Below are 56,352 nucleotides of genomic sequence, written 5' to 3'. Positions count from 1 at the left end.
CCTGGCCTTGCTTGGATTCGCCGTGCTGCTGACCGGCGCGGGCATTTTTTGCAACTTGAGCGGCGCGCCGGCGGCGTTTCCGTTGACCACCTGGGGCTTGATTCTGGTGGTCGCGGTGCTGGCGGAGCGCTGGCGCTATAAGCGCAAGCACCTGCCTGACGACGGTTCATGGCAGGAAACCGGGGAACGCTTCGTCGATCCGGAATCAGGCCGCCTGATGGCCGTTCAATACAGCCCGAACAGCGGCGAGCGGCGCTATGTCGCCGTCGGCGAAGATTCCGGGATCGCGCCATAATAGGGCCGAACCGTGGCCGGAACCGTGACAGAAACCATGGCCGAGAGGCGGCAAGCAGCGCCGCCGCAACGTTAACCTGCATTCAGACATGACACAAATACTAGGCCCCACATTCAAGCTGGTGGAACAAATCGATGTATCGGAGCTGGCGCAAGCCGGCGGCTTTGGCAGCCGGACCCGGCCGTTATTGGTCAAAGGCGCTTTGCGCGACTGGCCGGCGCAGCAGAACTGGTCGTTTGAAAAGATGGCGCAGTTGCGCCATAAAGACGGCTCGGAGCCGGTCCGCAAGTTCCAGAACGGCTTGGTCGAACAGGGCGAAACCCAGGAACGGCCGTTGCTGCCGATTGCGCCTTATCTGCGCGAGCTGGCAGAGCTTGCCAAGGAGCCGGTAAGCGAACAGGCGGGATTGCTGCCGAAGCAGCGGTTGCGCCTGTTGCAGCCGGGCGAGGAATTCCATCTCAACTGGGCGCACATGCAATCGTTTACGCCGCACCGCAATTACCTGGCGCAGTGGAGCATCCTGGAAGATTTCCCGCAGCTGCGCAGCGATTTCGATATCCGCAGCTTGTGGCCGGGCTGGCGCTGGACCTGGGAGTCGGTATTCATGGGGCCGGCCAACACCCACACCGGACTGCACCGCGACGTTCCCAACAACTGGTTCTGCCAGGCGCGCGGGGTCAAGGAATTCGTCATGTTCCCGCCTTCGGAAGAAGCGTTCATGAGTCCGTCCAACAAATACGATTGGGGCGCCACGCTCAGCACCATCAATATCGCCCGTTTCAACGAGCATCCGGAACAGCTGCGCGCGCTGGAGCAAGCCAAGGGACTGTACGCGCGGGTGGAGCAGGGCGATGCCTTGTTCATTCCGAAACGGACCTGGCATGCCGTGGTTTCGCTGGCGCCGTCGATCAGCCTGGCGGTATTCGGCCTGACCGCGAAAGAGATCCTGCTGAGCGGCGTGCCGACGGCGACCAAGGACTTGCTGCACAATATGCATCTGTACCGCTGGGGGCATTGCATCTGCCACAAGCATATTGCCTGACCGCGTTCTCGGCATCACGAGGACGCCTACTCACAAATGATTGAATCACAAGCGCTGTCGAGGAGACCGGCATGAAGCTGTTTTATTGCGAGTTTTTGAACCCGAGAAAAGCCTGCGCAGTCGCGCGTTATCTGGAGCTGCCGGTGGAATTCGTTCGGGTCGATATCGGCAAGGGGGAAAACAAAACGCCGGAATTCCTGGCCATGAACCCGAACGGCAAGGTCCCTGTGCTGCTGGACGGCGACAGGACTCTATGGGAATCGAACGCCATCATGTGCTATCTGTCGGACCTGGCGCAAGCCGACCTGTGGCCGCACGATGCGCGGCAGATCGATGTCATGCGCTGGCTCAGCTGGGATGCGGTGCATTTTACGCGCCACGCCTCGGTCTTGTATTTTGAGTACGTCGTCAAGCCAATGTTTGGCTTGCCGCCCGCCGAAGCTGCCGAACTGGCAGAGGCAACGAAATACTTCAGGACCTATGCCCGCGTCCTCGATACTCATTTGAGCGACAGGAAATTCCTGGTGGGAGACGGCTTGACTGTCGCCGATTTCGCGGTGGCCATCAGCTTGCCTTATGCCGACAAGGCGCATTTGCCGTTGGCCGATTTTCCTGCAATCCAGCGCTGGCATGAGCGGCTCAACGAACTGCCGGCATGGCGTAAACCATTTCCCTCTTGATGCGGGACATCTCTTGAAATGACGGTCGCGTATCAGCCGGCCAGTTTTGCCCGCAGTTGCTCAAGGCGGGCATACAGCGCCTGCGCCGGCTGAAGATCTACGGACGCGCACGATTCATTCTTTTCTTCTGCAAATCCCTGTTCCGGATATTTTGCGTGAAAACGCGAACGGACTGCCATCTCCGCTGTTTCTGCTTGATCCAGGGCTACGCCCGAAAATCCGGCCAGCCGGCGCACGATGTCAATGCCGCCCTGCCTGTAGTCCAGTAGGAGTGAACGATCGTCTGTTTCGGCGATGCGCAAGAATTGCGAGTAATAATATTCCAGCACCTTGGCGATATAGCGGTCGCCGTCATAGCTTGCCGATTCCGCTTGCGACATGCCGAACAGTCCCGGTTCAAGCAGCCCTGGCACTGCCTGCATTCCGCGCCGCTTCTGATGTGAGAAAACCACTTCATCCGGGCTGCGGTACAGCAGTATGAATGGAACGTCCGGGTAGAGTCTTCTCAGCGTGCCCGCAAAGAAAACGTGCCAGCTGTCGAGCTTGATGAATAAATGCTTTTCCTGCCCAAGCCTGCGCCGTCCCAGCAAAGCAATGCTGGCTTTCAGCGCTGCTTCCGCTGCAGCAGAATCGGCCTGGTTGAGGGACATGCGCAGCAATTCATCGATCAAGGGCACTTCAGAGAGGGCGATATTTTTTTCGCTCAAGCCAAGCAGTTGCGAGACCAGGGTCGAGCCGCAGCGCGAAACATGGAAAATAAAAGCGCTGGGGGCAAGCACATCGGCCGCGGCTGTTGCGCGTGCCGTCAGGTATTCCAGCGAGCTGATGCTGGGAAAGCGCCGGTTGGCAGGGGCGCTGGCTTTGCAACGTAGAATCGTGTCGGAGAAAAACGGTTCGGCAATGCGCTTGCCTTCCAGGTCGAGCCAGAGGCAACGCCATTGCTGTTCTTGCCGCACCAACTTGTAAGGTATCCATTGTCCGGTCGAGGCCGCTACATCATCTTGCGGTATCTCTTGCTGCCTCGCCTGCCGCCTCGCTTGTTCCATTGCGCTATTCATCGCTAGCCGCCTCGGCTTCCAGCTGCCTGATCAATCGCTCTGCCGTATCGGTTTTCATTTCCGATAGCCGGGCAATCACCATGGCGCGCGTTGCGCTGTCAAGCCTGCGACTGCGCGCTTCTTCATCGAAATCGTAGCCGGCCTGGCGGAACAATGCATCTGACCAGCTATTCCTTTTGCAGTCCAGGATCAAATTGGTGCGCGCTGTGGCCTCGCAATTTTCAACACTGTGCGGCTGGCTGAAATCGGCATACCAGCATTCGCCTTCCCGCATGTCCAAAGCATGTCCGCCAACCAGGAATCGCACTTGCGTGCTGGTTTCGATCGGAATGTGTACGCGAAAGACATCAAACTGATAGCCGGTATGCACATCCCGATGTTCCTTGATGAACGCGCCGGGGGCCAGGCGCAGCAGCCTGGCCGACTCTATCTCGCATTCGAAGAGGCCAAGGACGCTGGCGATGTAGGGGCAAAGGCCGAGCACAGGCGTATCGATATGGCCGGCGCCGCCAGGATGGGAATAGATATCGTCCGCCTTGCCGGAGGCAGAGCGCAGCGCCAGGCCGGACCACAGGCCGGAATAGTCGTCGGTATGGAAATGCCGCGGCCAATCCATGGTCTCGCACGCCTGCAAATCCTTCAGCAATTCGTCGGGATCAAAGAGAAGCGGCAATTTGAGGAATTTATTCATTCGACTACCTTCAATCCAATTGATGCGTCGGTTGCCGCGTTTCTCAACTGGCCTGCGGTCCAGGCAAAAATCTTGCGCCGAGGCACTTTATTTGAGGCGCCTTCATCCGTCAAGCCAGCTTCTGTTATAAGCTGCTCCAGCAGTGTGATGTCCGCCGTAGTGACGGCCACCTTATCTATTTCAATTTCTGAGAAAACTCAGCATGCTCACTTCTTCCTCTGCCATGCCCGCCGGCATTTCCCTGCGGCCCGCCACCGCCGGCGACCAGCCCTTCCTGGCAACCCTGTATCGTTCCGCCAGGCCAGACCTGCAGTTCATCGACGGTGAACCCGAATTCATCGAAACGGTGATCGCCCAGCAATACGCCGCGCATACCCAAGGCGCCGGTGAAGAATATCCGAACGCCATGCATTTCGTCATCGAGAAAACCCAGGCCGCGGTCGGTGCGCTGGTGGTCGATTTCGGTCACAACGAAGTGCGCGTGATTTACATCGCTTTCATTGCCGCCGCCCGCGGCTTCGGCTACGGCAAGGCAGTCCTGCGCGGCGTGCAGCAAGCCGCAAGCAATGTGCAATGCCCGGTCGCGGTGGTGGTTTGGCACAACAATCCCGGCGCCAAGCGGATCTACCTGGAATTGGGATTCCAGGTGGAAGAATCGGAACTGATGGCCGATCGCATGGTGTGGTATCCAGGCAAGCAGCGCCAGTCTTGAATCGCGTCAGCTGAACACCACCTGGAAATATGCGCCGGCCGGATCGCGTCCGAGCGGCGCCAGGCGCGACACGTACACGCCTTCCAGGCGCTCGCGCTGCGGCATATCGATCGCGCATGGGCCTTCGAGAAAAGCCGTCGCTTGTTGCGCAGTCAAGGTGACGATGAACGGCAGGCGCTGCTGTTCCGGCGCATACGGATTGCGGTATTGCGCTTTCACATTCACGCTGTCGACCAGCACCGGCAAGGTGCTGCCGTCGGGCAGATGCAGCATGCAGACCTGTCCGGTCGAAGGGGCGAAATAAGCGGCGTCAACAAGTTCTAGCATCGGATTTGATCTGTCGGCAATGAAAAGACGGAAGCGAAGCTGGCCGGCTGCCGGCCAGCTCGCTGTTGCGGCCCGTTAGTCGTTAGTTACGGGACGGGAAAATACCCACCAGCGCGATGCTGAAATTCAGCGCCAGGTAGGGGTTCATGGTGCCCACGGGTGCGTTGCTGCCGGTGAGGGCGTTGGTGACGGTGCCGCCGGAACTGCCGCTGCTGCCGCCCAGGGGAATGGTGCCTGCGGCCGAACCCCAGATCGCTGCGCCTTGCGGGCCGGCAGGCGAGCCGGACAGGATGTTGTTGGTCGCCGTCGGCGCCAGCAGGTTTCCGCTGGTGTTGGTCGACACCATGTAGCTGCTGCCGCCCGACGGCGTAAACGTGGCGACGTGGGTATGGGACGGCAGATTGCTGATGGAGATCTCAATGTTTTCCGTGCCGGACGCTTCGCCGATCACACGCGGCGTCAAGCCGAGTCCGGTGCCTTGGCCAATCGGCACCCGTCCTTGCAGATTCGGCAGCTGGAAATTTTGCGTACCGTTGCCGCCATAGTTGGTGCCCAGCAGCGAGAATAGGGCTGCATATTGCTGAATGGCGAGCGTCTGGCCGTTGCATAGCTGCCAGCCGCTGGGATTAAATTGAAAACCGAAAGTCATTATGCTGCCGAGAAATGCTTCCATGGAAATCTCCCTTGTAAATGCTGCGGTTTAAGGACTAAGGACCGGTGTTATTGCGGTTTGACGCGTGGTGATTTCTGCTGCGGCGATTGTTAGTTGCGTGAAGGGAAAATACCCGTCAACGCAATGCTGAAGTTCAGCGCCAGGTACGGATTCATGATCGCTGCGGGCAGGCTGTTGCCGGTGAGGGCGTTGCTTACCGTGCCGCCGGAACCGCCGCCGCTGCCGCCCAGGGGAATCGTCGCTGGCGCCGCGCTCCAGATCGCCGCGGCTGTGATGCCGGCCGGCGATCCTGACAGGATGTTGTTGGTCGCGGAGGGCACCAGCTGATTTCCAGCCGTGTTGCCCGATACCGTGTAGCCGCTGCTGCCCGAAGGAGTAAAGGTGGCGGTGTGGGTGTGGGCCGGCAGGTTGCTGATTCCGATCGAGATGTTTTCGTTGCCGGACAACTCACCGATCACACGCGGGCTCAAACCGGCTCCGTTGCCTTGGCAAAGCGGCATTCTTCCTTGCAAATTCGGCAATAGAAAGGTTTGTACGCCGTCACCGCCAAAGGTGGTGCCCAGCAAGGCGAATAAGGCTGAATTTTGACTGATGCCGAGCGTTTGACCGTTGCATTGCTGCCAGCCGCTGGGATTGAACTGAAAACCGAAAGTCATGATGCTACCGAGAAATATGTTCATCGCATTTCCTTCAGTGAGTAGCCTGCTTTTGTACGTATCGGGTTGCTGAATGTTAACCTGCAGCAAGCCGAAGTTGAACAGGAAAACCGGAATTGGGCAATAGTATTCGGCAATACTTGCTTCAAAAAAGTCGCCGCAGGCTCACCGCATGCAGCCATCCGACGCCAAAATCCCACAGAAACAATAAAATACAATTAAGAGTAACAATTAGCTTGCGTGTAACACATTCACTTGGTTAATATTTTGCTTAAAAGAAAGTTGGATAGGGAAACCAGCTAAGTCCCCCCAGCTTGACATTGTCTGAATGTCAGCTCTCATTTTGGCGCGCCTTGCGCCAGTCGCACCCCTTTGAATCCGTTGTCGTTGTAATACGATTTACTTGAAGATCTGCCCAGCCGTACTGCTGTTTTCCGGCGTCGGGCAGCGCAAGCATAGTTTCTGCATGACGAATGCGCGGCGTCGATGCCGCACGGTTTGTTGAAGCGAGGAGCAGGTGGGCGGCCGATCATGTCTTGGCAAGCCGCGCGCATTGTTTGGTCGAGAAGTGCAGGTTCAATGAGGAAATCATCCCATGAAACGCCACGGATCTATGAACCACATCTATCGCCTGGTCTGGAGCACAGTGACCAACGGCTGGATCGCAGTAGCGGAAACAACGCGCGGACGCGGCAAAGGCGGACGCCGCAAACTGGTGGCGGCGGCATTGTCGCTGACGGCGGTTGCCGCGCAGGCGGCGCCGACCGGCGGGCAGGTTGTTGCGGGTAGCGGCAGCATCCGCCAATCCGGCGCCACCACCACGATCAGCCAGACCAGCCAGAATGCCACCTTGAACTGGAGCGGCTTCAACATCGCTCCCCAGGAAACGGTCAATTTCGTGCAGCCTTCGGTCAGCGCGATTGCCGTCAACCGCATATTCGACACCAACGGCACGCAGATCCTGGGCCATCTGAATGCCAACGGCCAGGTATTCCTGATCAACCCGAACGGCATCCTGTTCGGCTCTGGCGCGCAGGTCAATGTCGGCGGGCTGGTGGCTTCCACCCTGGATCTGCGCGACGCCAGCCTGAACGGCAATGCCCGCACTTTCAGCGGCAACGGCCCGGGCAGCGTGGTCAACCAGGGATCGATCACGGCGGCCAATGGCGGCTACGTCGCCTTGCTCGGCAACCATGTCAGCAACCAGGGCACGATCAGCGCGCAACAGGGCGCGGTGGCGCTCGGCGCCGGCAACGCCGTCACCCTCACATTCAGCGGCAACAGCCTGCTGCAGCTGCAAGTCGACCAGAGCGTGCTGAACAGCGCGGCGGAAAACGGCGGGCTGATCCGGGCCGACGGCGGCCGGGTGATCATGAGCGCGGGCGCAAAAGATGCGTTGCTGGCCAGCGTCGTCAACAACACCGGCGTGATTGAAGCGCGCACCGTGGAAAACCACGGCGGCACGATTACTTTGCTGGGCGGCATGGCAGCAGGCACCGTCAATGTCGGCGGCACGCTCGACGCCAGCGCGCCGGCCGGCGGCAACGGTGGCTTTATCGAAACCAGTGCAGCCAACGTCAAGGTAGCCAGCAGCACCCGGATCACCACTGCGGCGGCGCAGGGCCTGGCCGGCACCTGGCTGATCGATCCTACCGATTTCACGATTGCGCCCAGCGGCGGCGACCAGACCGGCGCCGCCCTCAATACGGCATTGGGCTTGGGCAATGTAACGATTTCTTCGGCCAGCGGCGGCGCCGGCACCAGCGGCAATATCAACGTCGACGACACGGTCAGCTGGAGCGGCCACAAGCTGACGCTGAACGCCAGCAACGATGTGAACATCAACGCCACGATGACGGCAAGCGGATCCGCCAGCCTGGACCTGGAGCCTGGCAGCGGCCATGTCAATGTCGCCTTGGGCAGCGCCGGATTTAACGGCCGCGTCAATTTCAGCGGCAGCGGCGTGCTGACCATGAACAATCATGTCTATACGGTCATCAACTCCCTGGGTACGGCCACCAGCAGCGGCGACGGCACCTTGCAGGGGACGCTAGGGAATCTCGCCGGCTACTATGCGCTGGGCAGCGATATCAACGCTGCCGCCACTTCGGCTTGGAACAGCGGCGCAGGCTTCACGCCGATCGGCGGCAAAGGAGTGACGGTATTGACTCCGGCGCAGGAATTTTCCGGCGTCTTCGACGGCCTGGGCCATACTGTCAGCGGCCTGACGATCAATGACGGTTCGCTTGTCGGCATCGGCATGATCGGCGCGGTGGGTGCGGCTGGCGTGGTCCGCAACGTGGGGCTGCTGGGCGGGAGCGTGGCAGTCACCTCCTCGAACTACACCGGCGCATTGGTGGGACAGAATTTCGGGAAAATCAGCAACAGCTTTTCAACCGCCACGGTGAGCGCCAGCAGCAATGCGACTTTTATCGGCGGCTTGGTGGGTGAAAACTCCGGCGGCACGATCACCAGAAGTTATGCTGGCGGAACGCTCAATGCCGGGGCTGCGGCAAGCAACGTCGGCGGTTTGCTCGGCGGCCTGCAGGGGGGCACCGTCAGCTATAGCTATGCCACCGGGAATGTCACCGGAACCAGCAATTATGTCGGTGGATTGATCGGATACAGCTACGGCGGCGGCAGCGCCGTCAGCGTGATCAGCAACAGCTATGCCACCGGCACCGTGAGCGGCTCGTCCTATGTGGGCGGCTTGCTAGGATCCAATTATGGCTTTTCCGGTCCGTCGACGATAAGCAACAGCTATGCGACGGGCGCCGTTTCCGGCACCAGCGCCATCGGCGGCCTGGTTGGCCACAATTATGGCGGTGCGGGCGGCAGCCCGGCGATCAGCAACAGCTATGCAACGGGCAGCGTAACAGGCGCCGCCGGCGCTTCCTTTGTCGGCGGACTGGTAGGCAATAATGCCGGCGCCGGGGCCCTGGGCGGCACGATCACCGACAGCTATTCGACAGGCAGCGTCAGCGCCGGCGGCGGCTCGACCTCGGTTGGCGGGCTGGTTGGCAACAACGCCGGCACCGTCACCGGCAGTTTCTGGGATAAGACAAGCTCCGGCCAGGCCACGTCCGCCGCCGGCACCGGCATGACCACTGCCAACATGCAGAATCAGGCCAACTTCACCTCCAGCACCGCGGCCAACGGCAATCTGAACCCCGCATGGGATTTCAGCAACACCTGGTTGATATCCGGCGGCTACCCGCTGCTGCTTTCCGGCATGACGGCGCTGACCGTCACTGCCAACAATGCCACCAGCATTTTCAACGGCGCGGCCTATGCCAGCAACAACGGCGTCACATACACCGGCCTCAACGGCTACAGGTATGGCGGGACGCCGGTTGGCCTGCTGGGCAGCATCAGTTATGGCGGAACGTCGCAGGCCGCGGTCAATGCCGGCACTTACACGATTACGGCGTCGGGCCTGTCTTCCACCGGCCAGCAGGGTTACATCGTGACGTTTGTCAACGGGACTTTGACGATCAATCCGCTGGCGCTCATCGGCACGCTTAGCGCCGGCAGCTCTGTCTATGGTTCAGCCCTGCTGCCGGGTACGGTGACTTTCACCAACATGGTTGCCGGCCATGTCGTCACGGCCGGGCCGGTCAGCGTGAATACAACGGGCCTGACCAGCAGCAGCGGCCACCTGACGGCCGGTACGCATAACGGCATCGAATCGGTGGGGACTGTCTTGAACGGGGCGGACGCGAGCAACTACACCTTTGCAGGCGCCACCGGCAACTACACCGTGACGCCTCTGGCCCTGACCGGTTCGATAGCGACCGGCAGCTCGACCTACGGCTCGGCCCTGGTTCCGGGTGCGGCGAACTTCACCAATGCGGTGTCGGGCGATGCGCTGGGTACGGCCACGGTTGGCGTCAACACTACGGGCCAGACCAGCAGCAGCGGACACTTGGTCGCAGGCACCCACAGCGGCATCGAATCGGTCAGCGCGCTGAGCGGGGCCGATGCCGCCAACTACACATTTACCGGGGTCACAGGCGACTACAGCGTCAATCAGCTGGCCTTGAGCGCTACGGTTGGCGCCGGCAGCTCGACCTACGGTTCAACCCTGGCGCCGGGCGCGGTGAATTTCACCAACGCCTTGAGCGGCGACGTGGTCACGCCGGGCGCTGTCACCGTGAATACGGCTGGACTGACCAGCAGCAGCGGGAATTTGACTGCCGGCACGCATAACGGCATCGAATCGGTGGGCACTGCCTTGGGTGGAGCGGACGCGGGCAACTATACCTTTGCCGGCGCCACCGGCAACTACACCGTGAGCCCGTTGGCGTTAACCGGCAGCATCGGGGCTGGCAGTTCGACCTATGGTTCGGTGCTGGCGCCGGGCGCGGCGAACTTCACCAATGCAGTGACAGGCGATGTGCTGGGCACGGCCACGGTTGGCGTCAACACCACCGGCCTGACCAGCAGCAGCGGTCATCTGATTGCCGGCACGCATAACGGCATTGAAACGGTCAGCGCCTTGAGCGGAGCCGATGCCGGCAACTACACATTTACCGGGGTCACGGGCAACTACAACGTCAACCAGCTGGCCTTGAACGGCACGCTTGCGGCGGGCAGTTCGACCTACGGCTCGACCCTGGCGCCAGGCGCGGTGAATTTCACCAACGCCGTGAGCGGTGATCTGGTCACGCCTGGGGCCGTCACGGTGAATACGACCGGGCTGACCAGCAGCAGCGGCCACCTGGTTGCCGGAACCCATACCGGCATCGAATCGGTGGGCACTGTTCTGGGTGGCGCGGACGCCGGCAACTACACCTTTGCCGGCGCCACTGGCGACTATACCGTCAGCCAACTGGCCTTGACCGGCGCGGTTGCGGCGGGCAGCTCGGTCTACGGTGCGGCGCTGGCGCCAGGGGCGGCCAGTTTCACGAATGCCGTGAGCGGCGACCTGATCACACCTGGCGCCGTCACGGTGAATACGACCGGCCTGACCAGCAGCAGCGGGAATTTGACTGCCGGCACGCATAACGGCATCGAATCGGTGGGCACTGCCTTGGGTGGAGCGGACGCAGGCAACTACACCTTTGCTGGCGCCACCGGCAACTACACCGTGAGTCCGTTGGCCTTGACGGGGTCAATAGGGGTGGGCAGCTCGATCTACGGTTCGGCGTTGACACCGGGCGCGGTGAGCTTCACCAATGCCGTGACAGGCGACGTGCTGGGCACGGCCACGGTTGGCGTCAACACCACCGGCCTGACCAGCAGCAGCGGGCATTTGATTGCGGGAACGCATAACGGCATTGAAACAGTCAGCGCCTTGAGCGGGGCCGATGCCGGCAACTACACATTTACCGGGATTACAGGCAACTACGTCGTCAACCAGTTGGCGCTGACCGGTTCGATCGGCGCCGGCAGTTCGACCTACGGTGCGGCGCTGGCGCCGGGTGTGGCGAACTTCACCAATGTGGTGACAGGCGATGTGCTGGGCACGGCCACGGTTGGCGTTAATACCACGGGCCTGACCAGCAGCAGCGGCCATCTGATTGCCGGCACCCACACCGGCATCGAATCGGTCAGTGCGCTGAGCGGCGCCGATGCCGGCAATTACACGTTTACCGGACCAAGCGGCGACTATACCGTCAGCCAGCTGGCGCTGACCGGCGCGATTGCCACCGGCAGTTCGACCTATGGCGCCGCTCTGGTCCCAGGGGCGGCGAGTTTCACCAATGCAGTGGCGGGCGATGCGCTAGGTACGGCGACGGTTGCGATCGACACGACTGGACTTACCAGCAGCAGCGGGCACCTGATTGCCGGCACGCATAACGGTATTGAATCGGTCAGCGCGCTGAGCGGTGCAGACGCCGGCAACTATACATTTGCCGGGCCGACCGGCAACTACACCGTGACGCCTCTGGCCCTGACCGGTTCGATAGCGACCGGCAGCTCGACCTACGGCTCGGCCTTGGTTCCGGGTGCGGCTAACTTCACCAATGCGGTGTCGGGCGATGCGCTGGGTACGGCCACGGTTGGCGTCAACACTACGGGCCAGACCAGCAGCAGCGGACACTTGGTCGCAGGCACCCACAGCGGCATCGAATCGGTCAGCGCGCTGAGCGGGGCCGATGCCGGCAACTACACATTTACCGGGGTCACAGGCGACTACAGCGTCAACCAGCTGGCGTTGAACGGCACGCTTGCGGCGGGCAGCTCGACCTACGGCTCGACCCTGGCGCCGGGTGCGGTGAATTTCACCAACGCCGTGAGCGGCGATCTGGTCACTCCCGGTGCAGTCACGGTGAATACGACCGGGCTGACCAGCAGCAGCGGCCACCTGGTTGCCGGCAGCCACACCGGCATCGAATCGGTGGGCACTGTTCTGGGCGGCGCGGACGCGGGCAACTATACCTTTGCCGGCGCTACAGGCGACTATACCGTCGCCCAGTTGGCCTTGACCGGCACGGTTGCGGCGGGCAGCTCGACCTACGGGGCGGCCCTGGTCCCGGGCGCTGCGAATTTCACCAACGCCGTGTCGGGCGATGCGCTGGGTACGGCGACGATTGCCATCAACACGGCGGGCCTGACCAGCAGCAGCGGGCACCTGACGGCTGGCACGCATAACGGCATTGAATCGGTTAGCGCCTTGAGCGGAGCCGACGCCGGCAACTACACATTTACCGGGGTCACGGGCAACTACACCGTCAGTCCGCTGGCGTTGAGCGCTACGGTTGGCGCGGGCAGCTCGACCTACGGCTCTGCACTGGTTCCCGGCGCGGCGAATTTCACCAACGCCGTGAGCGGTGATCTGGTCACGCCTGGGGCCGTCACGGTGAATACGGTTGGCCTGACCAGCAGCAGCGGCCACCTGATTGCCGGAACCCATACCGGCATCGAATCGGTCGGCGCTGCCTTGGGCGGCGCGGACGCCGGCAACTACACCTTTGCCGGCGCCAGCGGCGACTATACCGTCGCCCAGTTGGCCTTGACCGGCGCGGTTGCGGCGGGCAGCTCGGTCTACGGCTCGGTCCTGGCGCCGGGCGCAGCAAGTTTCACCAATGTCGTGAGCGGCGACCTTGTCACGCCTGGCGCCGTCGCGGTAAACACCACCGGCCTGACCAGCAGCAGCGGCCACTTGACGGCCGGTACGCATAACGGTATCGAATCGGTAGGCACTACCCTGGGCGGAGCGGACGCGGGCAATTACACCTTTGCCGGCGCCACCGGCAACTACACCGTGAGTCCGTTGGCCTTGACGGGGTCAATAGGGGCGGGCAGCTCAACCTACGGTTCGGCATTGACGCCGGGTGCGGTGAGCTTCACCAATGCCGTGACAGGCGACGTGCTGGGCACGGCCACGGTTGCAGTCAACACCAGCGGCCTGACCAGCAGCAGCGGACACCTGATCGCCGGCACCCACACCGGCATTGAATCGGTCAGCGCGCTGAGCGGGGCGGATGCCGGCAATTACACCTTTGCCGCGCCAACCGGCGACTATGCCGTCAGCCAGCTGGCGTTGACCGGTTCGATCGGCGCCGGCAGTTCGATCTATGGCGCTGTCTTGGCGCCGGGTGCGGCGAGCTTCACCAATGCCGTGACAGGCGACGTGCTGGGCACGGCGACGGTCGCGGTCAACACGACCGGCCTGACCAGCAGCAGCGGACACCTGATTGTCGGAACGCATAACGGCATCGAATCGGTCAGCGCCCTGAGCGGAGCCGATGCCGGCAACTACACGTTCACCGGCCCAACGGGCAACTACACTGTCAGTCCGCTGGCGCTGGCCGGTTCGATTGCCGCCGGCAGCTCGACTTACGGTGCGGCGCTGGCGCCAGGCGCACTCAGCATATCGAATGTCATCTCGGGAGACCTTGTCAGCGCACCCGGCGTTTCGGTGAATACGGCTGGGCTTACCAGCAGCAGCGGCCACCTGACTGCCGGCACCCATATCGGCATTGAATCGGCGAATGGCGCCTTGGGCGGCGCCGATGCCAGCAACTACATACTGGGCAGCATTACCGGCGACTATACGGTCAACCGGCAGTCGGTCACCGTCACTGCGAGCGGCGTCAGCAAGGTCTATGATGCAACGATTTCCGGTTCGGCGATATTGACCGGCGGCGGCCTGATAGGCGGCGATAAGGTGACCTTCACCGATACTTCGGCAAATTTTGGCGACAAAAATGCAGGCACCGGCAAGACGATCGCCATTTCAGGCATCAGCGCAAGCGGGGCCGATGCCGGCAACTATGTGGTCAGCAATACCACCGCATCCGCCACTGCCGATATCACGCCGCTGGCCATCACCGTTGCCGCCATCGGCGCCAACAAAACCTATGACGGCAATACGACGGCTACGGTGACGCTCAGCGGCGGACTGGCCGGCGATGCGGTGACGTTCAGCGACACCTCCGCCAACTTCGCCGACAAGAATGCCGGCGCCGGCAAGACCGTGACGGTGGCGGGCATCAGCGCAAGCGGCGCCGACGCCGGGAACTATACGGTGAGCGGGACGACGACGACCAGCGCCAATATTACGCCGGCGACGCTTACCTATAATGCCGCCCCGGCAAGCGGCATTGCCGGTCAAACGCCATCCGGCCTGAGCGGAACCCTGAGCGGCCTGGTGGGCGGCGACACGCTGGACAATGCTACGACTGGCAACCTGGCCTGGACAACCAATGCCCAGCCGACCAGCCAGCCCGGGCTGTATGCGATTGACGGCGGCGGCCTGAGCGCGATGAACTATGTGTTCGTGCAAGCGGCAGGGAACGCCACCGCGCTGACTCTGAAGCCGGGTGCGGCGCCCGTCCCGGTGCAGAACGTGATCACCGCCCTGGATTCGGTTTTTGCTCCGTCGCACGCGGGCATCAACCTGGCTGCGCTCGACCTGGTGCAGTTCAACATCCAGCCGCCGAACAATAAAATCGGAGACGGCATGAACGGTGTGGAATTGAAGATCACGGGCGGCGGAGTCAAGCTGCCTGACAATATTGTGAGAACGGATGAATAAGCGAGCCTCAATGAATAATAACGGTAGATTCCTAACGCCAACGAAGCCGGTCATCGCAGCCATGCTGCTCTGCTACCCATATTTTTGCGCGTTGGCGGCCGATCCGGTGACCCCGCCCAGCGCCGGCTCGATACTGCAGCAGATCCAGCCGGTCAAGCCGGCGCTTCCCTCGTCAACGGGGACCGGGCTGACCATCGAACAGGAGGGCGGCGCCCAGCAGCCGGCGGGAGCGGCCTTCAAGGTCACCAGCATACAGCTGTCCGGCAATACTGCTTTCGATACGGCCACCCTGCATGCGCTGGTGGCCGACGCCGAGGGCAAGAGCCTCACCCTGGCCCAGCTCGGCGAAGTGGTCTCGCGCATCACCGACTATTACCACAGCCACGGCTACCCGCTGGCGCGCGCCATCATCCCGGCCCAGACCGTGCAAGGCGGCGTGGTGAAGGTAACGGTGATCGAAGCCCGTTACGGCCAGGTCAAGCTGGACAACCGCAGCCGGGTGGGCGACGCCCTGCTGCAGCAAACCTTGTCTCCTTTGCAGGCCGGGCAAGTGGTTGCGCAGGCGGGGCTTGACCGCACGCTGCTGCTGGCCTCGGATATCCCGGGCGTCGCCGTCAGCGCGCTCCTGAAGCCAGGCGAAGCAGTCGGCACTTCCGACCTGCAGGTGCAAGCCGACCCGACGGCGCAGGTGGCCGGCAATGTGGCGGTGGATAATTTCGGCAACCGCTATACCGGCCGCGCCCGCCTCAGCGCCGCCGTAAATATCTTCAATCCGCTGCACCATGGCGATGTCCTCAGCCTTGGCGCCCTGACCAGCGGCAGGGACATGAATTACGGCAGCATTGCCTATGAAACCCTGCTCAATGGCCTGGGCACGCGTATGGGCGGCTCCTATTCGGCGCTGCATTACATCCTCGGCGATGCCCTGGGCGCGCTGGACGCGCGCGGCACCGCGCAAGTGGCGAGCATCTGGGTCAAGCATCCGTTCATGCGCACGCGCGAGGCCAACCTGTACGGCCAGATCCAGTACGACCGCAAGCAATTGAACGACCGCATCGGCGTCAGCAATATCAAGACCGACCGCCACCTGGACAACTGGAGCGCGAGCCTGAACGGCGACTGGCGCAACGGCGCGCTGGCCGGCGGCATCGGCACCTGGAACATAGGCATCACCGCGGGACGTGTCGGCTTCGACGACCGGGCGGCCGAACTGTCCGATTCGGTCACCGCCAAGACCAAAGGCAGCTACACGAAATGGAACGGCAATCTGGCGCAGCTGCAAAATCTGACACAGAACGATTCCCTGTATTTCACGCTGGCCGGCCAATGGGCCAACGGCAACCTGGACCCTGCCGAAAAGATGGTCGCGGGCGGTCCTTATACGGTGCGCGCCTATGACATCGGCGTGCTGTCCGGCGATACCGGGGTCTTCGGTTCGGTTGAACTGCGGCACGATCTCGGCCAGTTCGCGAGCGGGCGCTGGCAGGTGCTGGCCTTCGTCGACAGCGAACACGTAACGGTCAACAAGAATCCCTGGCTGCCGGGCGACAACGGCGCCACGCTGAGCGGCGCCGGCGTTGGCATGAATTGGGCAGGCCCGGACCAGTGGCATGCCAAGCTCTATGTTGCGGCGCCGTTCGGCTCGACACCAAAACTGATCGGCGACAATAAATCAGTGCGCGCCTGGGCCGAGATCGGCAAGGCGTTTTAGGGACAGCTGACCCGAGGGAGCGGGCCTTACTTCTTCTGCGGATAGTAAAGCTGGTAGAACCAGGAGCAGGCAGTTTCGATCTGTGCCTGTATGCGCGGCGGGATATCGTGCCGCTTCGGCTTGCTGATCTGGCGGGCCTGCTTGTGGCTGTATTTCATGTGGTAGTGGCTGTCGCTTTCCTGGACCCCGATCGCCAGATGGTCGGGATCGATTTCGAACGGCGACAGTCCCAGCCAGGAATATAGGTGCGCCATGCAGGCCGAGGGCCGTTCCATCAAGTCTTCGAAACGGATGAAATACAGGCGTTCCTGCACATGCTTAGGCAGGTCGGCCACCGCATGCAGGGAGATCAGCGGAGCGCCGATGGCCTTGTCTTTGGCGAACAGCATGTCGGCCCGCCCGAAGCGGTCGAAATCGGCCAGGTGGTCGATGAAATCGACCAGGATCGTACGCTGGTGCTGCGCTTCGATCGAACCGTAGATTTGTCCGAGCTCGCGCAGGCACACGATCAGCTTGGCGTTCGGCTCGATATGCAGCAGCAGTTCTATCGCGTGCAGCCATGCGCGGTTCTTGTCCACCACCGCCTGCTTGCCGCAATCATGATGCCAGCCGCGCAAGAAGCCTTGCATTGCCGAGGTCAGGTGGGCATAGCTTTGTTCGAACTGAGTATCGAGCTGCGACAGGAAAAAAGTATCTTCGCTGATCATGCGGCGGATCCCCAGCAAGGTGTTGCACAGGGGAGAGCTATGTCCTTCGCAATGAATTTCTGGATGCTGGGCCAGCAGCTGGCACAGCAAGGTGGAACCCGCCCTCGGTAAACCCGTTACGCCGACGAATGCTGGAATCATCAGAATGGCCTTTGCTCTCAAATATGAATGGCTGCCCGCGACGTTTTCGGCACCCGCGGCGCCGGCAAACTGTCCAGCAAATATTACCGCATCCTGCGCCTGCGTAGCGTGGCTGACGCTTGAATCGCGGATATTGGCCGTTGCGGCCGCTGCGTTTTGAGGCATCATGTATTCCGCCGCCTGGCCGTCGCAGGGCGCCATATTCTGTGGAGCGTTGAATGCAAAAAAATCTGACCGCAGTACCCCATGCCTTGAATGCATCGCAGCGCGCGGCGCATTACGGCCACCGCGGCGCAGTCCTGTGGCTGACCGGGTTGCCCGCGTCCGGCAAATCCTCGCTCGCCATGGCCCTGGAGCATGCGCTGACGACGCAGGGATATTCCTGCTACGTGCTGGATGGAGACAATATACGCAATGGCCTGAATGCAAATCTTGGCTTCAGCCCGGCGGATAGAAGCGAGAATATCCGGCGCGTAGGCGAGGTCGCCGCATTGTTTGCCGACGCCGGCCTGATCTGCATCACGGCTTTCATTTCCCCGTACCGGGCCGACCGTGCGCGCGCCCGCCAATCCTGCGGAGAGGCGTTTCACGAAATCCATGTCGCCGCCGACCTGGCGACCTGCGAATCGCGCGACCCCAAGGGCCTGTACAAGAAAGCGCGTTCGGGCGAATTGAGCGAATTTACCGGCATCAGCGCGCCGTATGAAACACCTGAGCATCCCCAGCTTGCAATCGATAGCGGCCATGAAAGCCTCGCCGCGTGCGTGCAGCAGCTGGTGGCGTATGTGGCGCGCAATTTGCCGCTTGAGACAAAATGCGCTCCGCATGCCTGATGCCTGAATCAGAAGTTCACTTGTTTTGGCCGAATGGCCGAAACGCTGGCGGCAACCTGAACAAGGCCGTTTAGATGATGCCGCCGTTGGCGCGCAGGACCTGGCCATTGATCCAGCCGCCATCGGCGCCGGCCAGGAAGGACGCTGCGCCGGCGATATCCTGCGGCTGGGCGAGGCGCTCCAGCGGCGCCATCTTGGCAAGGCGCTCGACCAGCTCCTGCGGTTTGCCGTTGAGGAAAAGATCGGTGGCGGTCGGCCCTGGTGCGATGGCGTTGACGGTAATATTCTTGCCGCGCAGCTCCTTGGCCAGCACGCTGGTCATCGCTTCCACGCCAGCCTTGGTGGCGGCATACACGCCATAGGTAGGCTGCAGCATGCCGACCACGCTCGACGAGAAATTGATGATGCGGCCGCCATTGCGCAGGCGTTTGGCGGCTTCGCGCAGCGTATTGAAGCTGCCTTTCAGATTGATGGCGATCTGGCGGTCGAAGCCGGCATCGTCGGTTTCGGCAATGCTTGCGTTGACCATGATGCCCGCGTTGTTGACCAGCACATCGACGCCGCCAAATGCGTGTTCCGCCGCATCGAACATGGCGCGCACCGCTGCAGGATCGCTGACGTCGGCCTGTACCGCCAATGCCTGGCCGCCTTGGCCGATCAGCTGCTGCACCAGGGCTGCGGCAGCGGCAGCGCTGCCCGAATAGTTGACGATCACGGCAAAGCCGTCCTGCGCCAGGCGTTGCGCCACGGCCGCGCCGATGCCGCGCGAGGATCCGGTGACGATGGCTACTTTCTTGTCCGCGTTATTCATTTGAAGTTCCTTGAAGTTGGTTTGAGCGTTGCTTAAGCCGCCCCGCGCTATGTATTGCCGGATGTCGGTTTGCAGGGCAGTACGTGCATCATGACGATTAATTTTATTTGGATAAACTAGCTATCCATGCTTACACTGTTCCATATGAATTAATAATCAAGCTGGACGCCTCCATGGACAAATTTGAAGCCATGCGCATTTTTACGCGCATTGTCGAATTGAAAAGTTTTACCAGGGCCGCCGACGATCTCGGCTATCCGAAAGCGACCGTGACCAACGCCATCAAGCAGCTGGAAGCGCGCCTGCGCGTGCGGCTGCTGCACCGGACCACGCGCCAGGTCAGCACCACCCTGGACGGCGACGCATATTACACGCGTTGCATGCAGCTGCTGGCGGATCTGGAGGAAACCGAAAATGTGTTTTCGCAAGCCGTCGCCAACCCCTCGGGCAAGCTGAGGATAGATATGCACGGCACGCTGGGGCGCCATTTCGTGCTGCCGGTGCTCGACCAGTTCTGCAACCGTTACCCGAATATCGAACTGCAGATCGGCATGGGCGACCGCCTGGTAGACCTGGTGCGGGAGAGCATCGATTGCGTGCTGCGCGTGGGCGAATTGCGCGATTCGTCGATGGTGGGCCGGCAGGTCGCCAGCCTGGATCAGGTCACCTGCGCCAGTCCGGCCTATCTGGAAAAGCATGGCGAACCCCTGGCGGTGGACGAACTTGACAGACACCGTGCAGTCAATTTCTTTTCGCCGCAAAGCGGGAAGCTCTATCCGTTTGAATTCACGGTGAACGGGGAGGCCGGCGAATATGCGATCAACGGCAGCATATCGGTCAACAATGCCGATGCCTATGTGCAGTGCTGCAAATTGGGTTTCGGCCTGATCCAGCTGCCGCGCTATGCCGTCGCGCATCTGCTGGCCTCGGGCGAGCTGCGGGAAGTCTTGCCTGCGGCCAGGCCGCGGCCGTCGACCGTATCGGTGCTCTATCCGCATCACCGCCAGCTGTCGCCCAAGGTTCGGGTGCTGGTGGACTGGCTGGTGACTATCTTCGCCGATGCGCGCTAGGCCTTCGCACGCGCTCCGGTCTTGCAAGCAGGCCAACGGTGGCTGCCTTGACGGCGCAGGCTGGCGTGGTAAATTGATCTTTCCACTTACAAGAAAACGAAACCATGTCCAACCGCACGCTTAATCTTGACGATACGCTCTATGACTATCTGCTAAGCCACTCGCTGCGTGAACATCCGGCGCAAACCGCATTGCGCGCCGCCACCCGCAGCCATGTCCGCGGCGGCATGCAGATATCGCCGGAGCAAGGGCAATTCATGGCCCTGCTGATACGTCTGATGGGCGCCCGCCAGACGATAGAAATAGGCGTTTTTACCGGCTACAGCGCGCTGGCGGTGGCGCTGGCCTTGCCGGAAGACGGCCAGATCCTGGCTTGCGACATCAGCGACGAATATACGCGCATCGCGCGCCCTTACTGGGAGCAAGCGATGGTGGCGCACAAGATCGACCTGCAGGTGGCGCCGGCGCTGGCGACGCTCGACGCCCGGCTGGCTGCCGGTGCGGCCGGGCAATACGATTTTGCCTTTATCGATGCCGACAAGAGTGCCTATGACGGTTACTACGAACGCTGCCTGCAGCTGGTGCGGCGCGGCGGCCTGATCGCCATCGACAACGTGTTATGGGACGGCAGCGTGGCCGCTCCCGCGCAAGATGCCGATACCGCTGCCTTGCAGGCGCTTAACCTGAAACTGCATGCCGACGAGCGCATCGACCTGTCCATGCTGCCGGTCGGCGACGGCTTGACGCTGGCGCGCAAGCGCTGAGCCGCCGTCATCTGCGGCCGGCGTGCGCGCCATCGGTTTTATGCGCCTGCATAAATCGAGGTGCCGGCCTCGCTCTTACCATGCTCGTGCAATTGCGCCATCATCGGCTTGTCGCCTGGCACCGCAGGCGCGGCAATGACCGGATAGGCGGCGTCGCTTTGCAGCAGTGTTCCCTGTGCCTCAGCCTTGGCGACTTCCTGCTCGACTTGCGCCCGGGTCAGGGTCGACACGAACGCCTGTTCAGGCGGGTAGGGTGCTTCTGCGAAAGCGGATGCGGCGGCGCCGAAGGCCAAGACTGTGAAGATCGTTTTTACGGTACGCATGATTGTTTCCTTAAATGTGGAGAGGGCGACAGCGCTAACCGCCATCGCTGAACTGCAGTCTAGGCTTCGGCCTCAAACGATCTGATGACACGGGCGTGACAAATTTGTCATGCCCGCATCAAGCTCTCCACAGGAAGTTTTTCTTTGCAAATTAACAATCATTAACAATTATTAACGAAAAATTATCAAAACAATATGTAAAATCGGTCTGTATAAACGATGCATAAGCCGCGACGGCGAAATGAACCGACAAGCGCTCGGCCATCAAGACAGGCAACCCGGCAATGTCGCTGCGGCAAGCCGGTCTTCCACAGGATCCGCGGCGCGACCAACGAAAGAGAAGATCATGATTCTTCAGGATGAGCAGTGGCGAAAGCTGGAGCTGCTGCTGTCAGCCAAGAGCGGATATTCCGAGCTGCGCGCGAAAAGGAACCGCCAGTTCATAGAAGCCTTGCTATGGCTGATTGGCAGCGAGCGCGCATGGCACGAACTGCCGGCGCGCTTCGGCAAGTGGAATACGGTGTACGTGCATTTCAGGCGCTGGGATGCCGCGAATCTGTGGGCCGAACTGATGGACGATGCGTCCGGAGACGCCGAGCTGCACGCGGTGATCAAAAAAATCTGTGCCTATGGCAAGCAACGCAATCTGAGAAAAAAATATCGTTCTGGCGTCACGGCGGCGCTTGCCGCGGAGAGCGACTCTGACCTGCACTGGCTGTGGCTGGTTGACGGCAGCATGCATTAGCGCTAAAGGCATGCAGAATAAAGCTCTTTCAATTTCGCATGAGTGTGCTAAAATGCATGCATCATGAATCAAGCCAGCAAAAGCGAACTCACCTACGCCGCCATCGTCAACGCCGCTTTAGCGCTTGCCGCGGCGGAGGGCATCGGCAATCTGTCCCTCGGCGAAGTCGCGAAACAGCTGGACATCAGCAAAAGCGGGGTGTTTTCGCGGGTCGGTTCGCTTGAGGCGCTGCAGGAGGCGGTGCTGGAGGAATTTGACCGCCGCTTCAGCGCAGAAGTATTTCTGCCGTCCATGGCTTTGCCGCGCGGTTTGCCGCGCCTGAGTTCCCAGGTCAAGGCTTGGATCGGCCGCGCCAGCGATCCGCGCGAAGTGGCCGGCTGCCTGTATATCGCCGGCGCTTTTGAATACGACGACATCGATGGTCCGCTGCGCGACCGCATCCAGCGCGGGGTAATGCGCTGGCGCGCGACGATGCGGCGCACGATTATCCAGGCTATCGAAGTAGGGCATCTGCGGCCGGACAGCGATCCGGAGCAGCTGATTTTTGAAATCTACAGTTTGATCGTCGGGCTTACCCACGATATCCGCTTCATGCGGGATAACGGCGCGGTGCAGCGGGTGCATAACGCTTACAGCCGCTTGATTTCCACTTACAGGAGCTTTAACTACCAAGGTGCATAGCCGGGGTGGCTGGAGTTTTTTTTAATTCAATTTCGCACTATCGTGCGAAAAAGGAGCTGCGATGATGATTCTCTTGCTGGCCGGCCTTGTCTCCGGCGTGTTTGCCCTGGGCGGCTATCTGGCGTCGGCCTTGCGCTCCGTCCCGAACTGCAACGCCGACTTTGATTTTTCTGATGTTGGATTGGAAGAGGGGTACCTCGGCCGCAGCGGCTGGAGGGCCGAGGATTAATCTGCATGCATCCGGCACGGCATTCTGCTGCGGATGGCTTGCCCTGATCGGCAAGGCCATGCGCAGCAGCGATTCGCTTGCCTAATCGCGTATTTCCAGCGCGCGGTTCAGGCTCAGGGCCGCCAGCGAACAGGCAGCGCCCGACAGCAGGTAGAAGCTGACATAGGCAAGGCCGAAGTGGGCCGACAGGCCCAGCGCCACCAGCGGTGCGAAACCTGCGCCGACCAGCCATGACAGGTCGGAGGTCAGGGCGGCGCCGGTATAGCGATACTTGGCAGGGAAGTTGGCGGTGACCGCGCCGGCTGCCTGGCCGTAGGACAGGCCCAGCAAGCTGAAGCCCAGCAGGATGAAGATATTCTGGCCCAGCTCGCCGCCGTTCATCAGTGTCGGCACGAAGGCGCTGAGTATCGCGATCAGTATCGCGCAGCTGCCGAGCGTGGTGCGGCGGCCCAGGCGGTCGGCAATCAGGCCCGAGGCCACTACGCCCACCGCCATCAGGGCAGCGCCGACGACCTGGATGATCAGGAAGTCGTGCACCGAGCGCATCGAATACAGGCTGATCCACGACAGCGGGAACACCGTCACCAGATGGAACAGCGCATAGCTTGCCAGGGCGGCCAGCGCGCCGATTAGCAGGTTGCGGCCTTGCGAGCGCGTCATTTCGATGACCTTGGTCGGCTCCAGTTCGCGCTCATCCAGCAGGCGCGCATATTCCGGCGTCGACACCAGGCGCAGGCGAGCGAACAGCGCTACGACGTTGATGGCGAAGGCCACGTAAAACGGATAGCGCCAGCCCCAGTCGAGGAAGTCTTCCGTGGTCAGGTTGCCGAGCAGGTAGGCGAACAGGGCGCCGGCGATCATGAAGCCCACCGGTGCGCCCAGCTGCCCCAGCATGGCGTACCAGCCGCGCTTGTTTTGCGGCGCATTGAGCGCCAGCAGCGACGGCAGGCCGTCCCATGAGCCGCCGAGGGCGACGCCCTGGCCGATACGCAGCAACGAGAGCAGAAGTATCGAATAGAAGCCAAGGTGCTCATAAGTCGGCAAAAAGGCCATGCCGGCCGTGGAAATGCCCAATATGAAGAGCGCGGCAGTCAGCTTGACTTCGCGGCCGAAGCGGCGCTGGATCGCCATGAACAGAACGGTGCCGAACGGCCGGGCGAGGAAGGCGAAAGAGAAAATCACGAAGGCGTATAGCGTCCCTTCCAGTTGTTGCTCAAACGGAAAGAAAACCGCCGGGAACACCAGGACCGAGGCCATCGCATAGACGAAAAAGTCGAAGTACTCCGAGGCGCGGCCGATCACCACGCCGATGGCTATTTCGCCCGGGGCGACTTCAGGATGGTCAGACTTGGCACTGCGGACGTCTTGGGCGGACGAGAGATTAGCGGAAAGATCGCCATTATGGCTATGAGTACTGGTCATCATAATTTTGTCTCTAGTGGGTTTTAGGTCTCTACTAATTATGGCCGTGCCTGCTGGCATGGCGACCCTTCCCGACGCTTAGCGTGGCGTTTTGCGCATAATCCGAGGCTTCATTTCATGCGATTACAAGCGAAACGCTACACTGGCAAGGGTAGGACAAAACGTCCAATCGCCAACGCGCACCAGTCAGTGTACAGTACCACGATCTGATAGCTTCGACTGGACTTTTACTCCATGGTTTCCCTAATTTCTCGTCGCGGATTGCTTCTGCTGCCCGTCTTGCCTGTGCTCCTCCTGGCTGGCTGCAACACAGTAGTCATGAATCCGTCCGGCGATATCGCCTCTCAGCAGGGACGCCTGATCGTCGTCTCCACCTTACTGATGCTGCTGGTTATCGTGCCAGTGATCGCATTGACTATCTGGTTTGCCTGGCGCTACCGTAAAAACAATACCGCCGCGCGCTACGAGCCGGACTGGGACCACTCTACACAACTCGAACTGGTGATCTGGGGCGCGCCTCTGCTGATCATCATCGCCCTCGGCCTGCTGACCTGGATCAGCACCCACACCCTGGACCCGTACCGGCCGCTGTCGCGCCTCGATGCGGACCGTCCGATTCCGGCCGACGCCAAGACCCTGACGGTCGAAGTGGTGGCGCTGGACTGGAAGTGGCTGTTCATCTATCCGGAACAAGGCATCGCCACCGTTAACGAACTGGCGGCGCCGGTCGATATGCCGATCCGCTTCAAGATCACTTCGTCGACGATCATGAACTCCTTCTTCATCCCGGCGCTGGCCGGCCAGATCTACGCCATGCCCGGCATGCAGACCTCGCTCAACGCGGTGATCAACCGTCCAGGCGAGTTCGACGGCTTCTCTGCCAACTACAGCGGCGCCGGCTTTTCCGACATGCGCTTCAAGTTCCACGGCCTGACCCAGGAAAACTTCGACAAGTGGGTGCAGGCGCGCAAGGCGGCCGGCGGCCATCTGAATCGTCCTGACTACCTGCAGCTGGAAAAGCCCAGCGAAAAAGAGCCGGTGCGTTCCTACGCTTCTGTCGACCAGGACTTGTACCACGCCATTCTCAACCGCTGCATCGAACCGGGCCAGATGTGCATGGACCAGATGATGGGCGGCCACAAGATGGAACAACATCATGAATAAGGGCCTGCAAACACCGCCTGGCCAGCAACCAATGCAAGCAACGCAAGCAATGCAACACCGGCAAGCAGCGCTCCGCTCTGCAAGCAATGGCGCGCCGTCAGGCGCCATGTTTCCCTTTTTCACCGGAAAGTAATGATGCTAGACCATATCGATCTGACGAAGCTGATCTTCGGCCGTCTCACCTGGGAAGCGATTCCCTATCACGAACCGATTCTTATCGCGACCTTCCTCATGGTCGCGCTCGGCGGCGCAGCGGTGCTTGGCGCGCTGACCTATTACAAGGTCTGGGGTACGTTGTGGCGCGACTGGTTCACCAGCATCGACCATAAGAAAATCGGCATCATGTACGTCGTGCTCGGCCTGGTCATGCTGCTGCGCGGCTTTGCCGACGCCCTGATGATGCGCGCCCAGCAGGCGTTCGCGTTTGGCGGTTCGGAAGGCTTCCTGCCGCCGCATCATTACGACCAGATCTTCACGGCGCACGGCGTCATCATGATCTTCTTCGTCGCGATGCCGCTGGTGACCGGCCTGATGAACTACGTGGTGCCGCTGCAGATCGGCGCGCGCGACGTTGCTTTCCCTTTCCTCAATAACTTCAGCTTCTGGATGACCACCTTCGGCGGCGGCCTGGTGATGGCGTCGCTGTTCGTCGGCGAATTCGCGCGTACCGGCTGGCTGGCGTATCCGCCGCTGTCCGGCATTCTGGCCAGTCCGGATGTGGGGGTCGACTACTATATATGGGCGCTGCAGATTGCCGGGGTAGGGACCCTGCTGTCGGGCATCAACCTGATCGCCACCATCGTCAAGATGCGCGCGCCTGGCATGAACATGATGAAGATGCCGGTGTTCACCTGGACAGCCTTGTGCACCAACGTCCTGATCGTCGCCGCATTCCCGGTCCTGACCGCGGTACTGGGCATGCTGTCGCTGGACCGCATCTTCGGCACCAACTTCTTCACCAACGACATGGGCGGCAACGCCATGATGTACGTCAACCTGATCTGGATCTGGGGCCATCCTGAAGTCTATATCCTGATCCTGCCGGCTTTCGGCATCTTCTCTGAAGTGGTTTCCACTTTCAGCAGCAAGCGCCTGTTCGGCTACACCTCGATGGTTTACGCCACCGTGGTGATCACCATCCTGTCCTACCTGGTGTGGCTGCATCACTTCTTCACCATGGGTTCGGGGGCCAGCGTCAACTCGTTCTTCGGCATCACGACGATGATCATCTCGATCCCGACCGGCGCCAAGATCTTCAACTGGCTGTTCACCATGTACCGCGGCCGAATCCGTTTCGAGCTGCCCATGCTGTGGACCATCGGCTTCATGATCACCTTCGTCATCGGCGGCATGACCGGCGTGCTGCTGGCGGTGCCGCCAGCCGACTTCGTGCTGCATAACAGCCTGTTCCTGATCGCCCACTTCCACAACGTGATCATCGGCGGCGTGCTGTTCGGCATGTTTGCCGGCATCAATTACTGGTTCCCGAAAGCCTTCGGCTACAAGCTCGACGATTTCTGGGGCAAGTGCTGCTTCTGGTTCTGGACCATCGGTTTCTACGTCGCCTTCATGCCGCTGTATGTGCTGGGCCTGATGGGCGTGACCCGCCGCCTGGGGCACTTCGAAGATCCGTCGCTGCAGATCTGGTTCCAGATCGCTGCCTTCGGCGCCGTCCTGATCGCACTGGGCATCGCTTCCTTCGTGGTGCAGCTGGTGGTCAGCTACCGCCGCCGCGATGCACTGCGCGACACCACCGGCGATCCATGGGGCGCGCGTACGCTGGAATGGTCGACTTCGTCGCCGCCGCCAGACTACAACTTCGCCTTCACGCCGAAAGTGCATGACAACGATGCCTGGACCGACATGAAAGCCAACGGCTACACCCGTCCGCTGAAAGACTTCGTCGCCATCCACATGCCGAAGAACACCGGCGCCGGCTTCATCATCGCCGCGCTCAGCGCAGCCGTCGGCTTTGCCCTGATCTGGCACATGTGGCTGGCGGCGGTCCTCGGCTTTGCCGCGATGATGGCTGCCATCATCGTCCACACCTTCAACTACAACCGCGATTACCATATCTCGGCGGACGAAGTCGTCCGCACCGAGGGCGAACGCACACGATTGCTGGCTAGCCATGTCTGATCTCACTATGAATACCAATAGCGCCACCGGCACGGCTGACCCGAGCGCGCGCTTCTACGTCCGCGAGCACCATCCGGAAAACGGCACCTTGCTGGGTTTCTGGCTTTACCTGATGAGCGATTGCCTGATCTTCGCCTGTCTGTTTGCCACTTACGCGGTATTGGGCCGCAATTATGCAGGCGGCCCGACCGGCGCCGAGCTGTTCGACCTGCCGCTGGTCGCGGTCAATACTTCGCTGCTGCTGCTGTCGTCGATTACTTACGGTTTCGCCATGCTGGAAATGCAGCGCAAGCGCAAGGGCGCGACCCTGGCGTGGCTGGCGGTCACCGGCATCCTCGGCGCCTGCTTCATCGGCTTCGAACTGTATGAGTTCGCCCACCTGATCCACGAAGGCTACGGTCCGCAACGCAGCGGCTTCCTGACTTCCTTCTTCGCCCTGGTGGCGACCCACGGCCTGCACGTCAGCTTCGGCATCGTCTGGCTGGTCACATTGATGTTCCAGGTCAAGCGCCACGGCCTGACCCCGGAAAACGGCCGTCGCCTGATGTGCCTGTCGATGTTCTGGCACTTTCTGGACGTGGTCTGGATCGGCGTCTTCACCTTTGTCTATCTGATGGGAGTTTTGCCATGAGCGGCGGACATCAAGAACACCCGGCCCGAGTTATCGGCCATGGCCACGACGATCATCACGGCCACACGCACGCCGACCACGGCAGCCTGAAAAGCTACACCACCGGCTTCATCCTGGCGGTGATCCTCACCGCGATCCCGTTCTGGCTGGTGATGGGCAAGGTCATCGACAAGTCCAGCACGCTCGGACTGGTGCTGCTCGGCTTCGCCGCCGTGCAGATCGTGGTGCACATGGTTTACTTCCTGCACATGAACACCAAGTCCGAAGGCGGCTGGTCGATGCTGGCGCTGATTTTCACGATCATGCTGGTGTTCATCATGCTGAGCGGTTCCTTGTGGGTCATGTATCACCTGAACCACAACATGATGCCGGGCATGATGACGGATTCGTCCATGCACGAGACTGTGCCTGAGTCGATGCAGAGCATGCCAGGCATGGACATGTCGACCATGCCGAAGTCGCACAGCATGCACGATATGCCATAAAACCAGCACGATGAGACCAGAACCGCAGGGCTCGCTGAGCCCGGCAAACCAGAACGCGGCGCCGGCAACGGCGCCGCGTTCGCGCTCCAGGGCGGCAAAAACGGCGCTGCTGGCCTGCGCTGTGCTGCTGTTTGCCGCTTTTTTCTCCCTCGGCAGCTGGCAAATCAAGCGCCTGCAGTGGAAGCTGGACCTGATCCAGCGGGTCGACGCGCGAGTGCATGCGCCTGTCGCGGCCGCCCCGGGACCGGCGCTGTGGCCGCGCATCAGTGCCGAATCCGATGAATACCGCCATGTGCGCGTCAGCGGCTACTACCTGTATGCACTGACCACCCGGGTCCAGGCCTCGACCGAGCTGGGCGGCGGCTTCTGGCTGCTGACGCCTTTGCGCGGCGCCGACGGCAGCACGGTGCTGGTCAACCGCGGCTTCGTGCCGACCGCTACGCCCGAATCCGTGGTGGCGGTCGCGGAATCCGCGCCGGTCGTCGTCAACGGCCTGTTGCGCATCAGCGAGCCGGGCGGCGGCTTCCTGCGTCATAACGACCCCGCCGGCAACCGCTGGTATTCGCGCGATGTGCAAGCGATCGCGGCGGCGCGCAGCCTGGACCGGGTAGCGCCTTACTTTGTCGACGCCGAAGCCGTGCGCCAGCCTGCCGCGCAGGACATCGGCGACGGGCTGCGTCCGGTTGCCGGTTTGACAGTAATTGCCTTTCACAACAGCCACTTGGTTTATGCTCTCACTTGGTATGCTCTCGCCTTGATGGTGGCGGGCGCCTGCTACTGGGTCGTGCGCGAAGAACGAAAATCGCCGCAGAATGCCGACAGCGCGGCCGGCGAGGACCAAAGTGAAAGTAAAGATGGCAAGCAAAATTGATATTCTTACAAATACAGAAGAGTTGAAACAGCGATGGACAGTGGCGGCAGGCGTGGAAAACGCTGCCGGCCACAAGAATATGCTGCAGCTGATCCAGCTGCGCTGGATTGCCGTGATCGGCCAGATCACCACGATCGCCATCGTCATCCTCGGCTTCGGCATCCAGTTGCCCTTGCCGCACATGCTGAAGGTGCTGGCCTGCCTGGTGGCGTTCAATATCGCCAGCCACCTGCGCTGGCACGAGCGGCGCGTCGCCACCAACGGCGAACTGTTCCTGGCGCTGCTGGTCGACGTCGGCATCCTGACCGCCCAGCTATACCTGAGCGGCGGCACCACCAATCCCTTTGCCTTTCTCTTCCTGCTGCAGGTGATCCTCAGCGCTGTGCTGCTGGAAGCCTGGTCGACCTGGACCATGGTCGCCATCACCAGCCTGTGCCTGGCCGGCCTGTCGCTGTTTTCCGAACCGCTGGCGTTTCCGCCAGATCACGGCAACGCCTTGTCCAGCCTGTATGTGGAAGGCATGCTGATGTGCTTTGTGCTCAACGCCGCGCTGCTGGTGTTTTTCATCACCCGCATCAACGGCAACCTGCGCGCCGGCGACGCCCAGCTGGCCGAACTGCGCCAGCGCGCCGCCGAGGAAGACCACATCGTCCGCATGGGCCTGCTGGCGTCGGGCGCAGCGCATGAACTGGGGACGCCGCTGGCGACCTTGTCGGTGATCCTGGGCGACTGGCGGCGCATGCCCGAGTTCAGCCAAAACCACGAATTGCTGGAGGAAATCGGCGATATGCAAACCCAGCTGCAGCGCTGCAAGAGCATCGTCAGCGGCATCCTGCTGTCGGCCGGCGAGGCGCGCGGCGAATCGTCCGTGAAGACCACCATCAACACTTTCCTGAACGACCTGGCGAAGGAATGGGGCGCGACCCGGCCGGTGGTTTCGTTCGCCTACGAAAACCGCATCGAGCAAGACATCCCGGTGGCCTTCGATTCCGCGCTCAAGCAGATGATCTGCAATGTCCTCGACAATGCGCTGGAAGCCTCGCCGCAATGGGTCAGCCTGGAGGCCTCGCGCGAAGGCGACGCGCTGGTCCTGGTCGTCACCGACAGCGGCCCCGGCTTCCTGCCCGCCATCCTGGCCCAGATCGGCAAGCCCTATCAATCCAGCAAGGGACGGCCGGGCAGCGGCCTCGGGCTGTTCTTCGTGTTCAACGTCGCCCGCAAGCTGGGCGGTACTTTCAGCGCCAGCAACCGGCCGCAGGGCGGGGCGCTGGTGCAGTTGACGCTGCCGCTGGCGGCCATCCGCCTGGAAGAAGAGGAAACAGAACATGCCGGCTGATCGTCTGCTGCTGATCATTGAAGACGACGCCACTTTCGCGCGCACGCTCGGCCGTTCGTTCGAGCGGCGCGACTACAAAGTGCTGCTGGCGGCCAACCTGGATGAAGCCGCGCAACTGCTGCAGCAGCATTCGCCGGGCTATGCCGTGGTCGACCTCAAGCTGAGCGACAATACTTCCGGACTGGCTTGCGTGCAGATGCTGCACAAGCACGATCCAGCCATGCTGATCGTGGTGCTGACCGGTTTCGCCAGCATCACCACGGCGGTGGAAGCGATCAAGCTGGGCGCCTGCCAATACCTGGCGAAGCCCTCCAATACCGACGACATCGAGGCCGCTTTCGGCCACGTTGCCGGGGTGGCCGAGCTTGAACTGAGCACGCGTTCGACCTCGATCAAGACGCTGGAATGGGAGCGCATCCACGAAGTGCTGGTGGAAACCGGCTTCAATATTTCCGAGACGGCGCGCCGTTTGGGCATGCATCGCCGTACACTGGCGCGTAAGCTGGAAAAGCAGCGCATCAAGTAGTCTAGTCGTCGTTCAATCCGCATCGTAGCGCTCACAGCAAAGGCCGTCATATGGAGCAAACGCAATCTGAACTGGAGTACGTAGGATTCTGGCCACGCATGCTGGCCAGCCTGGTCGACTCGGTGTTGCAGCTGCTGGTGATCATTCCCATCATGCTGGCGGTCTACGGTCGCGCATACTGGCAGGACGACAGGCTGTTCAAGGGCTTCAGCGGTGTTCTCTTCGAGTGGGTATTTCCCCTCGCCGCCACCCTGGCGTTCTGGCTGCTGACGCAAAGCTCGCCGGGGAAAATGATGATCGGCGCGAAAATAGCTGATGCCAAGACCGGCGCGGACCCCAGGCCGTTCCAGCTGGCCGTGCGTTACATCGGCTATTTCGTCTCCGCATTTGCTCTGTGCCTGGGCTTCATATGGGTGGCCTTCGACAACAAAAAACAAGGCTGGCACGACAAGATGGCGGGCACTGTCGTGGTGCGCAGAAAAAAACGCGGTAGATAGGAAGGCTTCAGCATTACGCCGGGACGGCAGGCAGAATCGCTGATGGACAGGTTTCACGGCTCCCCCAAGGGAGCCGTTTTTACGTGTGCACTTAGAACGAGCCGTGATCAGCTTGTGTTGTAATTGCAATAACTTCCTTATGGAGACCGCAGCAAGACACATAACAACGCCAGTGCATTGCTGCGCGGTTCATCCGGCACAGGAAAACCTGAACACTACTGAATGGAGACGATGTTGCTAAAATTTTCTTTCAAAAGAATGTTGCCAGTCCTGATTCTTTGTACAAGTTTTCCGGCTCTTGCTGAAAAACCGCCTATCAAGATCGCCGTCATCGGCCCAATTACCGGGAAGTCGTCCGAAGACATCGGCGAAAGCATACGCGGCGGCGCCCGGGTTTTCCTGAGCGACATCAATCAGTTTGGCGGCGTACTGGGGCACCGCGTCGAGCTGGTCGAGCGCGACGATGAAGCCAAGCCTGAAGTCGGCGCCCGCATCGCCAGGGATCTGGTTGACAAGGAAAAAGTCGTCGCCGCGGTTGGCTTCGGCAACACCGGCGTCGCGCTGCCTTCCGCCAAAATATTCCAGGACGCCAGGATCCCCGTGATCATCAGCAGCGCCACCGGCGCCGTCATCAACGAGCAACTGATGCCGCCGGCCTCCGCCGTCAGCTATGTGTTCCGTATTTCCGCCAGCGATGCCTTGCAGCCGATCGTGATCCTGAACGACCTGATCGACCGCCGCAAGATCACCAAGATCGCGCTGCTGCATGATGAAACGCCCTATGGCCAGTCAGGCAAGCAGAGCGTGCTGGACGAGCTGACGCGCCGCCAGCTGGCGCCGGTGACGGTGGCCAGCTTCAAGGTCGGCGAGCAAGACATGAGCAGCCAGCTGGCGCAGGCGCGGGAAGCAGGCGCCCAGGCGGTGGTGCTGTACTGTCTGGCGGACGAAGGCGCGATGGTGGCGAAAAGCGCCGCCATGATGAAGCTGAAACTGCCGATTGTCGGTCCCTGGACGCTGTCGCATAAATCGTTTATCGACCTGTCCGCAGATAGCAGCGAAGGCGTGCGTACGGCGGTCACCTATATCGAAAACCACGGCGGTACGGTCAGCAACCAGTTCGCGCTGGCTTATAAGAAAACCAACAAGGTGAGCCGGATCCCGTCGGCGGTCGCTGCGGCCCAGACTTACGATGCCTTGCGCCTGATTATCCTGGCGATCCACCAGGCCCGCTCCACCGACGGCGACAAGATCCGCGCTGCCCTGGAAGACTTGCGCCAGCCCACCTTGTCGACCGTGGTTTCGCGCTACCAGCGGCCGTTTTCGCCGACCGACCATGAAGCCATCAGCCTGAACATGATCGTCATGGGCGAAATCCAAAAAGGGCAGGTGGCTTACGCTTATCCGGAAGACGCCAGCAGCGGCCTGATTACCCGCGTCAAGAAATGAGCTGTGCATGCATGCCTGTCTGCCTGGCGCTCCGCGCCTGCGGTGCGGAGCGCGGGCCTGGACTGGAATGCTCGGCGCAAGCGCTGAAGCGCCATGGCCTGCCAGGTCGGCGATTACAACAAATCGGCGTGAAATGAACGTCGTTTGAAAGCCGCTTGTAAGCTGTTTGTAAGCTTTGTAAGAGTATTGTCCTGAGAAAATAATTACAAACAGGGGGACAAGCATGAAAATGTTGATCGGCATACTCTTATTTGCATCTGTCGCGCTGGCCCAGGCGCAAGAGCGGGCGGGCCAGGAAAAAATCGTCATCGGCCAGTCGGTGGAGCTTTCGGGCGAAGCCACCGGCAAGGAAAACATGGAGGGGGCGCTGGCTTATTTCGCCTGGGTCAACGCCCAGGGCGGCGTCTATGGCCGCAAAATCGAGCTCAAGTCCTATGACGACAAGCGCAAGCCGGAGACCACCCGGCTCAATACCGAGAAGCTGCTGAAGCAGGACAACGCGCTGGCGCTGTTCGGCTACCGCAGTACGCCGACTGTGGAGGCCGTGCTGCCGCTGCTGATGAGCGAGAAGGTGCCGCTGATCGCGCCTTTTTCGGGCGGCCAGAGCTTGCATCAGCCGTTCAACCCCTATCTGTTCAATCTGCGCGCCAGCTACCAGGCTGAAACCGCGAAAATGATCGAGTTGTTTGGTTCGCTCGGCATCAAGAAGGTGGCGATCCTGTATCAGGACGACAGCTTCGGCAAGGATGGATTGGCAGGATTCCAGCGCAATCTGGCGGCGCATAAGCTGAGCCCGCTGGTCACCGCAAGCTATGACCGCAAGGACCTGAAGCTGGAGCCGGCGGTCAGCGCCATCGCCGCCGCCAATCCGCAGGCAGTCCTGATGGCGTGCACGCCGTCAGCTTGCGCCGATTTCGTCAAGCAGATGCACAAGAAGGGCGCGCATCCGGCGTTCATGATGCTCTCCAATGTCAGTTCCGAGACTTTTTTCGAATCGCTGGGCGACGACGGCCGCGGCGTCAGCGTCATGCAGGTGATGCCTTATCCCAAAGACTTTGCGGCGGCCGTGACGCGGGAGTTCCAGAGCGTCCTGAAAGGCATGGCCAAGCCGCCGCCCAGTTCCTATTCGGCGTTTGAGGGCTTCGTGGCGGCGAAACTGCTGACCGAAGGGTTGCGCCGGGCCGGGCCGAATCCAACCCGGCCGAAACTGATTGCAGCGCTGGAGACGATACGCGATTTCGACCTGGGCGGCGTGCGGGTGTCATATTCGCCGGGCAACCACGACGGTTCGAAATTTGTCGAAATGATCATGGTCGGCAAACACGGCGCCATCCTGCATTGACAACTCATCCCTAGTCTTCCCCTGTCTTCGCGGCGCCGGGCAATGCAGCTCAATCGGTAAAGCCGGCCGGGTTTTGCGACTGCCAGCGCCAGGAATCGGTGCAGATCGATTCCAGGTCTTCCTCTGCGCGCCAGCCCAGCAGTTCGGCCGCCCGTCCGGGATCGGCATAGCACGAGGCGATATCGTCCGGACGGCGCGGCGCCATATCGTAAGGCACCGGCCGGCCGCTGGCTTTTTCGTAGGCAGCGATGACTTCCAGCACGCTATAGCCGCGGCCGCTGCCGATATTCGCGGTGAAACTTTGTTGTTTGCCTTGCAGATAGTTCAGCGCCGCAAGATGCGCCTTGGCCAGGTCGACCACATGGATATAGTCGCGCACGCCGGTGCCGTCGGCGGTCGGATAGTCGCCGCCGAATACCGGCAGCCTGGCGCTGCGTCGGGCTGCCACCCGCGCGATATAAGGCATCAGGTTATCCGGATTGCCGCGCGGGTCTTCGCCGATCAAGCCGCTCTTATGCGCGCCTACCGGATTGAAATAGCGCAGATAGGCGATCTTCCAGCGCGGGTCCGACTGTTCCAGGTCGCGCAGTATCTGCTCGCCGATCAGCTTGGTCTGGCCATAGGGACTCGAGGCCGCCAGCGGAAAATGCTCGAGGATGGGCAAGGCGGCCGGATCGCCATACACCGATGCCGATGAGCTGAAAACCATTTTTTCCACGCCGGCATCGCGCATCGCCGTGCATAGCGTCAGCAGGCTGTTCAGGTTGTTGGCATAGTATTCCAGCGGCTTGGCGACCGATTCTCCTATCGATTTCAACGCCGCGAAATGGATGGTTGCGCCGATGCGGTAATCGCGGAACAAGCGTTCGGTGCCGGCGCGATCGCACAGATCCGCCTGCACGAAGACCGGGGTCTTGCCGGTGATTTTCTTGATGCGGTCCAGCACCAGCGGACTGCTGTTGGCCAGGTTGTCGACGCCGACCACCTCATGGCCGGCATCGAGCAGCTCAACCCAGGTGTGGGAACCGATGTAGCCGGTTGCCCCGGTGAGCAGGATAGCTGCGTTCATATTGTCTTTAAAGCAAAGCAAAAATGGATATAGGCAGAGAGAGTAAGTAGTTTTTTGGATCGAGGCAATCACTGTCTGCGCAAATGCCGGGAATAATCGCGCCCGCCGCGTGATAATCGTGCAATTTAAGCAAGCCCGGCAATTTCAATGGCTTGCAGCCGATTCCGGCAATGGAAAACCGGCCGTAGAGACACTTTTCCTTGCTTCCCTGCATATGGCCGCTTGCCAGCAGTAAATACAAAGCACCATTAGAATGCATGACTATCCGGATTTTAGAAGGAAGCCGAGTGCAATCCATCATTTCAGTCAACAACCTGACCAAGACCTACGCATCAGGGCACAGCGCGCTCAAAAACATCAGCCTGGAGATACGGCGCGGCGAGATATTTGCGCTGCTGGGGCCGAACGGCGCCGGCAAGACGACCCTGATCAACATCATCTGCGGCATCGTCAACCCCAGCCAGGGCCAGGTCCTGGCCGACGGCCACGACGTCGTGCGCGACTACAGGGCGGCGCGCTCGCGCATCGGCCTGGTGCCGCAGGAGCTTTCCACCGACGCCTTCGAAAGCGTGTGGGCTACGGTCTCCTTCAGCCGCGGCTTGTTCGGCAAGGCTGCGCACCCGGCGCATATCGAGAAGATATTGCGCGACCTGTCGCTGTGGGACAAGAAGGATGCCAAGATCCGCACTTTGTCAGGCGGCATGAAGCGGCGCGTGATGATCGCCAAGGCGCTCTCGCACGAGCCGCAGATCCTGTTCCTGGACGAGCCCACCGCCGGGGTCGACGTCGAACTGCGGCGCGACATGTGGCAGATGGTCCGCGGCCTGCGCGAGAACGGCGTCACCATCATCCTGACCACCCACTATATCGAGGAAGCCGAGGAAATGGCCGACCGCATCGGCGTTATCCGCAAGGGCGAGATCATCCTGGTGGAAGACAAGGCGGTGCTGATGGAAAAGCTCGGCAAGAAGCAGCTGAAGCTGCACCTGCAGCGGTCGCTGTCGCAGATTCCCGACAGCCTGGGCGGCAACCAGCTAGAACTCTCGGCCGACGGCAACGAGCTGATCTACACCTTCGACGCCCAGAGCGAACAAACCGGGATCGCCGGACTGCTGCGCCAGCTCAGCGAGCACGGCATCGATTTCAAGGACTTGCAATCGAGCCAAAGCTCACTGGAAGAAATTTTCGTCAACCTGGTGAAAGCATAAACATGAATCTTCATTCTATCCGCGCAATCTATATGTTCGAGATGGCGCGCACCGGGCGCACGCTGATGCAGAGCATCGCTTCGCCGGTGATTTCCACCGCGCTGTATTTCGTCGTGTTCGGCGCCGCCATCGGCTCGCACATGGTCAGCATCAACGGCGTCAGCTACGGCGCCTTCATCATTCCCGGCCTGATCATCATGTCGCTGATGACGCAAAGCACCGCGAACGCCTCGTTCGGCATCTACATGCCGAAATTTTCCGGCACCATTTACGAGGTGCTGTCGGCGCCGATCTCCAGCGTGGAAATCGTCGGCGGCTATGTCGGCGCAGCGGCCACCAAATCGGTCATCCTCGGCCTGCTGATCCTGGCCACGGCGCGGCTCTTCATTTCTTTCGAGATCGCCCATCCGTGGTGGATGATCGCCTTCCTGATCCTGATCGCAGTCACCTTCAGCCTGTTCGGCTTCATCATCGGCGTCTGGGCCGACGGCTTTGAAAAACTGCAGCTGATCCCGTTGATGATCGTCACGCCGCTGTCCTTCCTGGGCGGCAGCTTCTATTCGATCAATATGCTGCCGCCGTTCTGGCAAAAGATCGCCTTGTTCAATCCGGTGGTGTACCTGATCAGCGGCTTCCGCTGGAGCTTCTATGGCGTTGCCGACGTCAACGTGCTGATCAGCGCCGGCATGGCGCTGGCGTTCCTGGCGCTGTGCATGGGCGCGCTCTGGTGGATATTCAAGACCGGCTACCGCCTCAAGAGCTGATGGCCGATGGCTGACGACTGATAAATAATTGCCTGCCGGATTCATGATGGGGTCATATTCGGGATACATAATCCCGACAATGCGTTACCTGGCCGTTACATAACGCCAGAACCACGCGCCCCACATGAAGAACGCGCCATCCAAGGCGCGTTCTCTTTTCCGGAGACCGTTTGATGATCAATAAATTTGGCAAGCCGGCGCTGGCTGCCGTCGCCGCAATGACCGTGGCTGCCTGCGGCAGCAGTTCCTCCACGCTGCCGGCGCAGGTGCAGGAAGGCAGCGTACTCAAGATGGCGATTCTTGAGACCACCGACATCCATTCCAATGTGCTCGGCTATAACTACTACGCGCTGGCGCCCGACGCCAGCCTGGGCCTGGACCGCACCTCGACCCTGATCCAGGGCGCGCGCGCTGAAAATCCCAACAACGTGCTGTTCGACGACGGCGACGTCATCCAGGGCACTATGCTGGGCGACTACCAGGCGCAGGCCACGCCGGTCACCTGCAGCGGCACGCTGGCGGTGCACAAGGTGATGAATGCCCTCAAGTACGACGGCGGCGGCATCGGCAACCATGAATTCAATTACGGCCTGGGATTCCTCAGCCAGATCACCAATTCCGACCTTGGCGTGACCGGCGTCGCCAAGCCGGCCGGCACTTGCGGCGCGCCGGCGTTCCCGCTGGTGCTGTCGAACGTCAATAGCGTGGCCAGCCAGAAGCCGATTTTCAATCCCTATGCCGTGATTCCCAAGCTGTTCGCCGCCACCACGCCGGACGGCAAGACCATCGAAGTGCCGCTCAAGGTCGGCATCCTCGGCTTCGTGCCGCCGCAGATCATGGACTGGGATCAGAAGAACCTGGCCGGCAAGGTGTATGTCAACGGCGTGCAGGAAAGCGCCAACCAGTACGTGCCGCAATTGCGCAGCGCCGGCGCCGACGTCATCGTCGCGCTCTCGCACGGCGGGCTGGATGCCTCGCCCTACAGCCCGAAGATGGAAAACGGCAGCCTGTATCTCTCGACCACCGGCATCGACGCGCTGCTGGTCGGCCATTCGCACCTGATTTTCCCAGCAGCCAAGGAAGCCAAAGCGCCGGCGCTGGATGCTTCGCTGGCAGCTTTGCCCAAGAACATCGTCGACAGCAAGAACGGCTTTGTCAATAACGTGCCGACCGTGATGGCGCAAAGCTGGGGGCGGCGCCTCGGCATCATCAAGCTGACCCTGCAATACACGGGCGGCAAATGGGTGATCCAGCAACCCCTGACTACCGTCGAAGCGCGCGGCTTCAAATATGCCGACGGCGTCACCAGCGTGGCGGCCGATCCCGCCATTGCGGCGCTGGTGGACAGCGAACACAAGGCCACCATCGCCTATGCGCAGCAGCCGCTGGGCACCACTACGGATTTCGAGATGTCGTCGTACTTTGCGCTGGCGGGCGATGTCGGCGCGATCCAGATCGTCAACCAGGCGCAGATCGACTATGTCAAGAATTTCATCGGCAGTTCCACCGACGCCACGCTGGCCAGCTACAAGAACATCCCGGTGATCTCTTGCAGCGCGCCGTTCAAGGCCGGCCGCAACGGGCCGTCGGATTTCACCGATGTCGCGCCGACCGCATCCAAGGCGGCGCCATTTGCCTTGCAGGTTCGTAATCCCGGCGATCTCTACCTGTACAGCAACAACAATCTGCAGGCAGTGAAAATCAAGGGCTCGGACCTCAAAAACTGGCTGGAAACCTCCGCTTCGCAATTCGGTAAGATCGATCCCAACGCAACCGCGGAACAAGACTTGGTGCCCTCGTATTCATCCATCTACAACTACGACGTGTTCTATGCCGAAGGCAATGCGATGCAGTACCAGATTGATGTCACCCAGCCGGTCGGCAGCCGTATCGTCAACCTGACTTACCAGGGCAAACCGGTGGCCGCCACGGACGATTTCATCGTCGCCACCAATGACTACCGCGCCAGCGGCGGCGGCAATTTCCCTGGCATCGACGGCAGCAAGACCATCATCAAGTCGCCGGACGCCAGCCAGGCGGTGGTCAGCGGCTACCTGCAAAAGCTCGGCAAGGTTACGCAGGCGAACAATGGCAGCGGCCAGAGCTGGAGCTTCGTCAAGGTAGCCACCAAGGGGCCGGTGATCCTGCGTTCGACGCCGGGCAAGCTGGCCGTGGCGCAAGCGCTCGGCCTGAACCGCGTCACCGCCGAGGGCGCTCTTGATCCCAGCGGCTTTTCCAAGTACGCGATCGACTTGAGCAAGTAGGTGCGGCCGGCGTGGTGCGGCCGGCATCCTCGATTTACCAAGCCCCGGTTGCACGGGGCTTGTCTTGTTTGGTAAAGATGAAAACATATTCAAATCTGTCGGTGGCGCTGATCTTCGGACTGCTGCTTGCCGCTTGTAGCGATCAGCAGCCGGCAGCGCCAGGCAGCGCGAAGCTGGAAAGCCTGGGCGTGCTGGCCCGGCAGGGCGGGCAGGCATCTGCGGTCGATCAATTGCAGGCCTGGGCAGAGCGCGGCTCATCAATCGCGCAGCGCGAATTGGCCCTGACCTACGAAGACAAGGCAGCGAGCGAGAAAGATGCGGCTTTCTGGCTGATCAAGGCGGCCCGGGGCGGGGATAAAGAAGCTGCTTTTGTCCTGGCCGGCGCTTACTACAACGGCAAGCTGGGACTCGGCAAAGATCCTGCGGCGGCCGCGCAATGGTATGGAAAGGCGGCAGCGCAGGAGGACGAAAGAGCTGCCTTGATGCTGTCGCGCATGGCCAAGTATGGCGAAGGCATGCCGCAAGACCTGAAACAATCCGTTTCATGGCTGCAGCAAGCCAGCGCCAACGGCAGTGCGCAAGCCATGTTCCTGCTTTCCAACGCATATGCCGCGGGCGACGGCGTCCCTCAGGACCCGGTGCTGGCGCGCAGCTGGCTGGAGAAATCTGCGCAGGGGGATTTTCCGCCGGCGCTGCAGTCGCTGGCGCTAGCCATGGATGCCGGAAGTCCGGATGCAGAGAAAAATCCAGAGCGGTCCTATCATTTGCTCAAGGAAGCAACTGAAGAGCGGCGCATGCACTGGGACAAGGCGCAATAATTCCTTGCATCGCGCGCCAGCTCAACTGCCGCCATAGCCTGCGGCCGCGGCCGGAGGCGCTACGTTCTCCCGGATGCTGTTGAGCCAGGCGGTCCAGAACGCAGCCGATGCATCTTCAAAGCCGGGGCCGAACTGTTCAGTGTCGGCGCGCAGGCGTGCAGGATCGATATCCTGCGTATTGGCCGATGCAGCATCCTGAGCTCGGCGCCTATCAGCTTCCGGATATAGTGGTGCTCTTCCATATCGTCGTCTGCGCTCAAATGCTCCCAGCCGATTTCCTTACCGGCAGAACCCGGGTAGACCCGCGCATGCGAGGCTGCCGCCATCAATTGCGCGCCCAGGCAAATGCCGAGCGTCGGCAGGTCTTCCAGCGAGTTTGCGCACATCCGGGCCGGTTTGGCCTACCTGGCGTTCGCATCTTCGCTATATATTGAAGAATATAGCGAAAACGTAATTTAGCGCCTATTCTTCCCTTGGCTTGCGGTGCAGCGGCGCTGGCCGGCCGCCAGCCTGTCTTGGTAGGAAAACCCTTATCAACGTTTTGCCCCTATGGGGAATTTGCAGCTTGCCTCAGGGGCACGCTATAAATCAACTTGGAGAATTGATGTCATATGTGCCTATTTCCATAGCAACCGAATCGCAATACCGGCAATCCCAGCAACGCCAGCAACGTGAGCAACACAGCGCGCCCGACGACAGCCCGCCGCGCGACAGCACCTTCCACCCGGAAGACTGGAAAATCCTCAGCAAATTCTGGTATCCCGTTGCATTTTCTTCCGACCTGACTGACAAGCCGATCGCCGTGCGCCTGCTCGACGAGCGCCTGGTCGCTTATCGCGCCGAGGGCAGGGTAGTGATCGCCAAGGACATGTGCGCGCATCGCGGCGTGCCGCTGAGCCTGGGCTGGGTCGAGGGTGAAAACATCGTCTGTCCGTATCACGGCTTGCGTTACGGGCCGGACGGCAAATGCCGCCATATACCGTCGCAGCCCGACGGCCACATTTCCGAGCGCCTGAAGATCTGCATGTATCCGGCGCAAGAGCGCTACGGCCTGATCTGGACCTCGCTCGGCGGCGGCCACGAAGCCTTCCCGGAATTCCCGGCCTGGGACAACCCGGATTTCCAGCAGATCTTGCCGCCCTCGATCGATATCGCTGCCTCGGCCGGACGGCAGGTCGAGGGCTTCATCGACGTCGCCCACTTCGCCTGGATCCATGAAGCCACATTCGCCGACCGCGACAATCCCTTTGTGCCGCAATATACCGCCGAACGCACCGAGCGGGGCATGCACGCCGAATACATCAGCACGGTCAGCAATTTCCCCAAGCGCATGCAGCACCGCGCGCCTGCGGACTACCTGTGGCGCCGCGTGTTCAATATCGAACTGCCGTTTACCGCCAGCCTGACGGTGGATTTCCCGGAGGGCGGCGTGCTGTCTATCCTGAACGCCGCCAGCCCGGTATCGGCCAGGTCGACGCGCCTGTTCGTACCCATCGCGCGCAATTTCGACAAAGACCAGCCCTTGCAGGAGGTCTACGACTTCAACCGGCAGATTTTCGAAGAAGACCGCGCGATCGTGGAAACCCAGCGTCCCGACGATCTGCCGCTGGACCGGGGCGTCGAGGCGCATATCCTGGCTGACCGCTCCTCGGGCGCTTACCGCCGCGCCATGAGCCTGCTCGGCCTGGGCAGCGCGTATTCGGGCTGAGTTTCCTGCAACCCCGTCCGTGTAGACAGGATCGCCGCCGACGCCCGGCCGGCGCCATCTCTCGTCGCCCTGGCCGGGCGCAGGGGGGCGGCGCCAGGGCGCCGCGGCCATCCGGATCGCGGCAAGCACCAACGTGATATCGAAGAGAACAATATGCGCAAATGGGAATGTGTAGTGTGCGGCTTCCAGTACGACGAAGCCGAAGGCATGCCGGATCATGGCATCGCGCCGGGGACCAGCTGGGAAGATGTCCCGGACACATGGTTCTGTCCTGACTGCGGCGTCGCCAAAGCAGAATTCGAAATGGCGCCGGCCTAGGCGGCATCGATAGCTCCTCATCCAACCAAGAGGTTTCAACATGGCACCAATCATCATCATCGGCAGCGGCATGGCCGGTTACACCGTGGCGCGCGAGTTCCGCAAGCTGAACCGGCAAACGCCGCTCACCATCATCAGCCGCGACTGCGGCAGCTTCTATGCGAAGCCCATGCTGTCGAACGCCTTCCAGCAGGGCAAAGACATGGCAGGGCTGGTCAATTTCACGGCGCAGCAAATGGCCGCGCAGCTGGACGCCACCATCCTCAGCCATACCGAAGTCGAGGCGATTGAGCCGAATAGCCGCAGCGTCACCGTGGCAGGTCGGCGCCTGCCCTATAGCGCACTGGTGCTGGCAGTGGGAGCAGACCAGCGCCAGCTCAGGCTGGACGGCGACGGCGCCGCCGATGTCATGACGGTCAACGACCTGGCCGATTACGGCCGCTTCCGGCAAGCCCTGGAGGGCATCCGCCGCGTCGCCATCCTTGGCGCCGGCCTGATCGGCTGCGAATTCGCCAACGACCTGGCTACCGCGCAGTTCGAGGTATCGCTGGTCGATCCGGCCGCATGGCCGCTGAGCCGCCTGCTGCCGCAGCAGGCCGGGCTGGCCATGGCGAATGCCTTGGCCGGGCTCGGGGTGGCGCTGCACCTGGGCAAGACGCCGCAATCCATCGCACGGCGCGGCGCCGGCTATACCGTGCACATGGCCGATGGCGACAGCCTGGAGGCCGACCGGGTTATAGCTGCCGTCGGCCTGGCGCCGCGGCTGGATCTGGCGCGCAAGGCCGGGCTGTTCGTCGACCGCGGGATCGTCGCCAACGCCTGGCTCTACACCAGCGCGGAACATGTGTATGCCTTGGGCGATTGCGCCGAAGTGGACGGCTTGCTGCTGCCTTACGTCATGCCGATCATGCAGGCAGCGCGGGCGCTGGCCAAAACCCTTAACGGCGAGCCGACCCGCGTGGCCTATCCCGCCATGCCGGTGGTGGTGAAAACGCCGGCGCTGCCGGCCGTGATCGTGCCGCCTATCCTGTCGGACGGCCGCTGGGAACCGGCGGAAGCCTTGCAGGCAGAGGGCATCGTCACCGGCATGCGCGCGGTGTACACCAACTGTCAGGAAGAGGTATGCGGTTTTGCCTTGCTGGGCGAATGCGTCAAGGAAAAAGGCGTGATGCTGAAAACCCTGGACCCCTGGCGCCCTTGACGCGGCAGCGAAACCGGCCTGCGCCAGGCCGGCTACCAGTCGGCCAGGCCGTCTTTCGTGTTTTGTCCGGCCCTGGCCGCGCAGATGCGGTAATCGTTTTCATCCAGGGCGGAAAAGCCGGCGATGCGCATGGCGCCCAGGCTGTCGCGCAGTTCTGGCGCTTGACAGCACATGCTCAGTGCCTGCCGCAGTTGCGCCAATGCCGTTGCAGGCGTGCTCAGCGAGGTAATCAGCGGCAGGCCGGGCATGGATTCTGTAAAACCGATGGCGGCAAGCCGTTCGAAAACAGCAGGCTCCTGTTGTCGCAGCAGGAAAGCGCTGACGCAATCGAGCGCAGCGATGTCGGCCTCGCCGCCGGCAACCATCTGCGCCGAGTGGCGATGCGCGCCGCTGAACAGTACCTTGGAAAAGAAGCGGCCGTCGCGCGCCAATGGCGCAACCGCGCTGCGCAGCGCGTGATAGCCGGACTGCGAATGCCGTTCATTGCAGACGGCGACGGCGCCGCCAAATTGCGCCAAGGATTTGCCAGCGTCTTCCCGGCGCACCAGCAGGGTGCTGCTGTAATTGCTGTGCCGGCAGCCGGGGACATCGAAATGCCAGGCCCCGACCACCTGCACCTTGCCGCGCAACAGGGTGGAAACCGGATAGCCGCACGACTGGCTCAGCAGCAGGTCGCTGCGTTGCCAATGCCGGAGCAGGTCGTCCGGCTGCGACAGCTCCAGCGGCAGCCGCTGCAGGCCGGCGCGCTGCAAGTTGTCGCGCAAGGCCGTCCAGAATACGCGCAGGCTGGCGGCCGGAAACGGATACATCGGCAGTGCGCAGATCATGCATCCCCCTGGTCCTGGGCGCCGCCTGCGGATTGCGGCGTCCAGCGGCGCGCCAGCAATTCGAACAGCTGGTCGGCCACGATCGCCAGCAGGCCGACCAGCAGCGCGCCCTGGATCACATAGGCGGTGTTGAAACCGCTGAGGCCGACAATGATCGGCAAGCCCAGGGTTTTTGCGCCTACCGTCGAGGCGATCGCTGCGGTGCCGATATTGATCACTACAGAGGTGCGCACGCCCGCCAGTATCACCGGCGCGGCCAGCGGCAGCTCGACGCGCCACAGGATCTGGCGACGGCTCATGCCGATGCCGCGCGCCACTTCCAGCACCGGCTGCGGAATGGACGACAAGCCCGTGAGCGCGCCTTGCGCCACCGGCAAAATGCCGTACATCACCAGCGCGATCAGGGCCGGCGTTTCGCCGAAGCCGACCAGCGGCACGGCCACCGCGAGCACCGCCACCGGCGGGAATGACTGGCTGATGGCCAGCATCGTTTCCAGCAGCGAGCGAAAAGCCTTGCCGGCCGGCCGGGTCACCAGCAGACCGGCGCCGACGCCGCCCAGCACGGCGATGCCGCCAGAGATGGCGACTATGCGCAGGTGCGCCAGCACCAGGGCAAGAAACGAGTCCTGCTGGTAGATGGGCCGTTCCAGCTCCGGAAAAACGGCGCTGAACAGCGGACCCGCCAGCGGCATGCCGAAGATTAGTCCCGCCAGCAGCAGGCTGCTGACAATCAGCCAGCGATGGCGGTACAGAGAATTTCGCGGTTTGACCGGCCAGTTCAAGTCCGCTCCGTCAGTAAATCTGCAAAATGCAGTACGCCGGCAGCCTGGCCGTGTTCATCCACCACCGGTAGGCTGTGCACCTTGCGCGTGATGAACGCCGAGAGCGCTTCGCGCAAGGTGCCATCGCTGCGGATCGGCTCGCCTTCAATGGCCGGCCCGGCGCGCACCCTGGCGGCGATCTTGTCCAGCCCGAGCAGGCGGATGCCGACATCGCTCTGGCCGACAAAATCGCGCACCAGGTCGCTGGCCGGCGCCAGCAGGAAATCGCGCGGCGCCCCTTGCTGCACGATACGGCCGTGATCCAGCAGCACGATACGCTCACCCAGCGCCAGCGCCTCGTCGATGTCGTGGGTGACCAGCACAATGGTCTTGCCAGAAATGGCGTGGATATTGGCGAGTTCCTGCTGCAAGCTGCTGCGGGTGACCGGATCGAGCGCGCCGAACGGTTCATCCATCAGCAGCACTTCCGGATCGGCCGCCAATGCGCGCGCCACGCCGACTCTTTGCTGCTGGCCGCCGGAGAGCTGGTGCGGATAGCGGCGCCGGAAGGTCTCAGGCGCCAGGTGCAGCAGCGTCAGCAACTCGTCGACGCGCTGCTGGATGCGCGCTTTCGGCCATTTCAGCAGGGTCGGCACGGCCGCGATATTCTGCTCCACGGTCCAGTGCGGGAACAGGCCGACCGACTGGATCGCATAGCCGATGCGGCGCCGCAGCTGTTCCGGCGAGTAGCCGGCAATGTCTTTTCCCAGCAGCCTGATATTGCCATTGCCGCTGTCCGGTTCCAGCAAGCGGTTGAACAGCTTCAGCAGCGTCGACTTGCCGGAACCGGAACTGCCGATCAGCACCGCCAGCTCGCCGGCGTTGATGGCCAGCGACACGTCGCTGAGCGCGCGGCGGCCGTCGAACGATTTGCTGATATTCTCGATTTCAATCATTGATTTTCCCGAATTGTCCTGGTGAGCAATGAAATCGCGACCTTGAACGCAGCGTCGACGCTGATCGCCAGCAGCACCACTGGAATCACCCCCAGCAGCACCAGGTCCAGCGCGCTGCTGGCCATGCCCTGGAACATCAGCGTGCCGAAACCGCCGGCGCCGATCAGCGCCGCCACTTCCACCAAACCTACCGCCTGCACGGTGGTGACGCGCACGCCGTTGAGAAAGACCGGCAGCGCCAGCGGCAGTTCGACCCGAAAGAAAATCTGCCGCGGCGACATGCCGATGCCGCGCGCCGCTTCGCGCACCGCGGCCGGCACCTGTTGCAGCCCCGCTACGGCGCTACGGGTCATCGGCAGCAGCGAGTAGAGGATCAGCGCCAGCAAGGCCGGCGCCATGCCGATGCCGCTGATGCCGGTACGCGGCAGCATCAGGCCGAGCAAGGTCAAGGGACCGATCAGCAGGCCGAACAAGGCAATCGATGGAATCGTCTGTATCACGTTCAGGACGGGAAACAACAGCCGGCCCAGGCGCGGGCTGCGGAACGAGAGGGCGCCGAAACCAGTGCCGATGACAACCGCCGGCAGCACCGAAAACAGCACCAGCTGCAGATGCCGCAGCAGCGCCTGATCGAAGCTGTCCAGATGATTGCGGTACTCCTTCAGCAACGACAGATGGTCGAGCCGGCCCGTCAGCAGCAAGCCGATTGCCGGCAAAGCCGCCAGCGCTACCACCGCGACCTGGGCCGGCAAGGACAGCCGCAGCCCGCGCAAGGCTTCGGCCAGCTGCAGCCAGGCGGCCAGCGCCAGCAGCCAGAAGGCGCCGCCGAACGAGACGCGCGCCAGCGAATCTTCCGTGCCGCTGCGCAGGCGGGCTTCCTGGCCGGCCAGCGCCAGCAGGCCGTAGCTGAACAGCGCGGCAGCCAGGATCAGCAATATCCGGCTGCCGCGGCTCGGGCGCAGCCAGGGCGCCGCCAGCAGAGGCAAGGCCGGGACCGCCAGCAGCCAATAGAGGCCGGCATGGCTGAGCAGTTCGTTGAGAAATATGCCATGGCCGCTGAGCAGCCGGTTGGGCGCAAAAGTGAGCAGCGGCAAGCCGGCGGCGGCAAGGATAGCCGTTGCCGCCAGCAGCAGGTGCACCGGATTGTGCAGTTGGATCGAGAGCGGCGCCAGTTTGCCGGAGCGCGGCGGCAGGTTCGCCAGGCGCTCTGCCGTCATCGGATAAAGCCCTTGCTGCGCAGATAATCGGCGGCGACCTTGCGGGCATCGCGGCCTTCGATGGCGATGCCGGCATTGAGCTTTTGCAGGGTCGCGCTATCGAGTGAGCTGAATACCGGTTGCAGCAAGGCGGCGATCCTCGGCTCCCTGGCCAGCGCGTCGCTGCGTATCACCGGCGCCGGCGCGTAGACCGGCTGCACGGCTTTGACGTCATCCAGCGTCGCCAGGCCCAGGGCCGCGACCGCGCCGTCGGTGCCGTAGACCATCGCGGCGTTGACGCCGGAAGTCTGTTCGGCAGCGGCCTTGATCGTGGCGGCGGTGTCGCCGCCGGCCAGGGTCAGCAGCTGGTCTTGCTTCAGCTTGAAACCATAGGCGCCTTCAAACGCCGGCAAGGCGTCCGGACGCTCGATGAACTCGGCCGAAGCGGCCAGCTTGATCTTGCCGCCCTGGCTGATCCAGCGGCCGAGGTCGGCCATGGTTTTCAGCTGGTTGGCTTGCGCGATTTCCTTGCGGATCGCAATCAGCCAGGTATTGTTGGCCGGCGAGGGCGTGAGCCATATCACGTGGTTCTTGTCGGCATCGAGCTTTTTCACCAGCTGATAGCCGGCGCCGGCATTCTTCCAGGCCGGGTTGCTGCCGTCGGCGAAGAAGAAGGCGCCGTTGCCGGTATATTCCGGATAGATGTCGATGCCGCCGGCCAGCAGTGCGCCGCGCACCACCTTGGTGGTGCCGAGCTGCTGGCGGTTGACGGTCTTGATGCCGTTGGCTTCGAGCACCAGCTCGATGACATTGCCCAGCAAGGCGCCTTCGGTGTCGATCTTGGATCCCACGCGGATCGGCTCGGCCGCCTGTGCGTAGGAAGTGAGCAGGGTAAAGGCAAACAGGGCGGTCAGTCGGCGGATGGGCAGGTTCATGTGGTCGATGTGGTCGTCAAGGTGCAGTTTCAAGGATCATGCTGCTTCAGGCAATCAGGCAAAAGGATGAACATCGGCAATTGCCGGCGTGCTGCGATAGCGCCACAGCAAGGGCAGATAACCGCGTTCGACGAACCCATCCGACGCTTCCAGGTAGCTCTCGCGCTCGGCCAGATAGGCCAGCCGCAGATGAAACCAGGGCAGTCCGGGATGAAGGTGATGTACCAAATGATAATTCAGATTCAGGAATAATAGGCGCCAGGGCCATGCAGCTTCGTTAATGACCGAGCGCCCGTGCTCGGATTCCACTGCCCGGTGCTCGAAGAGGGAACGCACCATGGTCAGGCTGAGTGCCGGATAGGCAATCGCCAGTACGTAGAACAACGGCGCTATGCCGGCGCGCTCAAGCAAGATCAGCATTGCGGCCAGCAACAGGCCGTGGCCGCCCCAGGCAAGCAGGGCTTTACGGTCGCGCGCCAGCCACGCCGCACGGATGGTATGCGACCACGCCAGCGCCGGGCCTATCAGCAAGCGGCCGGCGGAGGTGTTGCGGAAGCGGCGCAGGCGCGAGCCGCTGCCGGCACCGGCCCGGGATACGTAATAGGTTTCCGGGTCGATGCCGGGCAGGGTCAGGGTTTCGTTGTTGTGATGGGCGAGATGGCTGTCGCGGTAGACCGCATACGGATACCAGACGGCCAGCGGCAACTGGCCGAGCAGGGCGTTGAAACGGGCATTGCGGGTAGGATGCCCATGTATCAGCTCATGCTGCAGCGACATATACCAGGCCGTCAGCAGAATCAGCAGCGGTGTTCCCAGCCATGGGCCCAGCGCCCGCCAATGCAGCACACAGCCTAGCCAGCCGCCGTAGATGGCGGCAATCAGGAGCCAGGTCGGCAGCTCCAGCCGCGTCCGCCTGCTTGCTCTGGCGGCACGGAAGCGATTTGACGGCGTGTGCAGTAAAAATGGCATGGGGCGGCTCTCAATTAACGTTCCGCCAATGTATAGTGCGTCTCCGCGAGAACTGAACGAATCGTTTCGAGCATCCATATGCGGATCCTGGAGAGCCGCCGAAAACCTTTGTCGCCCACATTCTGAAGACCCGTTGCGTCGTTGGCAGCCATAAAAAACAGCTGCGCCAAGTTGTTTTTTCACCACGCATTATTGCCCTCAGACAAAACCTCGAAAGCATGCAAGAATGGCATCGGTCGGTAGTGGGAGCTGCCGATTTTGGTTTATTCAAACAAGGGGAATTAGATGCTTGATTTACAAAAGAAAAGTTTCATCAAGTTGGGTTTGACTGGATTGGGTTTATTGATCGCGGTGCTGTGGCTGTGGCCGTTCGGTTCTGTGCCGACCGGCAACCGCGGCGTGGTGACATCGTTCGGCAAGATCGTCGGCATTGAGAACGAGGGGCTGGTGATCCTGCCGCCATGGAAGAAGCTGACCATATTCAGCATCCGCGCCGAGCGAGCCGACGTTGAAGACGCCGAGGGCAGCACTTCGGATACGCAGCCGGTCAAGGTCAGCATGACGGTGCGCTATTCGATTTCGACCAACAGCGTCGCGGAAGTCTATGAGAAGTACAGCCATGACGGCGATCTGTCATCGTATGTACAGACCGCGACCCAGGAAGTGTTCAAGGCCGTCACGGCGAAATACAGCGCGCCCGACCTGATCGCCCGCCGTTCGCAGGTGAGCGCGGACATCAGCGCCTCCTTGCGCGACAAGCTGAAAATCTACGGCGCCCAGGTAATCGGCATCGATATGCGGACCTTCTCTTTCTCGCCTTCCTATATGGCGGCGATCAACGAAAAAGTCACCCAGGAACAGTTGCGCCTGGGCGCGGAAAACAAGCTCAAGACCGTGGAGGCGGAGCAAAAGCAGAAAGTGGCGGTTGCCGAAGCAGAGGCCCAGGCGATGCGTGCCAGCGCCGACGGCGAAGCCTACTCGCAATTGAAGATCGCCACTGCGCAGGCGGATGCGCTGAAGATTCAAAACGCCGCGCTGGCGCAAAACAAGGATGTGCTGGAACTGCGCCGGATTGAGGTCGACATGGTCAGGGCCAAGCAATGGAAGGGCGACGTCCCGACCACCATGTACGGCTCGGCGCCGATTCCATTCGTGACCAATAAGTAGCCGGCGCCGTGCAGGTATAGAATCTGCCGACAGGAGGCAGGCATGATTACTTTCGAATTGAGCGACAAGGCCGATGACCTTGAACAAATCGTTGAATTGCAGCGCCTGAACCGGCTGGATGCCGTGGCGGCAGAACTGCGCGGCACGGAGGGATTCGTGACCATGGAATATACCGTCGGCGAACTGCAGCTGATGCGCGGCGCTTACCGGCATGTCCTTGCAAAATGCGACGGCGCCGTCATCGGCTATGCCTTGGTCATGCTGAATGAATGCCGTGCTTCATTTCCTTTTCTCGACAATATGTTCCGAGATGTGGAGGCCGCCGTTTTCAACGGCATGCCGATGCGCGACAAAGCCTACTTCGTCATGGGACAGGTGTGCGTCGGCCAGGCATTTCGCGGCCAAGGCGTTTTCAGGAAACTGTACGAAACCTTGAGGATGCAGATGCGTGCCGACTTCGATTTCGTAGTCACAGAAGTGTCGCTGCAGAATCCGCGATCCATGCGCGCGCATCTGAGGGTCGGGTTCAGAGGCATCGCGGAGGCGGATGCCGAGCCGTCGGAATGGCGCGTGATCGTATGGGACTGGCGCTGAAAAAAACCGTAGTTGCAAGCCAAGGCATGCATCAGGCCATGGATACGGCTTGTGGCATATTTATTGCGTAATATGGCTGCGGCCCGCAATCCCGCGGATAGGGCCGCACGGCCGTCCCTGCGTTTTCCTCTTGATCCAGGTGAATCTGATGAGATTTTTCAAATTGCCGTTCCTGCTGCTTCTCAATTTGTCGGCCCTTGGCGTGCAGAGTGCGCATGCCGACGGCTTGGGCGATATCCAGAAGCGTGGCGTTCTGCGCATTGCCGTGCCCCAGGATTTTGCACCATTCGGATCCGTCACCGCGGACCTCAAGCTGCAGGGACTCGACATCGACGTTGCAACGCTGATCGCCAGGAACATGGGCCTGAAAGCGGAACTGGTGCCGGTCACCAGCGCCAACCGCATCGCCTACCTGCAGACGCACAAGGCCGACCTGGTGATTTCCACCCTGGGCAAGAATGCCGAGCGCGAGAAAGTCATTGCCTTTTCCCAGCCGTATTCGCCCTATAACAACAGCGTGTTCGGGCCGGCCTCCATCAAGGTCGCCGGCCCTGCCGACCTGGCCGGCAAAACCGTCGGCGTGGCGCGCGGAACCTTCCAGGACAGCCAGCTGACCGAAACGGCGCCGGCCAGCGCCACCATCAAGCGCTATGAGGACAACAACGGCATGATCTCGGCCTACCTGGCCGGGCAGGTGCAACTGGTCGGCACCGGCGACTTTGTTGCCGTTGCGCTGGCCGCGAAGGCCACGGGCAACAAGCCCCAGATGAAGTACATCATCCAGGAATCGGCCTGCTATGTCGGCTTGCTCAAGGAGGAGCCGGCATTGATGACAGCCGTCAATGCCGCGCTGACAAAGGCGAAGAAGGGCGATGAACTGAATGCCATCGTGAAAAAATGGCTGAATGTGCCGCTGCCGGACAAACTGGCCAGGCAGTTCGACTGAGCGCCGGGATCAGGCCGACTTGACTTCCTCGAAGCGCCGCGCCAGCTCCTGGCGCAGCTGCTTGCGCAGGATAGCGTCTTCAAAGCGCCGCTTCTCTTCCGCGCTGAACGGTCGCAGCGGCGGCACGGCGATCGGCCGCCGTTCGTGGTCCACCGCCACCATCGTGAAAAAGCAGCTGTTGACATGACGCACCACTTGGGTGCGGATATCCTCGGCCACCACCTTGATGCCGACCTCCATCGATGAAGTGCCGGTGTGATTGACGCTGGCCAGGAAACTGACCAGTTCGCCGACATGGATAGGCTGGCGGAAAGTCACCTGGTCCACGCTCAAGGTCACCACGTATTGCGCCGCATAGCGGCTGGCGCAGGCATAGGCGACCTGGTCGAGCAGCTTGAGAATGGCGCCGCCATGCACATTGCCGGAAAAATTGGCCATGTCCGGCGACATCAGTATGGTCATGGTGAGCTGGTGGGAGGGCATATCCATAGTTGACGAAATTTCTCTTTGTTCTTAAAAGGGGGGAAGGGAAGAAGAGAAGCCTATCCTAAAATACCCGCGGCGGGCAAGGCGAGCTTGGCGGGCTGTGGAGTACACGCCATGGTCCAGGCAGGGCATGCTGCCGTCGGCGCCGGAAGCGCATCGCATAAATTTCCTTGTTGAAATATTTTGCGTCAGACGCCTTAGCTGCCGGTGCATCGCTCGTCTGGCGGCGGCGCGGCGCCAAGATAGACAGGAGGCGATCTGCGCCGTCGCTGGCGGCGCAGATGCCGGGATTGCGCTTGCCTGAAATCAGGAGAAGTCAGCTTTCAGGGTCAGGAAGCCCTGGCGCGGCGGAATCGGATAGGTGTTGTAGGTGCCGCTGGCGGCGCCGACCACCACTTCCAGGGGGCCTTGGCGGTTGGCCAGGTTGGTGACGTTGAAGTTCCAGCGCGGATTTTTCAGCAGGCTGCCCATGTAGGGCAATTTCCCCGAGAGATTCAGGCCCATCAGGAAATAACTGGAGACATGCAGGTCGTTGGTATAGGTCGCATACCGCTTGCCGACGAAATCGCCGATCAGCTGGGCCTCGACGCCGCCCACGGTGGCCGTCGCCACGAACTTGTTCATCCAGGTCGGCGCGCCCGGCACGGTCTTGCCGGCGGTCTGCACCACGCTGCTGCCTGATGTGTAGTTGTCCTGGTACTGGGAACGATTGTAGGAAACGGCGTCGTAGAAGGAAACGCCGTGGCCGAAATGCAGCGTGCCGGCCAGGTCGACGCCATCGGTTTTCACGCTGCCGACGTTGGCCAGGATGGCGGTGCCGCCGACAATGGAACTGATCACAGGGGTAGGGCTGATCGACAGCAGGCGGTTGCTGAAATCGACATGGTAGAGATCGATCTGCCCATCGAAGGCCTGGACCACGCCCCAGTCCAGCTGGCGCGTATCGCGCAGGCCCAGCTCATAGGTCACCGAGGTTTCCGGCTTGGCGGTGGACTTGAAGAGGTCGAACGCCTGCTGGCTGGCCAGGCTCCATGGCGATGCGCCGCCGGCGCCATAGGTCACGAACTGGCGCATGTTTTTCTGGATATTGGCGAACACCTGATCTTGCTTCGACAGGTTCCAGCGCACCCCGACGCCCGGCAGGAACCAGCTCTTGGTGACAATCTCGCCAACCGGCAAGGCCTGCGAGCCGCTGCCGATGGCGGCCGGCGCTTCCTGCACCGGGAACTGGCCATCCGCAAATTGCAGGCTGGACTTGAAGCCGGCCTGCAGCGCCAGGTCCGGACGCAGCTTCCATTCATCCTGCAGGTGGAACTGCACCACCTTGTTGTCGATGCCGCTGCCGTACTGGGTGATCAGCGGGTTGGATGGACGGGTGTACGGTGAGCTCGGATTGTTGACGTCGAGCCCGTACCAGCGGCGGTAGGCTTCTGAGCGGTTGTGTTCAAGCCAGAAGCCCGCTTCCAGCTGATGGCTGCCGATATCCCAATGCAGCGTCGAAATATAGCCGTTGCGGTTGATGGTGTATTCCGTGGTGCGCGTAGCGTAGCCGGAATTGCCGAAGATCTGCTTCAGGTTCTGGTTCGGATAATAGACGGCGAACAAGGCAGGCAGGCCGGCGGCGCCGATCGGTCCGGCAACCACGCCGACGCCATCGTCATGATGAAAATAGATTTGATTGGTCCAGCTCAGGTCGGCGCTGAGGTTCGCTTCATATTTGGCGTAAGTCAGGAAGTCGGTACGCTGCGCATCGCTGTAATAGTTGTGGTAGTTGCTGCCGTCCGCCGCAGGGGTGGCGCCGGTCGGCGACAGATAGGCGAGCGCGCCGGCAAAATCCGGGTACAGGAACGAGCGCGTGTAAGGCGCGCTTTTCTCGCCGGCGACGTGCACAGTCGAATCTTCGTTGGGCTCTGTCTTGTCGGAATAAGCGGCATACAGGGTCAGCCTGCCGGCGCCGCCGTCGTGCACGAACTTGGCGTTGATCTGGTCGTTGCTCTGGCGGCCGTTGAAATCCCAGGCCCTGGCCTCATGGTGCAAACCTGAAATATAGGCGCTGTTACCGTTACCAAATTCGCCCGTGTCAACACGAATGAAGGTGCGCGAAGTATTGTGGCTGCCCACGGTCTGCTGCACATTGACCTTGTACTTCGCCAGTGGATCGCTGGAAAAGGTTTCAATGGCGCCGCCCAGGTTGCTGGTCGATGCCGTGCCGAGGTCGCCGGCTCCGGTGGCGAGCACCACGCTGCGCACGTTTTCGCTGGTGACCGCGCGCTGCGGCGACAAGCCATTGTAGTTGCCGTATTGCTGGTCGCCGAGCGGCACGCCGTCCATGGTGTAACCGAGCTGCTGGCCGTTGAAGCCATGCACGAACAGCGACAGGTTCTGTTCATTGTTACCCCACGGATCGGCCGTCTGGAAACTGACGCCAGGCAGCGTTTCCAGTGCTTTCAGCGGATTCACGCCAGGCAGGATTTTCTGGATTTCGCTGCCGCTCATGGACACTGTGGAACGCGTCTTGCGTGTAGAAATTTCAACGGTTGCGATCTGCCCGCCGTCGCCGGCCGTTGGCGCAGCGTCGGCGCCGGCGGCTGTTGCCGGTGCGGCGCTTTGCGCAAATGCGTGGCCGCTGGCTGCAATGGCGCACAAGGCTGAAACGGCGAGGGCGACGCAGGAGGATTTACGGCGCAACGCCGGAGACGAATGCTTGTTCATCAAAAACCTTTATAAGGACATTGGGGAAATTGTCGGCGTGCGAGAGACTAGCCTGCTGCCGTTACAGGAGAATGACGAATATCCGGTGTTGGCAAAGTGTGTGGTTTTTGCGTCACGGACTTTGCCTGGCCTTGCCTGGCATCGCGCGCGGCGGATGCGCACGGCGTGGGCATCCGATGCGGCAGCCCCGTCATCCCCGCAAACGCGGGAATGTTGGGGGCGCCTAGCTGGGGGCGCCTAGCCGGGGATGCCTAGTTGGGGGCGTCGAGCTGGAGGCGCGTAACCGAAGTCGCCGGAATGGCGTCTTGACTGAACGGCATTCCGTGCAAAGATCTTTTATTTTTCCTTAGGCGAGCGGCGGCCGGTCTTCTTCGGATCCTCTGTCTTGGCCGTCTCGACGCCTGCGGCGGCGTTTCCGTCAGCCGCATTTTCCATGACCCCGATAAAGCCGATGCCTTG

53 protein-coding genes (2 of these 53 running past the window's edge) are annotated in these 56,352 nt (G+C 61.5%); 32 read left to right on the top strand and 21 right to left on the bottom strand.

Annotated elements, in window-relative coordinates; translation table 11 throughout:
* The 3 genes from KHU30_RS03875 to KHU30_RS03865 all read left to right on the top strand — a co-directional run.
* Window positions 1-295, top strand: partial view of a hypothetical protein gene (locus KHU30_RS03875; RefSeq protein WP_211441302.1) — the 3' portion only. 8 nt of this gene lie to the left of the window's left edge; only the last 295 of its 303 coding nucleotides appear in the window; its start codon lies beyond the left edge, outside the window; it ends in the stop codon at window positions 293-295.
* Window positions 296-383: 88 nt separating this feature from the next.
* Window positions 384-1,337 carry a cupin-like domain-containing protein gene (locus KHU30_RS03870; protein WP_211441301.1) on the top strand — a complete coding sequence of 318 codons (954 nt, stop codon included), beginning with the start codon at window positions 384-386 and terminating at the stop codon, window positions 1,335-1,337.
* Between the two features lie 71 nt (window positions 1,338-1,408).
* Window positions 1,409-2,017, top strand: coding sequence for a glutathione S-transferase family protein (locus KHU30_RS03865; protein ID WP_211441300.1), 609 nt, complete (start codon window positions 1,409-1,411; stop codon window positions 2,015-2,017).
* Window positions 2,018-2,049: 32 nt separating this feature from the next.
* Here the strand turns inward: KHU30_RS03865 and KHU30_RS03860 are convergent, their stop codons facing one another.
* Window positions 2,050-2,796: a sulfotransferase family protein gene (locus KHU30_RS03860; RefSeq protein WP_211441299.1), complete on the bottom strand. Its 747-nt coding sequence runs from the start codon at window positions 2,794-2,796 to the stop codon at window positions 2,050-2,052.
* A gap of 271 nt (window positions 2,797-3,067) precedes the next feature.
* Complete coding sequence (locus KHU30_RS03855; RefSeq protein WP_211441298.1) at window positions 3,068-3,766, bottom strand: aspartyl/asparaginyl beta-hydroxylase domain-containing protein; 699 nt, start codon at window positions 3,764-3,766, stop codon at window positions 3,068-3,070.
* A gap of 202 nt (window positions 3,767-3,968) precedes the next feature.
* On the opposite strand from KHU30_RS03855, the gene KHU30_RS03850 reads away from it, so the two are divergent.
* Window positions 3,969-4,478 carry a GNAT family N-acetyltransferase gene (locus tag KHU30_RS03850; RefSeq protein ID WP_211441297.1) on the top strand — a complete coding sequence of 170 codons (510 nt, stop codon included), beginning with the start codon at window positions 3,969-3,971 and terminating at the stop codon, window positions 4,476-4,478.
* A 6-nt stretch (window positions 4,479-4,484) separates the two neighbouring features.
* On the opposite strand, the gene KHU30_RS03845 is transcribed toward KHU30_RS03850, so the two are convergent.
* The 3 genes from KHU30_RS03845 to KHU30_RS03835 form a co-directional block, all read right to left on the bottom strand.
* A complete protein-coding gene (locus KHU30_RS03845; RefSeq protein WP_211441296.1) occupies window positions 4,485-4,805 on the bottom strand; it encodes a DUF6916 family protein in 321 nt (106 codons plus the stop codon).
* Window positions 4,806-4,887: 82 nt separating this feature from the next.
* A complete protein-coding gene (locus KHU30_RS03840; RefSeq protein ID WP_211441295.1) occupies window positions 4,888-5,478 on the bottom strand; it encodes a phage tail protein in 591 nt (196 codons plus the stop codon).
* 89 nt (window positions 5,479-5,567) lie between these two features.
* The gene (locus KHU30_RS03835; RefSeq protein ID WP_211441294.1) at window positions 5,568-6,158 is read right to left on the bottom strand and encodes a phage tail protein; all 591 of its coding nucleotides are present in this window, start codon (window positions 6,156-6,158) and stop codon (window positions 5,568-5,570) included.
* Window positions 6,159-6,729: 571 nt separating this feature from the next.
* On the opposite strand from KHU30_RS03835, the gene KHU30_RS03830 reads away from it, so the two are divergent.
* On the top strand, window positions 6,730-15,120 hold the full coding sequence (locus KHU30_RS03830) for a YDG domain-containing protein (RefSeq protein ID WP_211441293.1): 8,391 nt from the start codon (window positions 6,730-6,732) through the stop codon (window positions 15,118-15,120).
* 10 nt (window positions 15,121-15,130) lie between these two features.
* The gene (locus KHU30_RS03825; protein WP_230427172.1) at window positions 15,131-16,831 is read left to right on the top strand and encodes a ShlB/FhaC/HecB family hemolysin secretion/activation protein; all 1,701 of its coding nucleotides are present in this window, start codon (window positions 15,131-15,133) and stop codon (window positions 16,829-16,831) included.
* A gap of 26 nt (window positions 16,832-16,857) precedes the next feature.
* Here KHU30_RS03825 and KHU30_RS03820 read toward each other — a convergent pair whose 3' ends face one another.
* Entirely contained in the window at window positions 16,858-17,679 is an 822-nt protein-coding gene (locus KHU30_RS03820) for a sulfotransferase family protein (RefSeq protein ID WP_211441292.1), read from the bottom strand.
* Window positions 17,680-17,897: 218 nt separating this feature from the next.
* On the opposite strand from KHU30_RS03820, the gene cysC reads away from it, so the two are divergent.
* Complete coding sequence (gene cysC / locus KHU30_RS03815; RefSeq protein ID WP_211441291.1) at window positions 17,898-18,512, top strand: adenylyl-sulfate kinase; 615 nt, start codon at window positions 17,898-17,900, stop codon at window positions 18,510-18,512.
* Between the two features lie 70 nt (window positions 18,513-18,582).
* Here the strand turns inward: cysC and KHU30_RS03810 are convergent, their stop codons facing one another.
* Window positions 18,583-19,323: an SDR family oxidoreductase gene (locus KHU30_RS03810; protein WP_211441290.1), complete on the bottom strand. Its 741-nt coding sequence runs from the start codon at window positions 19,321-19,323 to the stop codon at window positions 18,583-18,585.
* Window positions 19,324-19,496: 173 nt separating this feature from the next.
* On the opposite strand from KHU30_RS03810, the gene KHU30_RS03805 reads away from it, so the two are divergent.
* Complete coding sequence (locus KHU30_RS03805) at window positions 19,497-20,393, top strand: LysR family transcriptional regulator (RefSeq protein WP_211441289.1); 897 nt, start codon at window positions 19,497-19,499, stop codon at window positions 20,391-20,393.
* A gap of 104 nt (window positions 20,394-20,497) precedes the next feature.
* Window positions 20,498-21,157, top strand: a complete 660-nt coding sequence (locus KHU30_RS03800) for a class I SAM-dependent methyltransferase (RefSeq protein WP_211441288.1) — start codon at window positions 20,498-20,500, stop codon at window positions 21,155-21,157.
* 38 nt (window positions 21,158-21,195) lie between these two features.
* Here KHU30_RS03800 and KHU30_RS03795 read toward each other — a convergent pair whose 3' ends face one another.
* Window positions 21,196-21,480 (bottom strand): DUF4148 domain-containing protein, encoded by a 285-nt coding sequence (locus tag KHU30_RS03795; RefSeq protein WP_211441287.1) that lies wholly within the window; start codon window positions 21,478-21,480, stop codon window positions 21,196-21,198.
* 346 nt (window positions 21,481-21,826) lie between these two features.
* Between KHU30_RS03795 and KHU30_RS03790 the strand changes: the two genes are divergently transcribed.
* The 3 genes from KHU30_RS03790 (at window position 21,827) to KHU30_RS03780 (ending at window position 23,135) form a co-directional block, all read left to right on the top strand.
* A complete protein-coding gene (locus KHU30_RS03790) occupies window positions 21,827-22,225 on the top strand; it encodes a transposase (protein ID WP_211441286.1) in 399 nt (132 codons plus the stop codon).
* Between the two features lie 63 nt (window positions 22,226-22,288).
* On the top strand, window positions 22,289-22,906 hold the full coding sequence (locus KHU30_RS03785) for a TetR/AcrR family transcriptional regulator (protein WP_211441285.1): 618 nt from the start codon (window positions 22,289-22,291) through the stop codon (window positions 22,904-22,906).
* A 61-nt stretch (window positions 22,907-22,967) separates the two neighbouring features.
* On the top strand, window positions 22,968-23,135 hold the full coding sequence (locus tag KHU30_RS03780) for a hypothetical protein (protein WP_211441284.1): 168 nt from the start codon (window positions 22,968-22,970) through the stop codon (window positions 23,133-23,135).
* Window positions 23,136-23,216: 81 nt separating this feature from the next.
* On the opposite strand, the gene KHU30_RS03775 is transcribed toward KHU30_RS03780, so the two are convergent.
* Entirely contained in the window at window positions 23,217-24,560 is a 1,344-nt protein-coding gene (locus KHU30_RS03775; protein ID WP_407928017.1) for an MFS transporter, read from the bottom strand.
* Between the two features lie 231 nt (window positions 24,561-24,791).
* Between KHU30_RS03775 and cyoA the strand changes: the two genes are divergently transcribed.
* The 10 genes from cyoA to KHU30_RS03725 all read left to right on the top strand — a co-directional run bounded on the left by cyoA (window position 24,792) and on the right by KHU30_RS03725 (window position 34,994).
* Complete coding sequence (gene cyoA, locus KHU30_RS03770; RefSeq protein WP_211441283.1) at window positions 24,792-25,721, top strand: ubiquinol oxidase subunit II; 930 nt, start codon at window positions 24,792-24,794, stop codon at window positions 25,719-25,721.
* A gap of 135 nt (window positions 25,722-25,856) precedes the next feature.
* Window positions 25,857-27,860 (top strand): cytochrome o ubiquinol oxidase subunit I, encoded by a 2,004-nt coding sequence (gene cyoB, locus KHU30_RS03765; protein ID WP_211442189.1) that lies wholly within the window; start codon window positions 25,857-25,859, stop codon window positions 27,858-27,860.
* Complete coding sequence (cyoC, locus tag KHU30_RS03760; protein ID WP_211441282.1) at window positions 27,853-28,491, top strand: cytochrome o ubiquinol oxidase subunit III; 639 nt, start codon at window positions 27,853-27,855, stop codon at window positions 28,489-28,491. Before cyoB ends, cyoC begins: the two co-directional genes overlap by 8 nt.
* Window positions 28,488-28,976 carry a cytochrome o ubiquinol oxidase subunit IV gene (gene cyoD, locus KHU30_RS03755; RefSeq protein ID WP_211441281.1) on the top strand — a complete coding sequence of 163 codons (489 nt, stop codon included), beginning with the start codon at window positions 28,488-28,490 and terminating at the stop codon, window positions 28,974-28,976. The genes cyoC and cyoD overlap by 4 nt, the downstream gene beginning before the upstream one ends.
* A 10-nt stretch (window positions 28,977-28,986) precedes the next feature.
* The gene (locus KHU30_RS03750) at window positions 28,987-29,847 is read left to right on the top strand and encodes an SURF1 family protein (protein WP_211441280.1); all 861 of its coding nucleotides are present in this window, start codon (window positions 28,987-28,989) and stop codon (window positions 29,845-29,847) included.
* Between the two features lie 79 nt (window positions 29,848-29,926).
* Window positions 29,927-31,183: an ATP-binding protein gene (locus KHU30_RS03745; protein ID WP_407928035.1), complete on the top strand. Its 1,257-nt coding sequence runs from the start codon at window positions 29,927-29,929 to the stop codon at window positions 31,181-31,183.
* A complete protein-coding gene (locus KHU30_RS03740) occupies window positions 31,173-31,709 on the top strand; it encodes a response regulator transcription factor (RefSeq protein WP_061940801.1) in 537 nt (178 codons plus the stop codon). The genes KHU30_RS03745 and KHU30_RS03740 overlap by 11 nt, the downstream gene beginning before the upstream one ends.
* Before the next feature lie 50 nt (window positions 31,710-31,759).
* Window positions 31,760-32,206, top strand: coding sequence for an RDD family protein (locus KHU30_RS03735; RefSeq protein ID WP_211441278.1), 447 nt, complete (start codon window positions 31,760-31,762; stop codon window positions 32,204-32,206).
* Between the two features lie 258 nt (window positions 32,207-32,464).
* Entirely contained in the window at window positions 32,465-33,652 is a 1,188-nt protein-coding gene (locus KHU30_RS03730; protein ID WP_230427171.1) for an ABC transporter substrate-binding protein, read from the top strand.
* A 223-nt stretch (window positions 33,653-33,875) separates the two neighbouring features.
* Window positions 33,876-34,994: an ABC transporter substrate-binding protein gene (locus KHU30_RS03725; RefSeq protein WP_211441276.1), complete on the top strand. Its 1,119-nt coding sequence runs from the start codon at window positions 33,876-33,878 to the stop codon at window positions 34,992-34,994.
* Window positions 34,995-35,043: 49 nt separating this feature from the next.
* Here the strand turns inward: KHU30_RS03725 and galE are convergent, their stop codons facing one another.
* Both galE and KHU30_RS03715 read right to left on the bottom strand, forming a co-directional pair.
* Window positions 35,044-36,063, bottom strand: coding sequence for a UDP-glucose 4-epimerase GalE (gene galE / locus KHU30_RS03720; RefSeq protein WP_211441275.1), 1,020 nt, complete (start codon window positions 36,061-36,063; stop codon window positions 35,044-35,046).
* A gap of 7 nt (window positions 36,064-36,070) precedes the next feature.
* Window positions 36,071-36,322, bottom strand: a complete 252-nt coding sequence (locus KHU30_RS03715) for a hypothetical protein (RefSeq protein ID WP_211441274.1) — start codon at window positions 36,320-36,322, stop codon at window positions 36,071-36,073.
* Between the two features lie 28 nt (window positions 36,323-36,350).
* Here KHU30_RS03715 and KHU30_RS03710 point away from each other — a divergent pair, with 28 nt between their 5' ends.
* The 4 genes from KHU30_RS03710 (at window position 36,351) to KHU30_RS03695 (ending at window position 41,117) form a co-directional block, all read left to right on the top strand.
* A complete protein-coding gene (locus tag KHU30_RS03710; RefSeq protein ID WP_211441273.1) occupies window positions 36,351-37,271 on the top strand; it encodes an ABC transporter ATP-binding protein in 921 nt (306 codons plus the stop codon).
* Window positions 37,272-37,273: 2 nt separating this feature from the next.
* The gene (locus KHU30_RS03705; RefSeq protein ID WP_211441272.1) at window positions 37,274-38,035 is read left to right on the top strand and encodes an ABC transporter permease; all 762 of its coding nucleotides are present in this window, start codon (window positions 37,274-37,276) and stop codon (window positions 38,033-38,035) included.
* Between the two features lie 173 nt (window positions 38,036-38,208).
* Complete coding sequence (locus KHU30_RS03700) at window positions 38,209-40,299, top strand: bifunctional 2',3'-cyclic-nucleotide 2'-phosphodiesterase/3'-nucleotidase (RefSeq protein WP_211441271.1); 2,091 nt, start codon at window positions 38,209-38,211, stop codon at window positions 40,297-40,299.
* A gap of 77 nt (window positions 40,300-40,376) precedes the next feature.
* Window positions 40,377-41,117 carry a tetratricopeptide repeat protein gene (locus KHU30_RS03695; RefSeq protein ID WP_211441270.1) on the top strand — a complete coding sequence of 247 codons (741 nt, stop codon included), beginning with the start codon at window positions 40,377-40,379 and terminating at the stop codon, window positions 41,115-41,117.
* Window positions 41,118-41,176: 59 nt separating this feature from the next.
* Here the strand turns inward: KHU30_RS03695 and KHU30_RS25630 are convergent, their stop codons facing one another.
* Window positions 41,177-41,443, bottom strand: coding sequence for a hypothetical protein (locus tag KHU30_RS25630; RefSeq protein WP_407928034.1), 267 nt, complete (start codon window positions 41,441-41,443; stop codon window positions 41,177-41,179).
* 278 nt (window positions 41,444-41,721) lie between these two features.
* Between KHU30_RS25630 and KHU30_RS03685 the strand changes: the two genes are divergently transcribed.
* The 3 genes from KHU30_RS03685 (at window position 41,722) to KHU30_RS03675 (ending at window position 44,344) form a co-directional block, all read left to right on the top strand.
* A complete protein-coding gene (locus KHU30_RS03685) occupies window positions 41,722-42,825 on the top strand; it encodes an aromatic ring-hydroxylating dioxygenase subunit alpha (protein ID WP_211441268.1) in 1,104 nt (367 codons plus the stop codon).
* Between the two features lie 153 nt (window positions 42,826-42,978).
* A complete protein-coding gene (locus KHU30_RS03680) occupies window positions 42,979-43,143 on the top strand; it encodes a rubredoxin (RefSeq protein ID WP_211441267.1) in 165 nt (54 codons plus the stop codon).
* Between the two features lie 40 nt (window positions 43,144-43,183).
* On the top strand, window positions 43,184-44,344 hold the full coding sequence (locus KHU30_RS03675; RefSeq protein WP_211441266.1) for an FAD-dependent oxidoreductase: 1,161 nt from the start codon (window positions 43,184-43,186) through the stop codon (window positions 44,342-44,344).
* A gap of 32 nt (window positions 44,345-44,376) precedes the next feature.
* Here the strand turns inward: KHU30_RS03675 and KHU30_RS03670 are convergent, their stop codons facing one another.
* The 6 genes from KHU30_RS03670 to KHU30_RS03645 are packed head-to-tail and all read right to left on the bottom strand — an operon-like array spanning window position 44,377 to window position 49,988.
* Window positions 44,377-45,171 carry a phosphate/phosphite/phosphonate ABC transporter substrate-binding protein gene (locus tag KHU30_RS03670; protein WP_211441265.1) on the bottom strand — a complete coding sequence of 265 codons (795 nt, stop codon included), beginning with the start codon at window positions 45,169-45,171 and terminating at the stop codon, window positions 44,377-44,379.
* The gene (locus KHU30_RS03665) at window positions 45,168-45,953 is read right to left on the bottom strand and encodes an ABC transporter permease (protein ID WP_211441264.1); all 786 of its coding nucleotides are present in this window, start codon (window positions 45,951-45,953) and stop codon (window positions 45,168-45,170) included. Before KHU30_RS03665 ends, KHU30_RS03670 begins: the two co-directional genes overlap by 4 nt.
* Window positions 45,950-46,888, bottom strand: a complete 939-nt coding sequence (locus KHU30_RS03660) for an ABC transporter ATP-binding protein (protein ID WP_211441263.1) — start codon at window positions 46,886-46,888, stop codon at window positions 45,950-45,952. The genes KHU30_RS03665 and KHU30_RS03660 overlap by 4 nt, the downstream gene beginning before the upstream one ends.
* Window positions 46,885-48,105, bottom strand: coding sequence for an ABC transporter permease (locus tag KHU30_RS03655; RefSeq protein ID WP_211441262.1), 1,221 nt, complete (start codon window positions 48,103-48,105; stop codon window positions 46,885-46,887). Before KHU30_RS03655 ends, KHU30_RS03660 begins: the two co-directional genes overlap by 4 nt.
* On the bottom strand, window positions 48,102-49,019 hold the full coding sequence (gene osmF / locus KHU30_RS03650) for a glycine betaine ABC transporter substrate-binding protein OsmF (protein WP_211442188.1): 918 nt from the start codon (window positions 49,017-49,019) through the stop codon (window positions 48,102-48,104). The genes KHU30_RS03655 and osmF overlap by 4 nt, the downstream gene beginning before the upstream one ends.
* Window positions 49,020-49,073: 54 nt before the next feature.
* A complete protein-coding gene (locus tag KHU30_RS03645) occupies window positions 49,074-49,988 on the bottom strand; it encodes a fatty acid desaturase (RefSeq protein ID WP_230411446.1) in 915 nt (304 codons plus the stop codon).
* 285 nt (window positions 49,989-50,273) lie between these two features.
* Here KHU30_RS03645 and KHU30_RS03640 point away from each other — a divergent pair, with 285 nt between their 5' ends.
* The 3 genes from KHU30_RS03640 (at window position 50,274) to KHU30_RS03630 (ending at window position 52,695) form a co-directional block, all read left to right on the top strand.
* On the top strand, window positions 50,274-51,155 hold the full coding sequence (locus KHU30_RS03640; RefSeq protein WP_211441261.1) for a prohibitin family protein: 882 nt from the start codon (window positions 50,274-50,276) through the stop codon (window positions 51,153-51,155).
* A gap of 42 nt (window positions 51,156-51,197) precedes the next feature.
* Window positions 51,198-51,749, top strand: a complete 552-nt coding sequence (locus tag KHU30_RS03635; protein WP_211441260.1) for a GNAT family N-acetyltransferase — start codon at window positions 51,198-51,200, stop codon at window positions 51,747-51,749.
* Window positions 51,750-51,897: 148 nt separating this feature from the next.
* Window positions 51,898-52,695 carry a transporter substrate-binding domain-containing protein gene (locus KHU30_RS03630; RefSeq protein ID WP_211441259.1) on the top strand — a complete coding sequence of 266 codons (798 nt, stop codon included), beginning with the start codon at window positions 51,898-51,900 and terminating at the stop codon, window positions 52,693-52,695.
* A gap of 9 nt (window positions 52,696-52,704) precedes the next feature.
* Here the strand turns inward: KHU30_RS03630 and KHU30_RS03625 are convergent, their stop codons facing one another.
* From KHU30_RS03625 to KHU30_RS03615, 3 genes are all read right to left on the bottom strand, one after another.
* Window positions 52,705-53,184, bottom strand: coding sequence for an acyl-CoA thioesterase (locus KHU30_RS03625; RefSeq protein ID WP_098496962.1), 480 nt, complete (start codon window positions 53,182-53,184; stop codon window positions 52,705-52,707).
* 303 nt (window positions 53,185-53,487) lie between these two features.
* On the bottom strand, window positions 53,488-55,893 hold the full coding sequence (locus tag KHU30_RS03620) for a TonB-dependent receptor (protein WP_211441258.1): 2,406 nt from the start codon (window positions 55,891-55,893) through the stop codon (window positions 53,488-53,490).
* Window positions 55,894-56,229: 336 nt separating this feature from the next.
* Window positions 56,230-56,352 carry the 3' portion of a hypothetical protein gene (locus KHU30_RS03615; RefSeq protein WP_211441257.1) on the bottom strand. 138 nt of this gene lie beyond the right edge of the window, so only the last 123 of its 261 coding nucleotides appear in the window; its start codon lies off the right edge, out of view; its stop codon occupies window positions 56,230-56,232.

Source organism: Collimonas humicola (genome assembly GCF_018304945.1).
Taxonomy (GTDB): domain Bacteria; phylum Pseudomonadota; class Gammaproteobacteria; order Burkholderiales; family Burkholderiaceae_D; genus Collimonas; species Collimonas humicola.
This window is presented reverse-complemented; position numbering and strand designations above follow the sequence as displayed.

Excerpts from the sequence above, each read along its gene's own strand:
- KHU30_RS03870 (WP_211441301.1), top strand. The coding sequence starts at position 384 with ATGACACAAATACTAGGCCCCACATTCAAGCTGGTGGAACAAATCGAT.
- KHU30_RS03865 (WP_211441300.1), top strand. The coding sequence starts at position 1,409 with ATGAAGCTGTTTTATTGCGAGTTTTTGAACCCGAGAAAAGCCTGCGCA.
- KHU30_RS03855 (WP_211441298.1), bottom strand. The coding sequence starts at position 3,766 with ATGAATAAATTCCTCAAATTGCCGCTTCTCTTTGATCCCGACGAATTG.
- KHU30_RS03850 (WP_211441297.1), top strand. The coding sequence starts at position 3,969 with ATGCTCACTTCTTCCTCTGCCATGCCCGCCGGCATTTCCCTGCGGCCC.
- KHU30_RS03845 (WP_211441296.1), bottom strand. The coding sequence starts at position 4,805 with ATGCTAGAACTTGTTGACGCCGCTTATTTCGCCCCTTCGACCGGACAG.
- KHU30_RS03840 (WP_211441295.1), bottom strand. The coding sequence starts at position 5,478 with ATGGAAGCATTTCTCGGCAGCATAATGACTTTCGGTTTTCAATTTAAT.
- KHU30_RS03835 (WP_211441294.1), bottom strand. The coding sequence starts at position 6,158 with ATGAACATATTTCTCGGTAGCATCATGACTTTCGGTTTTCAGTTCAAT.
- KHU30_RS03830 (WP_211441293.1), top strand. The coding sequence starts at position 6,730 with ATGAAACGCCACGGATCTATGAACCACATCTATCGCCTGGTCTGGAGC.
- KHU30_RS03825 (WP_230427172.1), top strand. The coding sequence starts at position 15,131 with ATGAATAATAACGGTAGATTCCTAACGCCAACGAAGCCGGTCATCGCA.
- KHU30_RS03820 (WP_211441292.1), bottom strand. The coding sequence starts at position 17,679 with ATGATTCCAGCATTCGTCGGCGTAACGGGTTTACCGAGGGCGGGTTCC.
- cysC (WP_211441291.1), top strand. The coding sequence starts at position 17,898 with ATGCAAAAAAATCTGACCGCAGTACCCCATGCCTTGAATGCATCGCAG.
- KHU30_RS03810 (WP_211441290.1), bottom strand. The coding sequence starts at position 19,323 with ATGAATAACGCGGACAAGAAAGTAGCCATCGTCACCGGATCCTCGCGC.
- KHU30_RS03805 (WP_211441289.1), top strand. The coding sequence starts at position 19,497 with ATGGACAAATTTGAAGCCATGCGCATTTTTACGCGCATTGTCGAATTG.
- KHU30_RS03800 (WP_211441288.1), top strand. The coding sequence starts at position 20,498 with ATGTCCAACCGCACGCTTAATCTTGACGATACGCTCTATGACTATCTG.
- KHU30_RS03795 (WP_211441287.1), bottom strand. The coding sequence starts at position 21,480 with ATGCGTACCGTAAAAACGATCTTCACAGTCTTGGCCTTCGGCGCCGCC.
- KHU30_RS03790 (WP_211441286.1), top strand. The coding sequence starts at position 21,827 with ATGATTCTTCAGGATGAGCAGTGGCGAAAGCTGGAGCTGCTGCTGTCA.
- KHU30_RS03785 (WP_211441285.1), top strand. The coding sequence starts at position 22,289 with ATGAATCAAGCCAGCAAAAGCGAACTCACCTACGCCGCCATCGTCAAC.
- KHU30_RS03780 (WP_211441284.1), top strand. The coding sequence starts at position 22,968 with ATGATGATTCTCTTGCTGGCCGGCCTTGTCTCCGGCGTGTTTGCCCTG.
- KHU30_RS03775 (WP_407928017.1), bottom strand. The coding sequence starts at position 24,560 with ATGATGACCAGTACTCATAGCCATAATGGCGATCTTTCCGCTAATCTC.
- cyoA (WP_211441283.1), top strand. The coding sequence starts at position 24,792 with ATGGTTTCCCTAATTTCTCGTCGCGGATTGCTTCTGCTGCCCGTCTTG.
- cyoB (WP_211442189.1), top strand. The coding sequence starts at position 25,857 with ATGCTAGACCATATCGATCTGACGAAGCTGATCTTCGGCCGTCTCACC.
- cyoC (WP_211441282.1), top strand. The coding sequence starts at position 27,853 with ATGTCTGATCTCACTATGAATACCAATAGCGCCACCGGCACGGCTGAC.
- cyoD (WP_211441281.1), top strand. The coding sequence starts at position 28,488 with ATGAGCGGCGGACATCAAGAACACCCGGCCCGAGTTATCGGCCATGGC.
- KHU30_RS03750 (WP_211441280.1), top strand. The coding sequence starts at position 28,987 with ATGAGACCAGAACCGCAGGGCTCGCTGAGCCCGGCAAACCAGAACGCG.
- KHU30_RS03745 (WP_407928035.1), top strand. The coding sequence starts at position 29,927 with ATGCTGCAGCTGATCCAGCTGCGCTGGATTGCCGTGATCGGCCAGATC.
- KHU30_RS03740 (WP_061940801.1), top strand. The coding sequence starts at position 31,173 with ATGCCGGCTGATCGTCTGCTGCTGATCATTGAAGACGACGCCACTTTC.
- KHU30_RS03735 (WP_211441278.1), top strand. The coding sequence starts at position 31,760 with ATGGAGCAAACGCAATCTGAACTGGAGTACGTAGGATTCTGGCCACGC.
- KHU30_RS03730 (WP_230427171.1), top strand. The coding sequence starts at position 32,465 with ATGTTGCCAGTCCTGATTCTTTGTACAAGTTTTCCGGCTCTTGCTGAA.
- KHU30_RS03725 (WP_211441276.1), top strand. The coding sequence starts at position 33,876 with ATGAAAATGTTGATCGGCATACTCTTATTTGCATCTGTCGCGCTGGCC.
- galE (WP_211441275.1), bottom strand. The coding sequence starts at position 36,063 with ATGAACGCAGCTATCCTGCTCACCGGGGCAACCGGCTACATCGGTTCC.
- KHU30_RS03715 (WP_211441274.1), bottom strand. The coding sequence starts at position 36,322 with ATGCATTCTAATGGTGCTTTGTATTTACTGCTGGCAAGCGGCCATATG.
- KHU30_RS03705 (WP_211441272.1), top strand. The coding sequence starts at position 37,274 with ATGAATCTTCATTCTATCCGCGCAATCTATATGTTCGAGATGGCGCGC.
- KHU30_RS03700 (WP_211441271.1), top strand. The coding sequence starts at position 38,209 with ATGATCAATAAATTTGGCAAGCCGGCGCTGGCTGCCGTCGCCGCAATG.
- KHU30_RS03695 (WP_211441270.1), top strand. The coding sequence starts at position 40,377 with ATGAAAACATATTCAAATCTGTCGGTGGCGCTGATCTTCGGACTGCTG.
- KHU30_RS25630 (WP_407928034.1), bottom strand. The coding sequence starts at position 41,443 with ATGGCGGCAGCCTCGCATGCGCGGGTCTACCCGGGTTCTGCCGGTAAG.
- KHU30_RS03685 (WP_211441268.1), top strand. The coding sequence starts at position 41,722 with ATGTCATATGTGCCTATTTCCATAGCAACCGAATCGCAATACCGGCAA.
- KHU30_RS03680 (WP_211441267.1), top strand. The coding sequence starts at position 42,979 with ATGCGCAAATGGGAATGTGTAGTGTGCGGCTTCCAGTACGACGAAGCC.
- KHU30_RS03675 (WP_211441266.1), top strand. The coding sequence starts at position 43,184 with ATGGCACCAATCATCATCATCGGCAGCGGCATGGCCGGTTACACCGTG.
- KHU30_RS03670 (WP_211441265.1), bottom strand. The coding sequence starts at position 45,171 with ATGATCTGCGCACTGCCGATGTATCCGTTTCCGGCCGCCAGCCTGCGC.
- KHU30_RS03660 (WP_211441263.1), bottom strand. The coding sequence starts at position 46,888 with ATGATTGAAATCGAGAATATCAGCAAATCGTTCGACGGCCGCCGCGCG.
- KHU30_RS03655 (WP_211441262.1), bottom strand. The coding sequence starts at position 48,105 with ATGACGGCAGAGCGCCTGGCGAACCTGCCGCCGCGCTCCGGCAAACTG.
- osmF (WP_211442188.1), bottom strand. The coding sequence starts at position 49,019 with ATGAACCTGCCCATCCGCCGACTGACCGCCCTGTTTGCCTTTACCCTG.
- KHU30_RS03645 (WP_230411446.1), bottom strand. The coding sequence starts at position 49,988 with ATGCCATTTTTACTGCACACGCCGTCAAATCGCTTCCGTGCCGCCAGA.
- KHU30_RS03640 (WP_211441261.1), top strand. The coding sequence starts at position 50,274 with ATGCTTGATTTACAAAAGAAAAGTTTCATCAAGTTGGGTTTGACTGGA.
- KHU30_RS03635 (WP_211441260.1), top strand. The coding sequence starts at position 51,198 with ATGATTACTTTCGAATTGAGCGACAAGGCCGATGACCTTGAACAAATC.
- KHU30_RS03630 (WP_211441259.1), top strand. The coding sequence starts at position 51,898 with ATGAGATTTTTCAAATTGCCGTTCCTGCTGCTTCTCAATTTGTCGGCC.
- KHU30_RS03625 (WP_098496962.1), bottom strand. The coding sequence starts at position 53,184 with ATGGATATGCCCTCCCACCAGCTCACCATGACCATACTGATGTCGCCG.
- KHU30_RS03620 (WP_211441258.1), bottom strand. The coding sequence starts at position 55,893 with ATGAACAAGCATTCGTCTCCGGCGTTGCGCCGTAAATCCTCCTGCGTC.